General features: G+C 64.8%; 54 protein-coding genes (1 of these 54 cut by a window edge). 9 read left to right on the forward strand and 45 right to left on the reverse strand.

Features of this window, described 5'->3' with window-relative positions:
• From ACFTSA_RS16060 to ACFTSA_RS16080, 5 genes are all read right to left on the reverse strand, one after another.
• A partial coding sequence (locus tag ACFTSA_RS16060; protein ID WP_377952668.1) for a helix-turn-helix domain-containing protein occupies positions 1 to 101 on the reverse strand: 101 nt, incomplete at its 3' end.
• A 211-nt stretch (positions 102 to 312) separates the two neighbouring features.
• Positions 313 to 1,047 (reverse strand): hypothetical protein, encoded by a 735-nt coding sequence (locus ACFTSA_RS16065; RefSeq protein ID WP_377952532.1) that lies wholly within the window; start codon positions 1,045 to 1,047, stop codon positions 313 to 315.
• Between the two features lie 249 nt (positions 1,048 to 1,296).
• Positions 1,297 to 2,661: an MFS transporter gene (locus ACFTSA_RS16070; protein ID WP_377952534.1), complete on the reverse strand. Its 1,365-nt coding sequence runs from the start codon at positions 2,659 to 2,661 to the stop codon at positions 1,297 to 1,299.
• Between the two features lie 164 nt (positions 2,662 to 2,825).
• The gene (locus ACFTSA_RS16075) at positions 2,826 to 3,521 is read right to left on the reverse strand and encodes a FadR/GntR family transcriptional regulator (RefSeq protein WP_377952535.1); all 696 of its coding nucleotides are present in this window, start codon (positions 3,519 to 3,521) and stop codon (positions 2,826 to 2,828) included.
• A 10-nt stretch (positions 3,522 to 3,531) separates the two neighbouring features.
• A complete protein-coding gene (locus tag ACFTSA_RS16080; RefSeq protein WP_377952537.1) occupies positions 3,532 to 4,659 on the reverse strand; it encodes a mandelate racemase/muconate lactonizing enzyme family protein in 1,128 nt (375 codons plus the stop codon).
• A 143-nt stretch (positions 4,660 to 4,802) separates the two neighbouring features.
• On the opposite strand from ACFTSA_RS16080, the gene metH reads away from it, so the two are divergent.
• A complete protein-coding gene (gene metH, locus ACFTSA_RS16085; protein WP_377952538.1) occupies positions 4,803 to 8,453 on the forward strand; it encodes a methionine synthase in 3,651 nt (1,216 codons plus the stop codon).
• Here the strand turns inward: metH and ACFTSA_RS16090 are convergent.
• From ACFTSA_RS16090 to ACFTSA_RS16175, 18 genes are all read right to left on the reverse strand, one after another.
• A complete protein-coding gene (locus ACFTSA_RS16090; protein ID WP_377952539.1) occupies positions 8,443 to 11,352 on the reverse strand; it encodes an ATP-binding cassette domain-containing protein in 2,910 nt (969 codons plus the stop codon). The two genes, metH and ACFTSA_RS16090, sit on opposite strands and share 11 nt — an antisense overlap.
• Positions 11,349 to 11,918 carry a hypothetical protein gene (locus tag ACFTSA_RS16095; RefSeq protein ID WP_377952540.1) on the reverse strand — a complete coding sequence of 190 codons (570 nt, stop codon included), beginning with the start codon at positions 11,916 to 11,918 and terminating at the stop codon, positions 11,349 to 11,351. Before ACFTSA_RS16095 ends, ACFTSA_RS16090 begins: the two co-directional genes overlap by 4 nt.
• A 516-nt stretch (positions 11,919 to 12,434) precedes the next feature.
• Entirely contained in the window at positions 12,435 to 13,568 is a 1,134-nt protein-coding gene (locus tag ACFTSA_RS16100; protein WP_377952542.1) for an XdhC family protein, read from the reverse strand.
• A 54-nt stretch (positions 13,569 to 13,622) separates the two neighbouring features.
• Positions 13,623 to 15,095 (reverse strand): FAD-dependent tricarballylate dehydrogenase TcuA, encoded by a 1,473-nt coding sequence (gene tcuA, locus ACFTSA_RS16105; protein WP_377952543.1) that lies wholly within the window; start codon positions 15,093 to 15,095, stop codon positions 13,623 to 13,625.
• 131 nt (positions 15,096 to 15,226) lie between these two features.
• On the reverse strand, positions 15,227 to 16,228 hold the full coding sequence (locus ACFTSA_RS16110) for an NADPH:quinone oxidoreductase family protein (RefSeq protein ID WP_377952544.1): 1,002 nt from the start codon (positions 16,226 to 16,228) through the stop codon (positions 15,227 to 15,229).
• Entirely contained in the window at positions 16,225 to 17,880 is a 1,656-nt protein-coding gene (locus tag ACFTSA_RS16115) for a class I adenylate-forming enzyme family protein (RefSeq protein ID WP_377952546.1), read from the reverse strand. Before ACFTSA_RS16115 ends, ACFTSA_RS16110 begins: the two co-directional genes overlap by 4 nt.
• Before the next feature lie 37 nt (positions 17,881 to 17,917).
• Complete coding sequence (locus ACFTSA_RS16120) at positions 17,918 to 18,511, reverse strand: SRPBCC family protein (protein WP_377952548.1); 594 nt, start codon at positions 18,509 to 18,511, stop codon at positions 17,918 to 17,920.
• 51 nt (positions 18,512 to 18,562) lie between these two features.
• A complete protein-coding gene (locus ACFTSA_RS16125; protein ID WP_377952549.1) occupies positions 18,563 to 19,558 on the reverse strand; it encodes an asparaginase in 996 nt (331 codons plus the stop codon).
• Entirely contained in the window at positions 19,555 to 20,502 is a 948-nt protein-coding gene (locus ACFTSA_RS16130; protein ID WP_377952551.1) for a hypothetical protein, read from the reverse strand. The genes ACFTSA_RS16125 and ACFTSA_RS16130 overlap by 4 nt, the downstream gene beginning before the upstream one ends.
• Positions 20,499 to 21,437: a polysaccharide deacetylase family protein gene (locus tag ACFTSA_RS16135; RefSeq protein ID WP_377952552.1), complete on the reverse strand. Its 939-nt coding sequence runs from the start codon at positions 21,435 to 21,437 to the stop codon at positions 20,499 to 20,501. The genes ACFTSA_RS16130 and ACFTSA_RS16135 overlap by 4 nt, the downstream gene beginning before the upstream one ends.
• 18 nt (positions 21,438 to 21,455) lie before the next feature.
• A complete protein-coding gene (locus ACFTSA_RS16140) occupies positions 21,456 to 21,965 on the reverse strand; it encodes a (2Fe-2S)-binding protein (RefSeq protein ID WP_377952554.1) in 510 nt (169 codons plus the stop codon).
• Positions 21,962 to 24,295, reverse strand: a complete 2,334-nt coding sequence (locus tag ACFTSA_RS16145) for a xanthine dehydrogenase family protein molybdopterin-binding subunit (protein ID WP_377952556.1) — start codon at positions 24,293 to 24,295, stop codon at positions 21,962 to 21,964. Before ACFTSA_RS16145 ends, ACFTSA_RS16140 begins: the two co-directional genes overlap by 4 nt.
• A complete protein-coding gene (locus ACFTSA_RS16150; protein WP_377952558.1) occupies positions 24,292 to 25,164 on the reverse strand; it encodes an FAD binding domain-containing protein in 873 nt (290 codons plus the stop codon). Before ACFTSA_RS16150 ends, ACFTSA_RS16145 begins: the two co-directional genes overlap by 4 nt.
• Before the next feature lie 42 nt (positions 25,165 to 25,206).
• A complete protein-coding gene (locus ACFTSA_RS16155; protein WP_377952559.1) occupies positions 25,207 to 26,187 on the reverse strand; it encodes an ABC transporter substrate-binding protein in 981 nt (326 codons plus the stop codon).
• Between the two features lie 47 nt (positions 26,188 to 26,234).
• Positions 26,235 to 27,041, reverse strand: a complete 807-nt coding sequence (locus ACFTSA_RS16160) for an ABC transporter ATP-binding protein (protein WP_377952560.1) — start codon at positions 27,039 to 27,041, stop codon at positions 26,235 to 26,237.
• Entirely contained in the window at positions 27,038 to 27,817 is a 780-nt protein-coding gene (locus tag ACFTSA_RS16165) for an ABC transporter permease (RefSeq protein WP_377952561.1), read from the reverse strand. The genes ACFTSA_RS16160 and ACFTSA_RS16165 overlap by 4 nt, the downstream gene beginning before the upstream one ends.
• Complete coding sequence (locus ACFTSA_RS16170) at positions 27,814 to 28,542, reverse strand: ABC transporter permease (RefSeq protein WP_377952562.1); 729 nt, start codon at positions 28,540 to 28,542, stop codon at positions 27,814 to 27,816. Before ACFTSA_RS16170 ends, ACFTSA_RS16165 begins: the two co-directional genes overlap by 4 nt.
• A 161-nt stretch (positions 28,543 to 28,703) precedes the next feature.
• Complete coding sequence (locus ACFTSA_RS16175) at positions 28,704 to 29,114, reverse strand: PaaI family thioesterase (RefSeq protein ID WP_377952564.1); 411 nt, start codon at positions 29,112 to 29,114, stop codon at positions 28,704 to 28,706.
• 126 nt (positions 29,115 to 29,240) lie between these two features.
• On the opposite strand from ACFTSA_RS16175, the gene ACFTSA_RS16180 reads away from it, so the two are divergent.
• The 5 genes from ACFTSA_RS16180 (at position 29,241) to ACFTSA_RS16200 (ending at position 34,372) form a co-directional block, all read left to right on the forward strand.
• Positions 29,241 to 29,930, forward strand: a complete 690-nt coding sequence (locus ACFTSA_RS16180) for a GntR family transcriptional regulator (protein WP_377952565.1) — start codon at positions 29,241 to 29,243, stop codon at positions 29,928 to 29,930.
• Between the two features lie 597 nt (positions 29,931 to 30,527).
• Entirely contained in the window at positions 30,528 to 31,457 is a 930-nt protein-coding gene (locus ACFTSA_RS16185; RefSeq protein ID WP_377952567.1) for a polysaccharide deacetylase family protein, read from the forward strand.
• 37 nt (positions 31,458 to 31,494) lie between these two features.
• Positions 31,495 to 32,019, forward strand: coding sequence for an isochorismatase family protein (locus ACFTSA_RS16190; protein ID WP_377952569.1), 525 nt, complete (start codon positions 31,495 to 31,497; stop codon positions 32,017 to 32,019).
• Positions 32,020 to 32,141: 122 nt separating this feature from the next.
• A complete protein-coding gene (locus ACFTSA_RS16195; RefSeq protein WP_377952570.1) occupies positions 32,142 to 32,858 on the forward strand; it encodes a FadR/GntR family transcriptional regulator in 717 nt (238 codons plus the stop codon).
• 263 nt (positions 32,859 to 33,121) lie between these two features.
• Positions 33,122 to 34,372: an NAD(P)/FAD-dependent oxidoreductase gene (locus ACFTSA_RS16200; RefSeq protein ID WP_377952571.1), complete on the forward strand. Its 1,251-nt coding sequence runs from the start codon at positions 33,122 to 33,124 to the stop codon at positions 34,370 to 34,372.
• A gap of 79 nt (positions 34,373 to 34,451) precedes the next feature.
• Here ACFTSA_RS16200 and ACFTSA_RS16205 read toward each other — a convergent pair whose 3' ends face one another.
• The 5 genes from ACFTSA_RS16205 to ACFTSA_RS16225 all read right to left on the reverse strand — a co-directional run bounded on the left by ACFTSA_RS16205 (position 34,452) and on the right by ACFTSA_RS16225 (position 38,734).
• Positions 34,452 to 35,306 (reverse strand): IS3 family transposase, encoded by an 855-nt coding sequence (locus tag ACFTSA_RS16205; protein ID WP_377952572.1) that lies wholly within the window; start codon positions 35,304 to 35,306, stop codon positions 34,452 to 34,454.
• Positions 35,303 to 35,578, reverse strand: a complete 276-nt coding sequence (locus tag ACFTSA_RS16210) for a helix-turn-helix domain-containing protein (RefSeq protein ID WP_377952573.1) — start codon at positions 35,576 to 35,578, stop codon at positions 35,303 to 35,305. The genes ACFTSA_RS16205 and ACFTSA_RS16210 overlap by 4 nt, the downstream gene beginning before the upstream one ends.
• A 308-nt stretch (positions 35,579 to 35,886) precedes the next feature.
• Positions 35,887 to 36,882, reverse strand: coding sequence for an amidohydrolase family protein (locus tag ACFTSA_RS16215; protein ID WP_377952574.1), 996 nt, complete (start codon positions 36,880 to 36,882; stop codon positions 35,887 to 35,889).
• Positions 36,879 to 37,586 (reverse strand): 4-carboxy-4-hydroxy-2-oxoadipate aldolase/oxaloacetate decarboxylase, encoded by a 708-nt coding sequence (locus ACFTSA_RS16220; RefSeq protein WP_377952575.1) that lies wholly within the window; start codon positions 37,584 to 37,586, stop codon positions 36,879 to 36,881. The genes ACFTSA_RS16215 and ACFTSA_RS16220 overlap by 4 nt, the downstream gene beginning before the upstream one ends.
• The gene (locus tag ACFTSA_RS16225) at positions 37,586 to 38,734 is read right to left on the reverse strand and encodes a zinc-binding dehydrogenase (protein WP_377952576.1); all 1,149 of its coding nucleotides are present in this window, start codon (positions 38,732 to 38,734) and stop codon (positions 37,586 to 37,588) included. The genes ACFTSA_RS16220 and ACFTSA_RS16225 overlap by 1 nt, the downstream gene beginning before the upstream one ends.
• 98 nt (positions 38,735 to 38,832) lie before the next feature.
• On the opposite strand from ACFTSA_RS16225, the gene ACFTSA_RS16230 reads away from it, so the two are divergent.
• Positions 38,833 to 39,780: a hypothetical protein gene (locus ACFTSA_RS16230; protein ID WP_377952577.1), complete on the forward strand. Its 948-nt coding sequence runs from the start codon at positions 38,833 to 38,835 to the stop codon at positions 39,778 to 39,780.
• Here the strand turns inward: ACFTSA_RS16230 and ACFTSA_RS16235 are convergent.
• The 9 genes from ACFTSA_RS16235 to ACFTSA_RS16275 all read right to left on the reverse strand — a co-directional run bounded on the left by ACFTSA_RS16235 (position 39,777) and on the right by ACFTSA_RS16275 (position 48,048).
• Positions 39,777 to 40,445, reverse strand: coding sequence for a 2,3-bisphosphoglycerate-dependent phosphoglycerate mutase (locus ACFTSA_RS16235; protein ID WP_377952578.1), 669 nt, complete (start codon positions 40,443 to 40,445; stop codon positions 39,777 to 39,779). The genes ACFTSA_RS16230 and ACFTSA_RS16235 overlap by 4 nt on opposite strands.
• Entirely contained in the window at positions 40,445 to 41,293 is an 849-nt protein-coding gene (locus ACFTSA_RS16240; RefSeq protein WP_377952579.1) for an alpha/beta fold hydrolase, read from the reverse strand. Before ACFTSA_RS16240 ends, ACFTSA_RS16235 begins: the two co-directional genes overlap by 1 nt.
• 12 nt (positions 41,294 to 41,305) lie before the next feature.
• The gene (locus ACFTSA_RS16245) at positions 41,306 to 42,112 is read right to left on the reverse strand and encodes a 3-methyl-2-oxobutanoate hydroxymethyltransferase (protein WP_377952580.1); all 807 of its coding nucleotides are present in this window, start codon (positions 42,110 to 42,112) and stop codon (positions 41,306 to 41,308) included.
• A complete protein-coding gene (locus ACFTSA_RS16250; protein ID WP_377952581.1) occupies positions 42,109 to 42,630 on the reverse strand; it encodes a hypothetical protein in 522 nt (173 codons plus the stop codon). Before ACFTSA_RS16250 ends, ACFTSA_RS16245 begins: the two co-directional genes overlap by 4 nt.
• 3 nt (positions 42,631 to 42,633) lie before the next feature.
• Positions 42,634 to 43,914, reverse strand: coding sequence for a Rieske 2Fe-2S domain-containing protein (locus tag ACFTSA_RS16255; RefSeq protein ID WP_377952582.1), 1,281 nt, complete (start codon positions 43,912 to 43,914; stop codon positions 42,634 to 42,636).
• 95 nt (positions 43,915 to 44,009) lie between these two features.
• Positions 44,010 to 44,333, reverse strand: coding sequence for a 2Fe-2S iron-sulfur cluster-binding protein (locus ACFTSA_RS16260; RefSeq protein ID WP_377952583.1), 324 nt, complete (start codon positions 44,331 to 44,333; stop codon positions 44,010 to 44,012).
• Positions 44,334 to 44,489: 156 nt separating this feature from the next.
• The gene (locus ACFTSA_RS16265; RefSeq protein WP_377952584.1) at positions 44,490 to 45,566 is read right to left on the reverse strand and encodes a carbon-nitrogen hydrolase family protein; all 1,077 of its coding nucleotides are present in this window, start codon (positions 45,564 to 45,566) and stop codon (positions 44,490 to 44,492) included.
• A 51-nt stretch (positions 45,567 to 45,617) separates the two neighbouring features.
• Complete coding sequence (locus ACFTSA_RS16270; RefSeq protein ID WP_377952585.1) at positions 45,618 to 46,628, reverse strand: ABC transporter substrate-binding protein; 1,011 nt, start codon at positions 46,626 to 46,628, stop codon at positions 45,618 to 45,620.
• A 160-nt stretch (positions 46,629 to 46,788) separates the two neighbouring features.
• Positions 46,789 to 48,048 (reverse strand): MFS transporter, encoded by a 1,260-nt coding sequence (locus ACFTSA_RS16275; protein ID WP_377952587.1) that lies wholly within the window; start codon positions 48,046 to 48,048, stop codon positions 46,789 to 46,791.
• A gap of 6 nt (positions 48,049 to 48,054) precedes the next feature.
• Between ACFTSA_RS16275 and ACFTSA_RS16280 the strand changes: the two genes are divergently transcribed.
• Positions 48,055 to 48,246 (forward strand): hypothetical protein, encoded by a 192-nt coding sequence (locus tag ACFTSA_RS16280; protein WP_377952588.1) that lies wholly within the window; start codon positions 48,055 to 48,057, stop codon positions 48,244 to 48,246.
• Here ACFTSA_RS16280 and ACFTSA_RS16285 read toward each other — a convergent pair.
• From ACFTSA_RS16285 to ACFTSA_RS16300, 4 genes are all read right to left on the reverse strand, one after another.
• Positions 48,243 to 49,025: an ABC transporter permease gene (locus tag ACFTSA_RS16285; protein ID WP_377952590.1), complete on the reverse strand. Its 783-nt coding sequence runs from the start codon at positions 49,023 to 49,025 to the stop codon at positions 48,243 to 48,245. The genes ACFTSA_RS16280 and ACFTSA_RS16285 overlap by 4 nt on opposite strands.
• Positions 49,026 to 49,033: 8 nt before the next feature.
• On the reverse strand, positions 49,034 to 49,828 hold the full coding sequence (locus tag ACFTSA_RS16290; RefSeq protein ID WP_377952591.1) for an ABC transporter ATP-binding protein: 795 nt from the start codon (positions 49,826 to 49,828) through the stop codon (positions 49,034 to 49,036).
• Between the two features lie 16 nt (positions 49,829 to 49,844).
• A complete protein-coding gene (locus ACFTSA_RS16295) occupies positions 49,845 to 50,633 on the reverse strand; it encodes an ABC transporter permease (protein WP_377952592.1) in 789 nt (262 codons plus the stop codon).
• Between the two features lie 108 nt (positions 50,634 to 50,741).
• Positions 50,742 to 51,767 (reverse strand): ABC transporter substrate-binding protein, encoded by a 1,026-nt coding sequence (locus ACFTSA_RS16300; protein ID WP_377952593.1) that lies wholly within the window; start codon positions 51,765 to 51,767, stop codon positions 50,742 to 50,744.
• 188 nt (positions 51,768 to 51,955) lie between these two features.
• Here ACFTSA_RS16300 and ACFTSA_RS16305 point away from each other — a divergent pair, with 188 nt between their 5' ends.
• On the forward strand, positions 51,956 to 52,570 hold the full coding sequence (locus tag ACFTSA_RS16305; RefSeq protein WP_377952594.1) for a cysteine hydrolase family protein: 615 nt from the start codon (positions 51,956 to 51,958) through the stop codon (positions 52,568 to 52,570).
• 306 nt (positions 52,571 to 52,876) lie between these two features.
• Here the strand turns inward: ACFTSA_RS16305 and ACFTSA_RS16310 are convergent, their stop codons facing one another.
• The 4 genes from ACFTSA_RS16310 to ACFTSA_RS16325 all read right to left on the reverse strand — a co-directional run.
• Positions 52,877 to 53,014 carry a hypothetical protein gene (locus ACFTSA_RS16310; protein WP_377952595.1) on the reverse strand — a complete coding sequence of 46 codons (138 nt, stop codon included), beginning with the start codon at positions 53,012 to 53,014 and terminating at the stop codon, positions 52,877 to 52,879.
• Positions 53,015 to 53,487: 473 nt separating this feature from the next.
• On the reverse strand, positions 53,488 to 54,465 hold the full coding sequence (locus tag ACFTSA_RS16315) for a PDR/VanB family oxidoreductase (RefSeq protein WP_377952596.1): 978 nt from the start codon (positions 54,463 to 54,465) through the stop codon (positions 53,488 to 53,490).
• Positions 54,455 to 54,982: a hypothetical protein gene (locus ACFTSA_RS16320; protein WP_377952597.1), complete on the reverse strand. Its 528-nt coding sequence runs from the start codon at positions 54,980 to 54,982 to the stop codon at positions 54,455 to 54,457. The genes ACFTSA_RS16315 and ACFTSA_RS16320 overlap by 11 nt, the downstream gene beginning before the upstream one ends.
• 29 nt (positions 54,983 to 55,011) lie before the next feature.
• Positions 55,012 to 56,080: the 3' portion of a zinc-binding dehydrogenase gene (locus tag ACFTSA_RS16325; protein WP_377952599.1), read on the reverse strand. It continues 101 nt past the right edge of the window; only the last 1,069 of its 1,170 coding nucleotides appear in the window; its start codon lies beyond the right edge, outside the window; its stop codon occupies positions 55,012 to 55,014.

The raw sequence follows: 56,080 nt of genomic DNA on the forward strand, positions 1-56,080 counted from the left end.
TCGTGCACCCAGCGGCGGCTGACTCCGTACCGGCGTGCAGCGTCAGCAACGCTCAGGCCTTGGTCACGGACGGCGAGGACGATGACTTTCTGCTTCGACATGCATCATGCTCAGCCGTTCCGGGTGTGAACCATGACCCGACTCACCGGTGAAGCATCAGGTGGGAACGATGTCCCGACTCACGTGTGAACTATGTCGTGAAACTAGACACCCCCTCGCGCACGCATCAGAACCCCGGGAAATCAATGATTTCCCGGGGTTCTTTTTTGTTTCAGCTGGCTACCTCTAAACCCGGCCGGCCGCCATGCCCTGTCATCCGGCAGCCAGGGCGGCATTGACGAGCTTGACGAGCTCCGGGGCCGCACTTGCTGTCACGGTTCCCGCGGCCCCGGTTTTCACGGCTGTGGCCGCCAGCGTGCCTTTAACACCTGTGACGGTGAGGACGGCCTGTTTCTGGCCATTGGGCAGAGTCTGGGTCTGCAGCGCGCTTACCGACTTGTCCGCCGCCACCGCTACCTCGACCGGCTTCATGGTGCTCGTGATCTTCTGCCCCTTCAATTCGAACCTATAGGTTGAGCAGTCGCGAACCGCTGCATGGCTTTTGTCGAACTGGGTTGCCATGACGGCGGGATCCTTCACCGCGAATACCGTCACGACCGTGGCAGTCTTGGCCTCCGCCGCGAGGCTTGCGCCCGCGGCGTAACTGCTGCCCTCGGGCACCTGGGTGTTGTTGTCTGCCAGCACCCCGCAGGCTTTAGGTGTAATGACGGCGTTCTTGAGCAGTTCCTGGGCGACTATGAGGCCCTGGTCCACCTGGGCGGCGGGAACCACGGTGAGGGCCCGGCCCTGGGCGTCCTTGAGTCCCGTGACGATCGCCGTGAGGTCCTCGTTGGTGTAGGCCTTCGCCGACGACGTCGGTGCGGGGGACGGTGGTGCGGCGGGCGCGGACGACGGCTCTGCCGTGCTTGAGGGCGCCGGTCCGCCGCAGCCCGCGAGGAAAATGGCCGCTGCCGCGGCAAGGGAGATTGGCGTGATGCTTCGTTGCATGAGTGGATCCCCGTTCCCTGTGCCGGCTGGCCCGCGGGTTTTCGCGGGCCATCCCGGAAATCGCCCAGCCGGGGCCGGAGCGCAGGGAGCAGCGTTCGGCTTTCGCCCGGCCGCGTGCGATTGCTCCGAGCGTACGACGCCTGTCCTTTCAATGCCAGAGCGCCGGCGGCACAATCAGAGCGCACGCAGGAAACATGCCCCAGGGCGGGTGCCGGAATACCGACACCCGCCCCAAACGCTGTGGATGGCCTACTTGGCCGTTGACGGCTCCATCCGGGTTGTGCCGGCCGCGGATGCCTTCTCCGTAGCCTCCGCGGCTGGCTTCCGCTCCTTGAGGAAGTACACCAGGATCGCCGCCACCGTTGATGCCGCGGCGAGGGCGAACAGGCCAGGCACCACGCTTCCGGTCTGCTCCTTGATGATGCCGAATCCGAACGGTGCCACGAAGCCGCCGAGGTTGCCCAGGGAGTTAATGATGGCGATGGCAGGGGCGAGGACCAGCGGGTGCAGGGCCGACTGCGGGATGGTCCAGAACAGCGGCGAGGCGCTCTTGAAGCCCATGGCTGCGATGGCGAGGAACACCAGGGCAAGGACGGGGGTAGCGACGGCTGCCGCGAGGGTACCGACGGCGGCCACGAGGAGTGCGGCAACCAGCAGCGGCCGCTTGGACTTTGCCTTGTCCTGCCACTTGGCGGCGAAGTACATGGCAAAGACGGCGCACACCCAGGGGATGGAGGAGAGGAAGCCGACGCTCAGGTCCGTGGTGCCCGGGATCTGCTTGACGATGGTCGGCAGCCAGAACGTGTTGGCGTAGATGGAGAGCTGCACCGAGAAGTAGATGCCGCACAGCAGGAGGATCTGCGGGTTCAGGAGCATCTTCCAGCGGTTGACCTTACCGCCCTGCGTGCCGTTGGCCGTCGTGTGCTGGGCGTCCTCCTGGTCGATCGTTGCGTTGAGGGCCGACTTCTCGGCGGCCGTGAGCCACTTGGCATCCTGGATCTTGGCGTCAAGGAAGAAGAACACGATGATGCCGACGACGACGGACAGCACGCCTTCGAAGCCGAACAGCCACTGCCAGCCGCGGAGGCCAAAGACGTCGTGCAGGCTCAGGAGCATGCCGGCGATGGGACCGGACAGGGCAGCGGCCACCGAGGACCCGGCGATGAAGACGGCGGTTGCCTTGCCGCGCTGGCCGGCGGGCACCCAGCGGGCGAAGTAGAAGATGACGGCAGGGAAGAAGCCGGCTTCCGCGGCACCCAGCAGGAACCGCAGAACGTAGAACATCATCTCGTTCTGGACGAAGGCCATGAGGAAGGACACGATGCCCCAGCTGACCATGATCCGCGTCAGCCAGATCTTGGCGCCGTACTTTTCCATCATCACGTTGCTCGGAAGCTCGAAAATGGCGTAGGCGATGAAGAACAGCCCGGCGCCGAAGCCGTAGGCCGCGGCACCGATGCCGACGTCCGCCTGAAGATGGTCCTGGGCGTAGCCAATGTTGGACCGGTTCAGCTGGTTGCACACCAGCATGACCAGCATGACGGGCAGCACACGCCGGAAAAACTTCTTCATGGCCGAAGCCAGATCCGCGACAGCGATGTCTACAGACTGCATGGGGGAATCCTCTTTGATAGAGCAGCAAAAGCACGCTGTGGGGACTACGGGGCAGGCCGTTGTGGTCCTCGCCACAGCACTTATTAACTGTAAGCAGTAGCTTTCATGCCCGTCCAACACACATATTGCATGGCGTGATACCCGCAGGGAACTACTGACGGCGCCTATTCCCGCCCGGCCCTGAGCCTGCGCCGCGAGTTGGCCAGGTGGTTGCGCATCGCCGCGGACGCCGCGGCGCCGTCGCTGTCCGCGATGGCGGCAAAGATGGAGCCGTGTTCATGCACCACCTGTTCGAAGTGGTCCCGGGCGTAATGCTCGACGCCGGTCATCAGCCGGGTGCGCGGCATGGCGATCATCGTCTGGCCCAGGGAGGCAAGGCAGTCTGTATAGAAGGGGTTGCCCGAGGCTGCGGCGACGGCTTTGTGGAATTCAAAGTCCGCCTTCATCGCGTGTGCAGGGTGTTCGACGCTGTCCGTGAAGTCCGCCAGCGCCTGCCGCAGGGTGTTCAGCTGCCGCTCGGTCCGGTTTCCGGCGGCCAGCGCTGCCGCTTCGGTCTCGACGCCGATCCGGAATTCCAGCAGGTGCAGCCGATCCTCGGCGGTGACCACAGCCCTGGTGGGCTGGCCCGACGTCGGACCCCCCGTGGGCGGGGTCAGCGCAAAGCTGCCCCGCCCACGTTCGGTTTCCACGAGGCCCTCCGCCTGTAGCCGCGTGAGCGCGGACCGGACGACCGTCCGGCTGACGCCGAACTCGCCGATGAGGGTATTCTCGCTCGGAAGCTTCTGACCGGGCTGGATGACGCCGTCGACAATGCGGGTGCGAAGGTCGGCGGCGAGGTCCGCGGTCAGGTTCCGGCTCATGGATTCAAGGTTACGCGCCGAATTCCGCGGTCTCGGTGGTCCAGGCGCGGGCCTGGTCGCTGAGGCTGACGCCGAGGCCCGGGCGGTCCGGAACGATCATGCGGCCGTCCTTGGTTTCGAGGCGCTCGTTGAACAGCGGGTCCAGCCAGTCGAAGTGCTCCACCCACGGTTCGCGCGGGTAGGCGGCGGCCAGGTGCAGGTGGATTTCCATCGCGAAGTGCGGCGCCAGGCCCAGGCCGCGCTCGTCCGCGAGGGCCGCCAGGCGGAGGAACTGGGTGATGCCGCCGACGCGCGGGGCGTCGGGCTGGATGATGTCGCAGCCGCTGGCGGCGATGAGGCCCTTGTGCTCGCCCACGGAGGCGAGCATTTCGCCGGTGGCGATGGGGGTGTCCAGGACCTGGGCGAGGTGGGCGTGGCCTTCGAAGTCGTAGGCATCCAGGGGCTCTTCGATCCAGATGAGGCTGAACTCTTCGAGCTGGCGGCCGATGCGCAGGGCCGTGGCGCGATCCCACTGCTGGTTGGCGTCCACCATGAGGGGAACGTCCCAGCCGATGTGTTCCCGGATGCCGGCCACGCGGCGCAGGTCTTCCTTGGTGTCCGGGAGGCCCACCTTGATCTTGATGCCGCCGATGCCCTCTTCGACGGACTGCGTGGCGCGGGCCTTCACCTCATCCAGGGTGGCGTTCAGGAAGCCGCCAGAGGTGTTGTAGGTCTGGACGGAGTCGCGGTAGGAGCCCAGGAGCTTGGCCAAGGGCAGCCCGGCGCGCTTGGCCTTGAGGTCGTACAGGGCGATGTCGATGGCCGCAAGGGCCTGGGTAGCGACGCCGGAGCGGCCCACGGAGGCGCCGGCCCAGAGCAGCTTGGTGTAGAGCTTGCCGATGTCGTTGGGGTCCTCGCCGATGATGCCTTCGGCGACTTCCTTGGCGTGGGCGTACTGGGCAGGGCCGCCGGCGCGTTTGGAGTAGCTGAAGCCGAGGCCGGTGTGGCCCTGTTCCGTGGTGATCTCGGCGAAGAGGAAAACGACCTCGGTCATGGGCTTCTGGCGGCCCGTGAACACTTTGGCGTCGCTGATCGGGACGGCCAGTGGCAGGCGGGCGGTGGAAAGTTTGACGTGCCGGATGAGGTCGACGGTGCTCATTGGTTCTCCTTGGGAAGTAGGGGCAACATCGCCCCGCCTGCTTAGGATACAAGTCTGATTCTTGTACTACAAGTGGTTATCCCGTCGTCGTAGCACAGGGGAAATACGGCGCGGAGATCTGCCCCCGCCCGTAGGCTGTTTACATGCCTCGTTTTCCGCTTGACATCGACTCCGTCCCCCGCCCCGTCCGCGCCCAAGCGCTCCTGGATGCGGTGAACCACCGGCTGGTCATCGCCGACGGTGCAATGGGCACCATGCTGCAGGGCAGGGACCTGTCGCTCGAGACTGACTTCCAGGGACTGGAAGGCTGCAACGAGATCCTCAATGACACGCGTCCGGATGTCCTCGCGGACATTCACGACGCGTACTTCGCCACGGGAATCGATGCCGTCGAAACCAACACCTTCGGCGCGAACTGGTCCAACCTCTCCGACTACGGCATCGACGACCGGATTGAAGAGCTCGCCCGCAAAGGCGCCGAAATCGCCCGGGACCGCGCCGAAGCGGCAGAAAAAACAGACGGACGGATGCGGTGGGTCCTGGGCTCAATGGGTCCGGGCACCAAGCTCCCCAGCCTGGGGCACACCAGCTATGACTACCTGAAGCAGACGTTCGCGTTGCAGGCCGAAGGACTCATCGACGGCGGAGCGGATGCATTCCTGATCGAAACGAGCCAGGACCTCCTGCAGACCAAAGCCGCGGTCAACGGTTGCAAGCAGGCGATCGTGGCCCGCGGCGTCCGCCTCCCGATCTTCGTCGAGGTGACCGTCGAGACCACCGGAACAATGCTGATGGGCTCCGAAATCGGTGCGGCGCTCACCGCGCTCGAACCGCTCGGCGTCGACGCCATCGGCCTGAACTGCGCCACCGGGCCCGACGAGATGAGCGAGCACCTGCGCCACCTGGCCAAGCAGTCCTCCGTGGCGATCGCCTGCATGCCCAACGCAGGCCTGCCGGTCCTTGGTGCCAACGGCGCGCACTATCCGCTCTCGCCCACCGAACTCGCCACGGCGCACGAGCAGTTCGTGCGGGAATTCGGCCTTGGCCTCGTGGGCGGATGTTGCGGTACGACGCCGGAGCACATGGCCGCCGTCGTCGAGCGTCTTGCCCCCTTCCGCACCTCGGCCGCTGTCACCAGCGGCGGGAGGGGAGCCGACGGCGGCCGCGTTCCCACCGAGCGTGAAGCAGGCATCGCCTCCCTCTACCATCACGTGAACTTCGACCAGGAGTCTGCGTACCTCGCGATTGGTGAGCGCACCAATGCGAACGGTTCGAAGGCGTTCCGCCAGGCGATGCTTGACGAGCGCTGGGACGACTGCGTCGACATCGCCCGGGAGCAGGTCCGCGTCGGCGCGCACCTGCTCGACGTCTGCATCGACTACGTGGGGCGAGACGGCGTGGCCGACATTAAGGAGGTCGTCTCACGTTTCGCGTCAGCCTCCACGCTCCCGCTCGTCATCGACTCCACCGAACCGCCCGTCCTGCAGGCCGGGCTCGAACTCATCGGCGGACGCCCGGTGGTCAACTCCGTCAACTACGAGGACGGCGAGGGCCCGGACAGCCGCTTCGCGCGCATCATGCCGCTCGTGAAGGAACACGGCACCGCCGTGATCGCCCTGACCATCGACGAACACGGCCAGGCGCGCACCACTGACGGCAAGGTGGCCATCGCTTCCCGCCTGGTCGATTCCCTGGTGGGCGAATGGGGGATGCGCGTCGAGGACATCATCGTCGACTGCCTGACCTTCCCCATCGCCACCGGACAGGAAGAAACCCGCCGGGATGCCATCGAAACGATCGAAGCCATCCGCCAGATCACCACGAAGTATCCAGGCATCCAAACCACCCTCGGCGTCTCGAACGTGTCCTTTGGCCTGAACCCGGCGGCGCGCATCGTCCTGAACTCGGTGTTCCTGCACGAGGCCGTACAGGCGGGCTTGACCAGCGGCATCATCGATGCGGCCAAGATCGTGCCGCTCGCTTCACTGCCGGAGGACCAGCGCAAGGTGGCGTTGGACCTCGTCTGGGACCGCCGCGAATACGACGCCGACGGCAACCTGACGTACGACCCGCTGGCCAGCATGCTGGACCTGTTCGCCGGCGTCGACACCGCGGCGCTGAAGGACCAGCGCGCGGCGGAACTTGCGGCGCTGCCCACCGGCGAACGCCTGGAGCGGCGCATCATAGACGGCGAAGGAAAGGGCCTTGAAGAGGACCTGGACCTGGCCCGCGCCGAGGGGCTGACCCCGCTCGGCATCATCAACGACTACCTGCTCGAGGGCATGAAGGTGGTGGGCGAACGCTTCGGCGCCGGCGAGATGCAGCTGCCGTTCGTGCTGCAGTCCGCCGAGGTGATGAAGACCGCGGTGGCCCTGCTTGAGCCGCACATGGAGAAGTCGGATGCTTCCGGCAAGGGCACCATGGTGATCGCCACCGTGCGCGGCGATGTGCACGACATCGGCAAGAACCTGGTGGACATCATCCTCACCAACAACGGCTACAAGGTGATCAACCTCGGCATCAAACAGCCGATCGCCGACATCATCGCCGCGGCCGAGGAACACGACGCGGACGTGATCGGCATGTCCGGCCTGCTCGTTAAATCCACGGTGGTGATGAAGGAGAACCTCGAGGAACTGCAGTCCCGCGGGCTGGCGAACAAGTGGCCGATCATCCTCGGCGGCGCGGCGCTGACCCGCGCCTACGTCGAGCAGGACCTGGCAGGACAGTTTGAGGGCGAGGTCCGCTACGCGAAAGACGCCTTCGAGGGCCTGTCCCTCATGGAGCCGCTGGTGCAGGTTGCCCGCGGCGCTGACCCTGCGGAGGTCGGCCTGCCCGCCCTGAAGAAGCGGATCCATAAAGGAGGCCCGAAGTTCAAGGTGACCGAGCCCGAGGCAATGCCCGGCCGGTCCGACGTCGCCGCCGATAACCACGTGCCTTCGCCGCCGTTCTGGGGCACGCGCATCGTGCGCGGCGTCGCACTCCACGACTTCGCGGCTTTCCTCGATGAGCGGGCCACTTTCATGGGGCAGTGGGGGCTCAAGCCCGGCCGCGGCGAGGACGGCGCCTCCTATGAGGAACTGGTGGAACGCGAGGGCCGGCCGCGGCTGCGGTACTGGATGGACCGCATCCTTGCCGAGGGAATGCTCGACGCGTCCGTAGCGTACGGCTACTTCCCGGTGGTCTCCGAGGGGGAACAGGTGGTGGTGCTGCACCACGGGGAGGATCGCGACGGCGTCCTTGGTACCGCGGGCCTGCTCGCCCCCGATGGCGGATCAGGCGGTCCGCTCGGCACCGAACGGCTGCGTTTCGACTTCCCGCGCCAGCGCCGCGACCGGCACCTGTGCCTCGCCGATTTCGTGCGTTCGCGCGAATCGGGCCAGGTGGACGTTCTGCCCGTGCAGCTGGTGACCGCCGGCGGCAATGTCGATCAGGTGACTGCCAAGCTCTTCGCCGGCGACCACTACCGCGACTATTACGAGCTCAATGGCCTGGTCATGCAGCTCACCGAGGCACTCGCTGAGTTCTGGCACGCACGCATCCGCTCGGAGCTGGGCTTCGCGGCCGAGGACCCCAAGGACAAGGCCGGCCTGTTCAAGCTCGATTACCGCGGGGCGCGGTTCTCTCTCGGCTACCCCGCGTGCCCGGACATGGAGGACCGCCGCAAGGTGGTGGAACTGCTGCATCCCGAGCGGATGGGCGTGGTCCTGAGCGACGAGCTGATGCTGCACCCCGAACAGTCCACCGATGCGTTCGTGTTCCACCACCCGGAGGCGAAGTACTTCAAGGTGTGATGCGGTCCCTGGCCTGAGTGGATTGGGCCCCAGCGGTTTGGGCCCGGGCGGTTTGCCCGCCCGGGCTTCGGCCCAGCCCCGGGCTGGAGACCGGCTTGACCCGCCGCAGCGCGGCGAGAATGGCCCGCCCAACCACGGCGATTCCGATGATTGTGGTGATGGCACGCAGGGTGTCCCAGCCCGCCGTCGAAGTTAACAGCGAGTAGAGCAGGAAGCTGCTGAGATTGCTGGCCAGTGGAGCGCCGGGCACGTAGGAGATGCCGGTGCCCGCGCCGACAGCGAAGGGCCAGAACCACAGATTGGTCAGCAGGCCGAACACGTAGGACGCAACGACGCCGTAGCCGCACAGCATCCACAGTTCGGCCCGCCCCCGCACCCGGCGGGGGAGCAGGCCTGCTCCGGCACCCACCCACGCGCAGGCGAAGATCTGGAACGGTGACCAGGGGCCGATGCCGCTCCACAAGGCGCTGGAGACGGCGATGGTGGCGGCGCCGAGGAGCATGCCGAAGCGGGCACCGAAGGCCCGGCCGGCCAGGATCAGCAGGATAAACACCGCCTCCACACCCCCGACGCCGGTGCTGGCCACCCGCACCGCCGAGCCGACAGCGGCCAGGACGCCGAGCAGCGCCACCGTGTGTGCGGAGCGGACCGAGCCGTCCAGGGACACCACGATGGCAACGACGGCAAGGGGGGCCATAGCCAGCGCCGCATAGGGGATGGCCGCGGCGGCATCCTCCGGGAGGGCCGCAGCGAGCAAGGGCCAGCAGAATGCGCCGAGAGCAAGAACGTTTGCAGCCGCGAGAACGGTCAGCTCGGCGGCCCGTGGCATCCGGATATGGCGGGCTTTCCCGGCCGCTGGAAGGTCCGTTGGCCGGTCGGCGAACGGTGGTGCTGCTTGGGGACGGTGCGCGATTTCGCTGCGTTGTTCTGTGAAGCCCTGCGCTGTGGCGGCGCCGGCCGGCACGGCTTCTGTCGCGGACGCGGGGGCGACGCCGTCACGCATCGGGAGGATCCGGGCGCCGAGGCCGTAGGCGAAATCGAGGTCGTGCGTGGCGATCAGGACCGCCGCGCCGGAGTCAGCTGCGGCCCGCAGCGCCGCCGACACTGCTCTGCGCGCCGCCGGATCGAGCCCCCGCGTCGGCTCATCGACCAGGAGCACCTGCGGGTCGTCCATGGTCTGCAGTGCGATGGCCAGGATCCTGCGCTCACCCGCGGAGAGGTCCCGGGGATGCTCGTGTCCAATGGGAATCCGGACGTCTCCCCGCAAACGGGCAAGGCGTGAAGCGGCGCCGCCGGGCGCAGGTTGTGCGCCGCTTTTTCGGCGTGACCGACGTCGATCTGCCGCGCGGAGCTCGGCAGCGACGGTATCCCTGGTGAAGAGGTCGTCGGAGGCGTCCGGGACGAGGGCTATGCGGCCGCCGTCGGCTGTGTTGTTCCCGGGTGCGCGTTCATGGAGAGTGCCTTCACCGAGGGCGAGTGCCACAAGGAGGGACGACTTTCCGGCACCGTTAGGCCCCACCAGGGCGACCACTTCGCCGCGGTGCAGGCGAAGGGAGGCGTCGCGCACGAGCGGTTTGCCGTCGCGGTGCACCGCGAGGTTTGTCGCCGTCAGCACCGGAGCGTGCTGTACCGCCGGCACGGCCGGCTGTGCCGGCGTCGGACGGTCGGCGTCCGGATGCGAAGGTGCGGGAGCAGCACCAGGTACCAGGGCGCCGCCGTCGATTTTCCACCACGCGTCTGTAACGGGTACCAGCGGCTCCGCCCGGTGCTCCGCCACGATGACGCAGACGCGCGCGTCGCGGGCGAGGGCGTTGAGCACGGCGATGACGTGCCTGCGTGTTGCCGTGTCGAGGTCGGCGAGGGGCTCGTCAACGAGGAGGAGGGGCGGATGCTCCACTATGGCGGCGGCGATGGCTACGAGGGTTGCCTCACCCGCGGAGAGGGTGCTGAGATTGCGGTCCAGCAGTGCCGACACCCCGACACGCTCCGCGACCTCCAGCACCCAGGCTTTGGCAGTTGCGGATGCCACGCCGCGCAGCTCAAGTGCGAGGGAGATTTCGTCCCGGACCCGGGTGGTGGCGAAGGCAGCGCGGGGGTTCTGCAATACGACGCCGACGAGGCGGGCAGTGTCGCGCGGCGGTGCGGCGGCACGGTCCGTTCCGGCGACCAGCAGCGTGCCGGAAATTTCGCCGCCGTCGACGTGCGACAGGAGCCCCGCGATGCCCCGCAGGATGGTGGATTTGCCGGAGCCCGTCGGCCCGGTGATGACCGTGATTGACCCGCTGGACGGCGCGAAATCCGCGACGCGCACCCGCGTGGTGCCGATGCGGAATTGTGCGTCCCGGATCAGAATCGGTGCTTGGCTACCGCGGGCGGGCTGGTGTGCCGCCCGGCTGCCAAAGCCGCGCAGCTCCAGCGCCGCGGCAACACGGCTGGCGTGCTCGAGTGTGCGTTCGAGCACGGGAACAAGGGCGCGGGGTCCGAATCGTTCGCCGCGCAGTCGGGAGGCCAGGCGCACGGAGTTCACGGCGTCGGAGAGCGCCGGCAGCGCCGCCCAAGCCACCACAAGCATCCGTGCAATGCCCTGCATGGGGCCGCCGCGGGCCAGGTGCACGAAGCCGCGGGCCACATCCACCCAGGCGTTGAGGATGCCGAAAGCGAGGATCATGCCCGCAATCGGCAGGGCGGACAGGACCGCCTCCCACAGGCCAGGCACCGTCACCGGACCGAGGAGGACAACATGGGCGTACGGGGCAGGCAGCGGCACCGGCGGTGTGTCGAGCAGAACCGGGCTGCCGGTGCCCGCCCCGTTGAAGAGGAGGCGGTAGATGACCCGCGCCGCGATGAAGACGGCGGCGAGAGCCGCCGCTGCGCGTAACGGCGCGGGTCGGAAGGTCACGCCGCGGGTGCGGCCGGTGCGCCGTCGACCGTGAAGAGCAGTTCCAGGCTCTGTCCCGGGCTGACCTTCAGGGTGGCGAGGCCTTCCTGCGCGTATCCCCAGGCACCCGAGGCCGGCTTGACCCACAGTGCCCAGTAGGCGAAGGAAGCGGGCGTCTTCTTGCATTCTTCCTTGTACGTGCCGCCCTTGTGGGCGATGTCAAAGTCTGCGGCGGGCACACCGTTCACACGGCACACCAGTTCCTTGGGGTATTGGTCAGTGCCCTCGGTCTTCACCTTGGCCTCGTCGAGGACCTTGGACGCGAGAGTCGGCCCGTCCGCAGGCACGCAAACGGACGTGTCAGCGGCGGCCTGCTTCAGGGCGCCCGAATCGACGATGACCTTGACTCCGTTGCAGGGTCCGGCGGCGGCGCTGGATGAAGCCGCTGCGGTTGCCGTTGAAGTGGAAGCAGGGGCAGAGGTGGCGGGCTGTGTGGTGGCCGGCGCGGAACACGCGGCCAGAGTAAACAGGAGACCGGCGGCGGCGAGCGAGGTCGCGGCGGCGGTGCGGATCTTAGTCAAAGTCACCAGTCAAGGGTAGGACGTTGCCGGTCCGGAACCGGTTGCTGGGGCGTTGTGTGACGTTGGGTATCCGTTGACCAACCCGACGCCGGCGTGGCCAACACATGTGCGGCGCTACGTGTAGCGCTGTGAGGCACCCCCGGCGGGCACTTTCGCGGGCAGTGCATACGGGACTTATCCATGCGGAAACCTGCCAGTTGGGAACGACTCGAGAGTGTCGCGCTGGAGGGACCGTCATGCGCGGGATTTGTCAGGTTGACATCTGAGACCTTCGAGAGGGGGCCGTCAACAAAAGGGAAACGGACTCCATTCTGACGTTCCTTGACCGGCTACTTGACGTCAGGTTGGGGGGTGTATCCCACCCTGACGTCAGGCGTGAAGCTTGACGGCCGACTTCCGGCGGCGCATGCACTGGGGGTTCGAACCAGCCACTGAGTCCGGTTCAGGTGAGACCTTATCCACACTCAGAATGGGGACTTGGACAGACACAAAGGTTACCGAGTTTTCCCTTATTTGAAGAGTCTAATGGTCTGTCGCGATGAGCGTGTGTGAGGCCAGTGGCAGTCGGTGAATGGGTTTGGTCGTGTTAGTCAATGGATGACCAGTGCCGCCGCAAAACGTCGAGATGATTTCCGCGGCAATCGACACGGCGGTCTCCTCCGGCGTCCTGGCGCCCAGGTCTAGGCCGATCGGGGATCGAAGTTTGGCCAGTTCTTCCTCCGAAAAGCCGGTTTCGCGCAGTTGGGCTATTCGCATGTCGTGAGTCCGGCGACTGCCCATGGCGCCGATGTAGCCCGCTTGGGTGCGCAGCGCCCGTTCCAGGAGCGGGCCATCGAATTTGGGGTCATGGGTCAGGACGCAGAGGACCGTGCGCTCGTCGACGTCGGTCTTCGACAAGTATTGGTGCGGCCAGGCGACAACGATCTCGTCGGCCTCCGGGAACCGGGCCTTGGTGGCGAAGAGGGGCCGGGCGTCGCAGACCGTCACGTGGTAGCCGAGGAACTTTCCGATGCGGGCGACGGCGGCGGCAAAGTCGATGGCCCCGAACACGATCATGCGCGGCGGCGGTGCCATCGACTCGACGAAGACCGACACTTCATCGGACCGGCGTTCTCCTTCGCTTCCCACGTGCAGGACGCCGCTGGTTCCGTGCTCCAGCATTCCGAGGGCTCCGCTGGCCACCGCTTCTGTCAAGCCCTCGGGGCCGAGCGAGCCGCGCGTCCCGGACGGCTCGACCACAAGGCGGTGTCCAAGCGAATCCGAACCGACGATGATGGTGGCAATCGCCACTGGGCGCCTGGCGGCAACGGCTTCCATGACCTTGCCCAAGTCGGGGAAGGCCGTCGAATCCGCCACCTGGACCAGGAGCTCGAGGATTCCGCCGCACGTCAGGCCGGCAGCAAAGGCGTTGTCATCCGAAACGCCGTACCGGACGAGCTGCGGAACCCCCGTCTCCAGGACCTCCCGGGCCACTTCATACACTGCGCCTTCGACGCACCCGCCGGAGACACTGCCGATCACCTCTCCGATTTCGGCCACCGCCATGGATGCCCCCGCAGGGCGCGGTGACGAGTTCCAGGTGCGTACCACCGTGGCTACCGCGAAGCGCCTGCCGTCGCGGTGCCATGATGCGATGTCCTCAAGGATGTCGCGCATGAATCAGTTCCTCCCGTGTGGTCCGGTGTGTCTTCCAGGCGCCGTCGCCGCTTCTTAGGCGAGCGACCCGGCGCGGCGGCCGAAGACGGCGCCGGAGGTCAGTCCGGAACCGCCCGGGTAGTTGCCGCTGAACAGCCCTCCGAGCATTTCGCCGCAAACGTAGAGGCCGGGGATGCCGGACCCGTCGTCCTTGAGCACCCGGCCGTGATCGTCGGCGCGGAGGCCGCCGAACGTGAAGGTGATACCGCACGTTACCGGGAATGCGTAGAAGGGTGCTTCCTTGATTTCCACGGCCCAGTTGCTCTTGGGCGGTTCCACGGCGGAGGAGCGCCCGTCCTTGGTGCTGGCGTCGAACGGCCGTGCGGCGTCGATGTTGGCGTTGAAGGTCTGCACCGTCTTGAGGAAGGCATCGGCGTTGACGCCAATGGAGGCTGCGAGTTCCTCGAGCGAATCGGCCACGTGCACGCTGGCGCCGTCGGAGTCGTATTCTTCGCTGCGCAGCATGGGCCTGGTGGTTGCGTCGTAGATCTGGAAGGCCCGTCCTTCCGGCTGCTTCAGGATCTCGGCACCGTACTTGGCGTAGGTGTAATTGCGGTAGTCGCTGCCTTCGTCAATGAACCGCTCGCCGTTGATGTTGACCACGATGCCCAGGAAGTAGCCTCCGCGGGTCAGCTGGTTCGTGAGGACGCGGCTGCCGTTCTCCGGTGCGTTCGCATCCCAAGCCACGCTGTGGCAGGTGGTCCAGTCACCGTAAGGTGCGGCACCGGCGTCGAGCGCTGCCCGAAGCATGTCACCGGTGTTGAGCGGGTTGCCGCGGACCTTGGCGCGTTCCCAACCCTCGCCCAGGTACTTCCGCCGCATGGTAGCGTCAGCTTCGAAGCCGCCGGCGGAGAGGATGACCGAATCAGCCCGGAGTTCGGCCTGCTTTCCGGCAGCGTCCCGGTAAACGACGCCGACGATGGCACCGTCCTCAACGAGGAGCGACTCGCCCGCCGCCTCGTAACGGACCTCGACGCCGAGGCGCGCGGCTGCGTCTGCGTGCTGTTCGATCAGTCCGACACCGCCGCCGACGGATCCCACCGCAAGGCCACCCCAGAACCGGTGCCTGCCCGCTGCGTCCGGGTAGGCCTGGCGTTCGTACATCAAGCGGAAGCGCAAGCCGTGGCCGTGGAGCCAGCGTAGGGTGTCGGCGCTGTTGTCCACCAGGACGTCGGTCAGGGTCTGGTCGTTGCTGCCGTTGGTCACCCGCTTCATGTCGAGTTGGAAGTCCGACGCCGTGTAGCTGGGAAGGTCGGTGGCGGCGTGCCGGGGGTCCGGCTCGATCAGGTCGCCCAGGCTGCCCAGTCCGTCGTGCGTGATCCGGAAGGCACCGGCCGTGTAGTAGCTGTTGCCGCCGCGGGCGGAATGGGGCGACTTCTCCAGCAGGACGACACGGCGGCCGCGCTCGGCGGCAGCGATGGCCGCGCTGAAACCAGCGTTGCCTCCACCCACAACTACGACGTCTGTTCGATCTTCTTGACGGGACATGTGGATCTCCTTTTCGACCCTCGTGGATTCACTTGAATATTTCTGTATACATTCGGGGGCAGTCGTCGGCCATTGGCCTGGGACGCTGGTGGGCTGCCGGGTGGCCGGCTGCTGCTTAGGTGGCCTGTGGCTCAGGGAGTCAGGACCAGCCGCGCCCTCGTGGATTTGGACGCGAGTGCCTCCACGGCCCTCCGCCAGTCATCCAGCCCGAATGTTTCGCTTCGCGGCGGGGTCAGGAGCCCCTTGGAATAGAGTCCGAAAATGCTGTCGAAGCACTCCCGCATGAGTTCCGGCGCGCGTTTCCGGTAGTCGCTGATCTGGAGGCCGGATACCTCGATGTTCTTCAGCATCGGGTAGTTCATCTTGAGCGTGGGGATCCGTCCGGCGGCGAACCCCACAATAACCAGGCGGCCCCTCCAGGCCACGGCCCGGACGGCGCCGTCGAACGCATCACCGCCGATTGCGTCGATCACCACGTCGACGCCGCGCCCGTCGGTCAACTCCATGACGCGGTCCCGCAGCGTGTCGCGCAGGTTGGGTCCGGACTGCAGGACGTAGTCGTCCGCCCCGAAGTTTGCCACTTGCTGGAACCGGGAGGGGTCGGAGATTCCGGCCAGGACCGTGCCCGCGCCGAGCGCCTTGGCAAGCTGCACCGCCGCTCCGCCTACGGCCCCGCTGGCCCCGAGCACCAGGACGGATTCGCCGGGTGCGAGCCGGCCCCTTTCCACCAGGCCCATCCAAGCGGTATCAAACGACAGGGACATCGCGGCGGCGTCCACGAAGCCGAGATCCTCTGGAAGCAGATAGGCCTGGTCCCCGCGAACGACGCACTTCTCCGCGTAGCCGCCGTACTCCGCCATGCCGAGGACCCGGTCGCCGACCTTGAGGTGTTCGATCCCCGGTCCCACGGCGCTGACATAGCCTGCAGGGCCCTTGCCGGGCGTGTAGGGCAGGGCCGGGCGGAACTGGTAGGCGCCCCGCATGGTCACGAGGTCCACGAAGTTGACCGGCACCGCCTCAACGTCGATCACGACCTCACCGGCGCCGGGAACCGGCGCATCGCCATCGACGACGCCGGCAGTGGCCAGGTTGCCGAACTCGCGGATGCGGACCGCCCGCATGCCCGCGCTCATCGGACGGCCGCCGTGAAGCGGATGGGCGTCGGGGTGATTTCGCCGGAATCCACCTGCGCCACCAGGCTCCGCTTATCCAGCTTTCCGGAGGGCAGGAGGGGGATGGAATCCACAACCTGCAGGAATTCGGGCATGTCGTACTTGGACAACCCTTCCTTGTCCAGGAACGCCAGCAGGTCCTCGGGATCGGGATCGGACAGCCCGGCACGCGTCACCACCAGGCAGACCCGTTCGCCGAGCCGGCTGTCCCGGACGGGGATGGCGGCGGCTTTGCCCACGGCCTCGAACCGCGAGGCGAGATTCTCGATTTTCGCGGGGAAGATGTTGTGGCCGCCGCGGATGATGACGTCCTTCTTGCGCCCGGTGATCCGGATGTACCCGGCATCGTCCACCCAGCCAAGATCGCCGGTCAGGAACCAGCTGTCATGGGTAAAGGACGTCTCCGTTGCGGTTTGGTCATCGAAGTAGCCGAGCATGACGCTGGGTCCGCGCCCGACGATCTGCCCTACGGTGCCCGCCGGGACTTCAACGGACGGATTCTCCCGGTCCACGATCCTGGCCTCGTGGCCTCCGAACGGCCGCCCCGACGTGCCGACTATCAGCTCGGCACCGTCGTCGGGAAGCGTGTAGTGGTGGGAGCCTGCTTCAGTCATGCCGTAGCCGCTCTGGGGTACCACGCCCGCGGCGATCAAGCGCTCCGCTACATCGGTGGGAATCGCGGCGCCGGAAATCCGGAAGCCCTTCAGCTCGGGCAACGATTCGATGTCGCCGCGCTCGAGTTCGGCCAGCAGGTCGATCGCATGGGTGGGTACGCCGAAGACGAACGTGGCACCCGTTGATGCGATGCGGTGGGCCACGCTTTCCCCCCGGCGGAGGTCGTGGGCCACCAGCGTTCCTCCACCGGTCAGGGCCAGGAGCATCGCGCCGAATCCGAGGTTGTGGCTGAGCGGCGAGAGGGAGTAGATGACCATGTCCGCAGCGAGGTCCCAGTCCTTCGCCAGTGCCCGGACCGGTGCCAGGAGCGTATTGCTCGAGTGCATCACTCCCTTGGGCAGGCCGGTGGTTCCTGAAGTGAACGCCAGGTACACGATCGAATCGGGGTCTGGATGGGGGGCAGTGCGTGCCGGCCTGGGCGGGCACGTGGGGAACAAATCCGTGTCCGGCCCGGCGGTCCCCAGCCGGATGTGGGTCCGGACCGACTCCACCTCGTCCAGCCGGGTGAAGATGTCCGCGCGGTCGCTGTCCGCCCCGTAGCCGTGCTGCCCGATGAAGGCCTTCGCCCGGATCCGTTCCGTGAGGGCAAGGACGTCTCCTACGGTGTGGTCGCGGTGGAGCGCCGGGCAGGCGATGTAGCCGTTGCGGGAGCAGGCGAGCAGGGCGACAGCGACCTCGGCCCTGCTCGGCAACCAGATGGCTACCCGGTCCCCGCTTGTTAGCCCGGCGTCGGCGAGGTGGCCGGCGAGGCGATCCACGGCGTCGAGCATTGAGCGGTAGGTGATGTTCCGGGACCGTTCCATGACGGCGGTCTCGTCCGGGTAGAGGGTGGCCGCTTTCCGGGCGAGTCCGTAAATCGTCTCGTCCTGCCAGTGGCCTTCTGCGTAGTACCTGTGCGCTTGTGGCAGGTCCAGGCGGGTCAGCATTCGATTTGTCATAGTGGTAGTCGTCTCCTCCGAGGGCGCTGTGGCGGCGTCAGCTCTTGTCGCGGCCGAACAGGCCCGGGACGCCGCGTCCCACCGAGCGCGTCAGCGCACCGACCACGAGCCCGATGCCGCCGATCGCCTCGGCGGGCTTCGCGCCGGACCCGGCTGCCGCCGTCGCAAGTGACGGATCCGAGTCCGCGGCGATGCGGGCCTCGAGGTTGCGGGCGAATTCCTCCGCGATGCGCTGGGCCACGTCCTTCATGACGCCGCGGCCGAACTGTGCGATCTTGCCGCTCACCCGCAGGTCCGAAACGATCGCCACGCGGGTGGAGTTGTCCGGCGCCGGGTGCACCTGGGCTGTCACGGTGGCGTCAGTGGCCCCGCGTCCCCGCTTGTCCTTGGCCTTCCCGGTGATGGCCAGGATCATCTGGTCATGGTTGCGTTCCGTGATCTCGGCCAGGCCCTCGAGGGTCAGGGAGAGGGGGCCTACCTTGACGGTGACGTGGCCCTTGTACTCGTCGTCTGAGATCTTTTCGTCGATCTCGGCACCCGGAATGCATTCCACGACTTCCTCGGTGCGCTGTAGGTAGTTCCACACCTTCCCCTGAGGGGCGGCCACGGTGAACTCTGTGTCGATTTGCATAACGCTCCTAGATGGTCGTATACAGCTGCATACATGAGCATACTTTTGGTATTACAGGCTGTCCAGAGTGATCTGGATCTCATCAGCGTCGCGTGAGCGCTGCAGTGCCAAAGCCAGCGCAATCCGCGCTTGCCAAGGGGGCATTCCGGGAGTGGTCACCCGGCGCGCTGCCTTCATGGCAGGGGACAAGGACACCCGCCCGGACGGGACGCGCGTGCTTTGGCACACCACCACGCCCTCGGCCGCCGCCGCATCCAAGGCGTCGCTCTCCGCCGGAGTCGGGCGGCCGGCGCCAGTGCCGGCACTGACGATGCCCTGGGCTCCCGCGGCCACCGCGGCCTTGATCAAGGCACCGTCGGCGCCAACATACGAGAGCACAACGTCAACCCGCGGCATGCCGGCTATGTCCCCCACATCGAAGGCCGGGACGCCGTTGGTGCTGTGGATGTGGCTAAGCCGGACCTCCCCGTCGGCGTCGACGTGGCCAAGCGGCCCAAGGCCCGGGGCCGCGAACGCGTTAACCCGGAAGGTGGCCGTCTTGGTCGCATCGCGTGCCGCGAAGACGGTGTCGTTGAGCATCACCAGGACTCCGTGGCCGCGGGCGTTCGGCGAGGCGGCAAGGCGCACCGCTTGGAAAAGGTTGATGGCACCGTCGCTGCCCAGCCCGTTGGCCGGCCGCATCGCCCCCACGAACACCACCGGGATCGGCGTGCTGACGGTCAGGCTCAAGAGGAAGGCCGTCTCCTCGAGGGTGTTCGTCCCGTGCGTGATGACGATCCCGTCATAGCTGCCGCCCGTGGCAAGCTCCTGGACGGTGCTCGCGAGCAGCGACCAGTCATCAAGGGACAGCGCGTAGCTGGGATAGCGTGCAAAAGGCACCTGCACGACGTCGGCGACGGTACCGAGCTCGGGCAGGGCCGCAAGCAGTTCGCCGTCGGGAAGCCGGTTTTTCGTTTCGGTGTACCACGCCAGATCCAGCCGGGAAGCGCCGACGGCGTCGATCGTGCCGCCCGTGGAAATAAGGGCGACGCGCGGAAGGCCGCTCATCGCTGTGCGCTCCGGCCGCGCTCCACAATCACCCCGGGCGGGGCCCACCACACCCCCGGGTGCGAGGCCAACTGCGCCACGAGTTCCCGGATGGCACGCGCCCTGAAGGGCTCCCCGCTGATCCAAGGGTGCAAGTGCAGGCACAGCGTGCGGGGGGAGCGGTTACTGTCCTCGGCCAGGACATCGACGGCGTCGAGCACCGCGCGCACGTAGGCGGCAGGGCCGACGCCCCGCACGAACATCGACGCCGCGTCGCTGAGCTCCCAGGACACCGGAAGGCTCCACAGTCCGCCCGCGCCCGTCGCCTGTCCGTCCGCGCCCGTCACCGCATAGGGCTGTTCGTCGTTGGCCCAATCGGCCATGTAACCGACGCCGTGCCTGGCCAGGATGGCGGGAGTCCGGAAGGACTGGGACCCTTGTGGGCTCATCCACCCCTGGGGGCGGGTGCCCAAGGCGCATTCCAACCGCTCCAAGGTCTGTGCGATGTAGTGCTCCTCCTCCGGTTCGGACATCCGGCTGGTGATGGCACGGCTGCCACTCAGGCCACCGGCAAGGATTTCGGAAGCCTCCTCCTGCAGCAGGGACAAGACCCGGGGGTAGTGCTCCGCAGTGAGGACATCCACCGCCGCGGCCCACGGTACGCCGGCTTTCCGCAGGATCCCCGCGAGGCGGAACAGTCCGGCCCTGTGTCCGAATTCGCGGTGGGACATGCGCGGGTAGTCGGGGTAGGGTGCTTGGCCCCGGCCCCCGGGTACCTCGACGGCGGGCAGCGCGTCTTCCCATTCGGCCGCCCGGACGTCAATGATGACGGAGAGGGCGAGGCCGGCCTGGCCGAAGGGCTTCACGGGCCGCTGGGGGAGCGGTGTGTAGGGGAACCAATGATGGTCGTATCCCGCTGCAGCAGGCGAGGACCGGCGCACGACGTTCATTTCGGAGCCGCTCATGCGCACACCGCCTGCGTCGCCCGCTTCAGGTCCTGCTGGTAGGCCGTCCGGTAGTAATGCTCGGCGATCTCCGAGCCGGTGGCGAACCAGACGTCGTCGCGGGCGCGCATGTGGGCAAAGACCCGGTCCAGGTGGCGGGCCCGGTGCGGCTGCCCGATGGTAAAGGGGTGGAGCGAGAGGCACATCATGCGTCCGGTGTTTTCCTGGTGGTCGTAGAGCTCGTCGAATTGGGCAATGAGGTACTCCGCGTACCCAGGACCTTCCACGCACGAGCGCATGAGCAGGGGTGCGTCGTTCAAGGCATACGTGTACGGCAGGGCCACCAGCGGCTGGCCGGAACGCGTGATGAGCGGGGCGGGGCGTTCGTCGTGCACCCAGTCCGCGTGGAACGTCATGCCAAGTTCGGCCATCAGGTCCGGCGTCCACGCATTGCCGGTGATGTTCGGCCCGAGCATCCCGGAGAAATTGCGGCTCGTGTGCCTTCGCAGCACCGAGTTGCACTCCTCCAGGAAGGCCCTTTCTGCAGGTTCGTCCAGGCCGGTCAGGTACCGGGTGTTGTAGAGCCCGTGGCTCATGTGGTCCCAACCGCGTTCGGCCATGGCTTGGCCGATCTCCGGATAGTGGTCAAGCACTGCCACGTTGAGGGACGTGGTGCACGGGATCCCGTGGTGGTCCAGGACTTCCAGCATCCGCCAAAAGCCCACCCGGTTGCCGTAATCGTGGTAGCTGTACTTCCGCACGTCCGGGTGGGGCGTGCGCGGATAGGGGTCCACGGCCTGGTCCGGCGGAAGGTACTCGTAATGCTCGATGTTGGGCACAACCCATACAGCGAGCCGAGCACCGCCCGGCCACAGTGGAGCCGGGCGGTCGACTATCGCGTCGTAAGGCAAGCGGTCGTGGATCGGAGCGAACGGCCGCTCATGGTCCCAGGTCAAGGCTGATCCTCCTTCTGTTCAGGACGCGGCACAGCCGGCGGTGCAGTTTCGGTTGCGGCTGCACGTGCGGACGGCCTCATTGATCGCCTCGTAGGAACCGCAGCGGCACAGGTGTCCCTGCAGCCCCTCCTCGACTTCCTGCCAGCTGAGCTCGCCCTCCGTCTGGTCAAGCAGTGCTTGGGCGCTGGCGAGGAATCCCGGTGTGCAGAAGGAACACTGGAAGGCCTGGGACTCGATGAACTGCTTTTGCAGGTCACTGAGTTCTTCCCCGTTGGCCGCGCCTTCCACTGTCTGGACGTTTCGTCCGTCCAAGGCATAGAGCGGCAGGATGCAGCTGCTCACAGGCTCGCCGTCAAGCAGTACCGTGCAGGTGCCGCAGACCCCGAGGCCGCAGGTTTCCCGCACTCCGTATAGGCCGCGGGCGCGCAGGGCCGAGACGGTAGACCCGGCTGGGTCGCCTTGCAGCGTGGCCTCTCCGCCATTGATCCGGCACGTGACCGTGATTTCGTCGTTCATTTCATTCATCATGCCTCCATGGCGTCGATCACTCGTTCCGGTGTGATGGGGAGCCGGCGCACGCGGTGACCGGTTGCGTTCGCGACGGCGTTGCCGATTGCCGCGATGACCGGCGGAAGCACGGTCTCGCCGAGACCATGCACGGTGGCCTCGCCGTCGTCCTCCAACAGTGCGATCTCCAGCTTGCGCGGCATGTCGCCCATGGTCGTAATCGCGTAATCGGAGAGGTTCGGGTTGGTCACGAAGCCGTCCTCGAAAATCAGCTCCTCGTACAGGGCGTGGCCGATGCCGAAGACGATGCTGCCGTGCATCTGCAGCCTCGCGAGCTTCGGGTTGATCACCCTGCCGGCATGCGCGGCGGCGTAGATGTGCTCAAGGTAGATCTTTCCGGTGCCAAGATCCACCTCCAGCTCGACGGCGGCGCTTCCCTGGTGCCAGTGGTCGCTGGCCAGGCCCTGACCCGTCTCGGGGTCAAGACCGCCGGAGGTGAGCACCTCACCCTCGCCCTGGATGCTGCCGGTCCGGGTCTCGTGGAAGACCTCTTGGATGCTCAGGCTGGTTTCCGGCACGTCGATCACTTCGACGCGTCCATTGCGAAGCCGCAGCTTGTCCCCGGTGAAGCCAAGAATCGGGGCGGCGCGTGCAATGAGCTTGTCGCGGACCTCGTGGGCGGCCTTCGTCACGGCCCCGCCCATCGCCCGGGTAGTGCGGCTGGAACTGGTGGTCTGGTCGTACGGGGTGTATGCGGTGTCCGGGGTGGCCACGTTGACGCGGTTGACGTCCACTTCCAGCGCCTGGGCGGCGAACTGGGCCAGCACCGTGTGGGCTCCTTGGCCCATTTCGATGGCGGAGGTGAGCACCTGGACGGATCCATCGGCGTCGAGCCGAACCGAGGCATGGGTTGTGGAAGGCGTGATGGTCGACTTCAGGATGACCGCGATGCCCTTGGCACGGACCCGGTCGGGAGAAACGACCTCGCGAACGCCCTCTTTCCAGGAAATGGCTTCCGCCGCCATGTCGAGGAGTTCAGCGTAGCTTGCCTCGGTCATGACCTCACCCGTGGCGAATTCGTCGCCGGGACGGAGCAGGTTCCTGTGCCGCAACTCAACCGGATCCATGCCCAGGGCCGCGGCGATCTGGTCCATCTGGCTTTCGTATCCCCACGCGGCCTGGGAGACGCCGTAGCCGCGGTAGGCACCTGCCGGCACCTGGTTCGTGTACAGCGCGTATGAGTCGATACGCACGTTGGGGATGCGGTAGGGGCCCACGGTGCTGTAGCCGCCGTTCTTGATGAGCCGGGGGCTGATGTCGGCATAGGCTCCGCCGTTGAAGTAGACAACGACGTCGCGGCCGATGATGCTTCCGTCGTTCATCACGGCCGAGCGCATGTGGATCTGTGCTGCGTGCTTGGTGGTGGTGGCGGAGAACTCCTCCTCCCGGGAGAGGACGAGCTTCACCGGCCGGCGGCATTTCCAGGCCAGGGCGGCGGTGATCGGCTCCACCTTCGCGTAGGTCTTGCCTCCGTACCCGCCTCCGATGGGCGGTACGGTCACCCGGACCTTGGAGCTCGGAAGCCGGAACATCTCGCAGAGCGTGTCGCGGACGGCGAAGGGCGCCTGGCTGCTGGTGAGGACGTCCAGCTTCCCGTGGGCGAACGTCGCCAACACCACGTGCGGCTCCATCGTGACGTGGTCGACGGCGGGGCTGTAGTAGACGTCCTCGACGATCACGTCCGCTTCGGCGAAGGCCTTGCCCACATCTCCGCGACGCACTTGGAACTTCGTGCAGACGTTTCCACCGCGCCCCAGGAGTTTGATGTCCGAATAGCTGCGTTCATTCGGACGCGGGGGAGTGTCGTGCACGAGCACTGCGTCGGCGGCGAGTGCGTCGTCTATTGAGGCCACGACGGGGAGCTCGTCGTATTCCACATCAATGAGTGCAATGGCTGCCTGTGCGAGCTCCGCGGTCTCGGCGACGACGGCGGCAACCGGGTCCCCGACAAAGCGGACTTTGCGGCCGCAGACAACGGGTTGATCGTTGATGACCGGCCCGAAATGGCGGAGGGGGGCTCCGGGTGCGTCGAAGTCTGCCGCCGTGAGCACGGCAACGACCCCGTCCAGTGCCTCCGCGGCCGAAACGTCGATGGAGAGGATTTCGGCGTGCGGCACCGTGCTCCGCAGGATGGCCGCGTGGACCATTCCGGGTACTTCGGCGTTGAGGGCGAAGTTGATGCTTCCGTCCACGCGGTCACGGGCTTCATACATGTTGATCGGGGTACCGATACTGGAACCAGGCGCAACCCGGACAGCCCCCGCTTCATTGATCGCAGCGTGATTGGTCACAGCTTCGTCGCTCCGTTCACATAGTTGTCGTTCATCTCGCGCAGCGCCCGCTCGACCAGGACTCGGGTGACGCGCCTGCGGTAGGCCGCCGAGCCCCGCACGTCGTCGATCGGATCGATGCCTTCCGCATAGGAGCGCGCAATGAACTCCCACAGCTCCTTGCCGGGTTCAGCTCCTTCGCACTCCTTGAGGACGGCCTGGATGCTGAAGGGCGTTGCCGTGGCACCGGCGATCTGGACGTTGACGCGGCGGCACCGGCCTGCATCGTCGGTCGACAGCGAGGCGGCGACGCCGACGCACGGCCGGTCCTCGGAGGAACGGCTGACGTACTTGAGGTAGTTGGTCCGGGTGCCGGCCACCGGCGTGGGGATGATGACCTCCACTGCAAGTTCGTTGTGCTCGAGGCTTGTCTCGTAGTAGTCCACCAGCAGCTCGGGCAAGGCGATCAGCCGTTCACCCTCCGGGCCCTCGACGCGCACCTGGCAGCCGAGGGTTGTCAGGATGGAGGGTGGGTCGGATGCGTAGTCCGCCTCGCAAACATTGCCGGCGATCGTCGCCCGGTTGCGTACACGATGGTTGGCCACCATGCCCAGCGCCTGGGTGAGGGTCGGCAGCAGCGCCTGCAACTCGGCCGAGCGCTCCATCGTCCTGAGGGTCGTGAGCGCGCCGATGCGGATCTCGGCTTCGTCGGCCTTGATGTAGTCCAGGCCCTCGATGCGATCGAGTGCGATGAGCCCGCTGGGGAACACCAAGCCGTTGCGGAGCATGAGCATGAGGGCCGTGCCGCCGGAGATGATTTTCGCGTCTTCGTCCGAGGCGTCAAGCAGTGCCAACGCCTCGGTGACGCTCGTCGGTCTCAGGACCTGCATGCCGGTTCCCTTTCGTCTGAGTTTGGGTGTTTCGCCATTTGGTCAGCGCGCCAGGATGTCGGTGGGGTTCTTGAGGGCGTCCTTGGCGAAGATGCCGTACTTGACGCAGGCGTCGTACCAGGCCTGCAGCGAAGCGTTGCTCGGCATCCCTGCGGGCCAGTTGCCCATGGCGATTTCCTTGGCCACCGTGGCGTCCATCTTGAGGAACGTGGGCATATAGGCACGGACCTCGTCAGTGTGCTGGACGGCGTAGGCCCGGGACTTTTCCAGCGCGCGCTGGAATGCGGCCACCCTGTCGGGCTTCTCGGCGATCACCTTCTCGCTCGTGAACCATGAAGACATGAAGACGTCGGGCAGGACCTCGCGGTAGGGCGCCGAGAGGATGCGCGCCCCGCCTTTGACGGCCTGGCTCAGGAAGGGCTCGGCGACATGGGCGAAGTCGATTCGTCCGCTGGCGAGCGCCGCAGGCATGTCCGGGAAGCCGACTTCGACGAATTTGACGCTTCCGACGTCGACGCCCGCTTTCTCGAGTGCGACCCGGTCGGCGACTTCCACCATGTTCTTCAGGCCGTTGACGGCGACTGTGCTGCCGTTCAGCTCGGCGAGGGATTTGGCGGTGCTTTTCGGTCCGGCAACGATGGCTTCATCCGGCGGCGTGGGGTTGGTCCCGGCACTGCTGGCCGCGGCCACGATCTTGATGGGCAAGCCACGGGCGCGCGCCGTCAGCAGGGACACGTTGTTCGAAAAGGCGAAGTCGTACTGGCCGCTGACTACTGCAGGCACGAGTGCGGCGCCGCCTTGGGCGCTGGCGAGCTTGACGTTGAGCCCTTCTTCCTTGAAGAAGCCCTTTTCGACGCCCAAGGCGAGGACCGTGTTCGTAACGATCGGCAGCGTTCCCACAGTAATGTCGGCGAGGGCACCGCTCCCTTTGCTTCCGCCGTCGGAGGCAGCCGGGCCGCCGCAACCGGCGAGGAACAGGGAGGCCGCCCCCAGCGCGGCCGTGAGCGCAAGTCGTTTTTTCATCTGTGTAGCCTCTCTAACGGTGTTGGGTGGATGCCGGGACGCCGGCGCTAGTGTTCCGCGACGATTTGGTTGTAGACGTGGTTGCGCAGCCGGCTGTATTCGGGCAACGCTTTGGTTTCGGTCTGGCTGCGGGGCCGGGGCAAGGGGACATTCAGGTATTCCCGGACTACGCACGGCGGTTCGCTCAGGACCACGATGCGGTCCGCGAGGTAAACCGCTTCGTCGATGTCATGCGTGACGAAGACGATGGTGATCCCGTACTTGGCCTTCAGGTCGAGCAGCAGGTCCTCAAGTTCGATGCGGGTCTGCGCATCGACGGAGGCGAACGGCTCGTCCATGAGGAGGATCTCGGGCCGGTAAGCGATCGCGCGTGCGATCGCCACACGCTGCTGCATGCCACCGGAAAGCTGCCAGGGGTACTTGTCCTCGTGGCCTTGCAAGCCGACGGCGGTCAGGGCTTCCTGAACGGCCGCGGCACGCTCGGCTCCGCGGAAGAGCTTGCGCAGCGGCAGTTCGACGTTGCGGCGTACGGACATCCACGGGAACAGCGAACGGTTGTATTCCTGGAACACCAGGCCCATCTCCCGAGGCGGTCCGCTGATGGGCTTGCCGTGCAGGTTTACCGCTCCGCCCGTGGGCGGCATGAGTCCCGACAGGCACCGCAGCAAGGTGGTCTTGCCGCAGCCCGAGGGGCCGACGATGCAAACGAATTCGCCGACGGCGGCCTCGAAGCTTACGTCCCGCACCGCCACATGCGCGGTACTTCCGGAGCCGTAGGTCTTTTGCAGGTTCTTGACGTTGATGAGCATGGTGGTTTGTTCCTGCCCGGTGGTGGTTTCGTGAATAGCTGTCATGCGTCTCGTGTGCTCGCTTTCAGGCCGTGGTGCCATTGCAGGGCGAAGTGCTCGACACCGAGGAAAATTAGGTTGACGACGTAGCCGACGATGCCCAGCATGAGCAGTCCGGCCCACATGTCGGTGATGACGAACATCCGCTGCGACTGCAGGATCGAGTAGCCGATCCCGTTGGTGCTGCCCACCATCTCCGCGACCACCATGAGGATGAGCGCAAGGGCGAGGCTGGCCCGGAGTCCGGCGAAGATGCTCGGCGCAGCAGCGGGCAGGACTACCCGGAAGAGCCGTTCTGCCCGGGAGAACTGGAAGCTGCGGGAAACGTCGTGCAGGATCGGTTCCACGGAGGCTGCGCCCGCTGCGGTGTTGAGGATGATGGGGAAGGAGCATCCGAGCGCAATGACGAAGATCTGCATCGGAGCGCCTACGCCGAAGGCAATGAGTCCGAACGGCACCAGCACGACGGCGGGCAGGGCGCGCAGGAAATCAATACCGGGAGCCAGCAACCGGCGGGCCCAGGAGGACATGCCGATTGCGAGGCCGACGGCGATGCCGGCCACGGCTGCCAGGAGGTAGCCCGCCAACATCCGGCTCAGGCTGGGAACCACGTGTTCAAAGAAGCCCTGGCCCACCCACACCGCACGGAAGCTGTCCAAAATGGCGGACAGGGGCGGGAAGTACAGGGACTTGGACCCGGCGGACAGGACGTACCACGCTCCAAGCACCGCCACCGTGGTGAGTATTTCGAGGCCGAGCAGGCCCGGCTTGCGCGTTTTCATACAACTGCCTCCCGGTGGCTCGGGTGCCAGCGCAGTAGCCGGCGTTCAAGTGCGACGATCAGGAATCCCGTGATGTAGCTCAGTAGGCCGGCAGCGAAGATCAGCGCATACATGCGCACGTTCGATCCCGCACTCTGGGCTGACAGGATCGCCGTGCCCAGGCCGGGTCCGCCGGCGATGAGTTCGGCCGTCACGGCGATCACGATCGCCAGGGCCGAAGCGAGCCGGATGCCCGTCGCTATGGACGGTGCGGCGCTGGGCAGGGTGACATGCCAGAAGACCTCGGCGCGGGTGAAACCAAAGGAGCGGGCGGTGTCACGGGCCACCGAATCCGTTTCCCTCACGCCGTAGACGGCTTGGAACAGGATGGGCCAGAACGTCGCAAAGACCACAAGGAAGACCTTCATATCGGTGGTGATGCCGAAGATCAGAACGGCCAGGGGGATCAATGCGACGGCGGGTATGGGGCGCAGGAACTCGATCAGGAATCGGGTGGCGCGGTAGGCGTAGACGTTACTGCCGATCAGGATGCCTGCGGCGACGGCGGCAACCATGGCGATTGCCAGGCCGACGCCCCAGGCGAGCATTGTTGATTGGACGTCTGCCCAGAACGGTGCCGTAACGAGCATCGCGACGAACTCTGCCAGGACGTGGGACGCCGGCGGCACGAAGTTGGAGGGCACCAGCTCAAGGCGGGGGGCTATTTCCCAGATTGCCAACGCCATGACGATACCCGGCCAACTGGCTGTACGGGCGGCTGTTTTTAACCGGCCCAACATGCTTTCCGAAGTTCTCATGCGGAAACTGTATACACATGGATTCCGAAAAATGCAGGGGATTCTCGAAAAATTTTCTATGTGAATGCAGGCCCCCTTGCGGGGCGGGCCTACTGCGTCGGGGGACCTTCCAGCACCAGTTGCGTGCAGGTAAACCACGCCACCCGGCGCGGTTCGGCGGAGTCCCGGAGCCTGTCCACTTCGACGTTCACGACCACCGTGCGCCGGCCATGGTGCACCAGCGAGGCGCGTGCGCGGAGCAGGTCACCTTCGCCCGCGGCGCCCAGGAGATTGCACGAATAGTCCATGGTCACGTAGCGGGGCGAACCGAGTGCCGCTTCCGTCGCCCAGCCGGCGGCCGCGTCGGCGAACACGGCGTAAACCCCGCCCTGGACGCTTCCTTGCTGGTTGAGGTTCTCGGCGCCGACCAGCATCTCCGCGTCCGCGAAGGCCGGGCCCCAGTCGGTGAGCTTGATGCCGAGGACGGCGAGGGCGCCGCTGTCCGGGGTGACACGTTCCATGAACACACTCCTCCTTGTGTTGGGTGAAAATGGATACTACTGTACACAGGAGGCACAGGCGTGTGTCTGGTCATGCCTTGGGCATGGCTTTCCATCGTTAATAGACAACCCAACGGGGAGATCCTAATGGCAGCCAGACCACGGGCAGCCGCTTCAGGCCAGGGCCAAAAGCCCATCTTGGACCGTCGCCGCAGTGCCTACGAGCGAATCAAGCAGGCAATCGTCTCCGGGGATTTCAAGCCCGGCGAACTGATGATCGAGACGGCGCTTGCCGAATGGTGTGAGGTTAGCCGCACCCCAATCCGGGAGGCCCTCACGCGCTTGGAACAAGATGGAATTGTGGTACGGACCGATCGGGGTCTTATGGTGCGGGACGACAGCCCCGAGGACGTGCTCGATCTGTACGAGACTCGCATTGCGCTGGAGGCGACGGTCGCGAGGGTGGCAGCCGAACGGCGCACCTTCCATGACCTGCTTCAGATGCGCGAGCTGGCGGAGCACATGAAGGCGATGGACAACAGCGATCCGCAGGCCATGGTAGAGGCGAACGACCGTTTCCACCGTTCCGTTTGGCGAGCAAGCCATAACCGCTCGCTCATGGATTTGCTGGACCGGTTGAGCCTTCATCTGGGCCGGTATCCAGCGACGACGCTGTCATATCCGGGTCGTTGGGAACGGGCGAACGATCAGCACAGTGCCCTTCTTGACGCCATCGAGGCACGCGAGGGCGATGTGGCCGCTGAGCGCGCTGCCGAGCACTTCACTGAGTCGCGCAACATTCGTCTCAAGCTCTGGACCAGTGGGGCGCCGGAATAGGGCCCGAGTGCTCCGGGAGGGAAGCTGAAGCAAGCTAAAACGAAGGTGCATGTTTGTGAGAGCGTACTCCCCGGCGACAGTGTGGCGCCCTGAATCCCGGGCAGGTATGAAGGGCTGGAGGCTTAGTGGGAGAAGCGGGTCCCTTGCCCGGGCTGATCCTCGCCGCCAACCAGGGCCGCCGTTTAGGGGTTGGACCTAGGCCCAGTACCTGCCTTCGGGCTTTCATGACAGACCATGCGGCTCATGTCCGCGGTCCGCCACAAGGGTGATGGACTTGGTTGTCGTTTTCATTGGGCTTCTTTCGCGGCGACCGACAGTGGCTTGACTGACCTCTTGAATCGCAAAGGTCTAACCAAAAGATGGTATGATTGATCTCATTGCAGTGCAATATGTGACATGCGTAAGCCGCACCGGCTATGTCCGAACCCCCTGTAAGAAGCTTTTTGACATCCTCGTCATGTCTGAAACCGCGCCGACGGCCCCTCCGGCCACGTCGGGGAATTCAAGGTGATAATCATCGAGATAGAACTCTTGACTACAGTCCCATCGTCGATCGGTTCCCCTTGAGTTGTCCAAAGGGAAAGCGCATGCTATTTCATGTACCTGCATTTCCAATTGGGAAAGTGCTCGGTATTAATTTCGTCCGGATCCGCTGATCTGCCGCTCGATCCGCTCAACCACGGGTGGCGTGACTACGGTTTGAGGGTTGGAATATGGCGAATTATAGAGTCGCTTGATTGCCACGGAATCCGTGCCAGCGTCCTGCTGAACTCGGACGTCTGCAGTCGCTATCCCCAGGTTATTAAGGCGGGCAAAGAACGTGGCTGGGCATGGCTCGCCCATGGCCGCAGCAATTCGATACTCCAGGTGGGGATGTCGCCCGACGAGGAACGGGAGTACCTCAAGGACGTCATCGACACAATCGCCCTGCATACAGGCTCGCGACCCAAGGGCTGGCTCGGACCCAACGGGAGTGAAACACCGGAAACTCCTCGGCTCCTGAGGGAACTCGGTGTGGACTACCTATTGGACTGGTCTGGCGATGATCAGCCCTTCCACCTCAATGTTCCGGGAATGATGAGTATTCCCTACTCTTTCGAGGTCAATGACATCAGGATGTTGGGCGGCGCGGTCAGTGCGGGCGAGTTTTCGCGAATGGCGATTGACCAGTATGAGCAACTGAGTAAGGACTCGGCTAATACCGGCCGGGTCATGGCGCTGCCCTTGCATGCGTTTATTAGCGGCCAGCCGCACAGGACAAAGTACCTGGATTTGATCCTGGGTTTCATTGCCAGCCAGCCGGATGTCTGGCTGACTACGAGTGACGAAATCGCACGCCACTACCAACTGAGCTACCCGGCCCCGTACCCGTGCTTGGCGACCGTGCGCACCAAATCGATTACAAGCGTTAGGAAAGAAAATGGAATCTTGGCGAAATGTTATGTCCGGCGAAGCCTACAAAGCATTCGGTGCCACGGCGGAACGCCCCGTTGTTCCGGGCCGGCGGCCTGCACTCCTGATCATTGACGCGGTTACTGCGTTCCTTGGGGAGCGTGGGCTGTCCTTGGAGGAGTCGATTGCAGACCGTCCGCTGAGCTGCGGGCCGGCAGGCTGGTCCGCCCTGGCGCACATCAAGGACCTGCTTGAGTGGGCCCGCGAGCGGGACTTTCCGGTTATCTACACGGTGGGGGACTCGGGGATCCTGGGCGGCGCGCTGACGCGCTCCGTTGACGAGCGGGAGGCCGGCCGGTCGGAAATTGCGGAGATCCCTGACGAGATTGCGCCCCTGGCCGGCGATGCGGTCATCGCCAAGTCGCGCGCCAGTGCCTTCTTTGGCACCCCGCTGGCCGCGCTGCTCGTGAAGGAAGGGGTGGACAGCCTGATCGTCACCGGCTGCACTACTTCCGGTTGTGTCCGTGCCTCCGTGGTGGACGGGCACTCGCACGGCTGGCCCGTCGTGGTCGCGGAAGAGGGGGTCTTTGACCGGGCGAAGCTGAGCCATGACGTCAGTCTCTTTGAGATGAATGCCAAGTATGGGCACGTCGCGACCGCCAAGGAGATCATGGATGCATACGCTGTCCCTGCATGAGTCCATCCATTAGGCCATTGCGGTATGATTTGTCTGCTGTCTTACCGCGCATGGACGGAAGGGCCGGCTTACTTTCTATCGCACTCGGCGAACCGTCTGACTGACGGTCGACAGGGGGACAAATGGCTACCAGTACCGAGGATTTGTTCGTCCCTGTCAATGTTGACCGGGCATCGCAGGTCATCGTGGACCAAGTCAAGATGCTCATCCGCGCGGGCAAGTTGCAGCCGGGCGATCGCCTGCCCAGCGAACGCGAACTCTGCCAGAGGTTCAACGTCAGCCGCGTGACAGTCCGTGAGGCCTTGCGGGTTCTTGAGACCACAGGGCTGCTGACCATCAGGGTCGGCTCCCATGGCGGCGCCTTCCTGACAAGTCCTTCGGCCGAGCGGCTCGGCGTGGGCCTGGCGGACCTCATCTCGCTCGCGCCGGTCACGGCGCACGACGTGACCGAAGCCCGGTTCATCGTCGAGCTCGGCACCCTTCCCTTGGCGGTCGAAAGGGCAACGGAGGAAGACATCGCTGCCCTCTTCGCCATGGTCGGGGAGTCTGAGGAAGCCGTGAAGGCCGGCCAGTACAACATTGAACTTTCTGCCGCCTTCCACACGCGCATTGCCCAATGCACGCACAACCCGGCCATTGAGATGATGATGCAAAGCTTCAACGGCCCCATGCGGATGTCCCTGGAAGAGTCGCACACTGCCGCACCCATGGGTGAACAAGGCGTGGCAGAGCACCGCAAGCTCGCCGAGGCCATTCAGGCCCGCGACGTCGACGCGGCAGTCAGGCTGATGACTGAGCACCTCAAGCGGACTGCCGCCCGCGTTCTTCCCAGCTCCTAAGCAGGCCCATAGGGCTCCGGGCCGGCCATAAAGCCGGCTCGTTGCCATGCCCGCATTGCGGGGCGCCACCCCACCGCTACCTGACAGCGCTTGAGCTGACAGCGCTTGAGTCGGACAGGGCTCTCCTTCGCGCCTCGATTCCGGCTGGGCTGCAGATCCGGCTGCGTTCCCCGCAGAAAATTTTCCGTTAAATCCCGCCTCCAGCCCTCGCCAATTCGCCGTGTCCGCGGTACGGTATAATGGTCTAACCAATGGAGGATCACATGACCGGAACCCTTATAGTCGGCGCCAGCCAAGCCGGCCTGCAGATTGCATCGTCGTTGCGCGAATTCGGCGATGCCGATCCCATCATCCTGGTCGGCAACGAGGACGTTGCCCCCTACCAGCGCCCGCCATTGTCCAAGGCCTACTTGGCCGGCAAGGCCACGGCCGAGTCCCTCAGCTTCCGATCCCCTGATTGGTATGCGGAGAAGGGCATTGAGCTCCGCCTGTCCACCCACATCCAGGCCATCGAACTTGACGGCCCCTCCTCGGGCAGCGGCGTAGCCGTGACCGGCACCGGCGAGAAGATCCCCTTCCGCCGGCTCGCCCTCGCCGTGGGCGGCTCGCCGCGCCGGCTCCACATCACGGGCGCAGAGCTCGACGGCGTGTGCGTACTTCGCGACATCGCCCACGCAGACGATCTGCGGCTGCGACTGGAGGCCGCGTCCGTCGTCGTCGTCATCGGCGGCGGATTCATCGGCTTGGAAGCGGCTGCGGCCGCGACGGCGGCAGGCAAGGACGTGACTGTCGTCGACGTCGCCGACCGGCTTTTGGGCCGTGCGGTAGCCCCGGAAGTCTCGGCCTTCTACCTGGCAGCGCACCGTCGGCGTGGCACCAAGGTGCTCCTGTCCACCGGGATCGAAGCCATCGAGGGGAACGAACAGAACAGCGTAACCGGAGTCCGCCTGGGCGACGGCACGGTGCTGCCCGCCGACGTCGTACTGGTGGGCGTTGGGCTCGTGGCAAATACCGACCTGGCCGCAAGTCTCGGCCTTGAAATCGATCGTGGAATCGTCGTGGACGCACTGGCCCGCACCAGCAACCCCAACATCGTGGCCGCCGGTGACTGCACCACGCTCCCGCATCCCCTCACCGGTGAGGGCCGCTACCGCATCGAGTCGGTCCAGAACGCCATAGCCCAGGCACAAATCGCCGCGGCGACGCTCATGGGGCGCCCGCAGGGACCTGCGGCTGTGCCGTGGTTCTGGTCGGACCAGGCGGACCTGAAGCTGCAGATTGCCGGCCTCTCCAACGGCTACGACGAAGTGGTGGTCCGTGGCGAACCGGATGAGGAACAGTTCTCCGTCCTCTACTACGCCGGCGGTCGGCTGATCGCGATCGATGCGATCAATGCGCCCCGTGACTACATGGCAGTTCGCAAGCTCCTGGGAACCGGCGGCAGCATCCCGGCTGAACTGGCCGGGGACACCAATGTGCCGCTCAAGGACCTCGCGGCCGCCGTCACGGTCTGAGCCAAGCCAACCAGCAGGGCAAGCAAAAGCGCCCCCCACCTGAAGTGGTCCCGGATAGTTGGACTGGCCAAATAAGATCCTAAGCCGCGAGGGCCTGGGCTCGGTATTGCACCGGGCTCAGGCCCTCGAGCTTTGTCGAGATCCGGTCGTTGTTGTACCAGCGGATGTACTCGTGCAGGTGCGTGGTGAGAGCGTCGGTGCTGATGAACCGAACGCGGTGGAACATCTCTTCCTTGAGGTGGCCGAAGAAGTTTTCCATGACGGCATTGTCGTAGCAGTTTGCCTTGCGGGACATCGATTGGACTGCGCCGGCTTCCTTGAGGAGCGCTCTCCATGAGGCGTGGCGATACTGGAAGCCCTGGTCTGAGTGCACGACCGGATGTTGACCAGGTTCCAGGCAGGCGAGGGCTTGCTTGAGTGAATCGTTGGTGAGCGCAAGGTTCGGGGACGGGCTGATCGAATGGGCGATGATCTGCCGGTCAAAAAGGTCCATGACCGGTGAGAAGTAGAGCTTCCGGTCGCCGACATTGAATTCGGTCACGTCCGTGACCCACTTCTGATTCGGAGCGGTGGCGTTGAACTCCCGCTTCAGCAGGTTCGGCGCGACGGTGCCGTGCTCGCCTTGATAGGAGTTGTAGCGCTTCCTCCGCCGGACCCTGCAGGCCAGCCCGAGTGTGCGCATAAGCTTCAGCACGGTCTTTTTCGCGAGCTTCCAGCCCTGCTTGAGCAGTTCCGTGTGGACGCGTCGGTGCCCGTACCGGCCGTGGTTCATCGTGAAGATCTCCCTGACTGCGGCCTTGAGAGCCTCCAGAGGGTCTGGAGCCTGGAGTCGTGACTGGTGATAGAAGAATGTCGATCGGGCAAGACCCGATACCTGCAGCAGAACAGGAAGCGGGAAGTCAGCCTTGAGGGCGGTGAGGGCCTGGACCTTCACCGTTGTTCTTGAGCCCTCAAGGCCCGCAATTTTCCCAAGTAGGCCACTTCTGCCCGCAGGCGCTCGTTCTCATGGCGTAGCCGCTCCAGTTCGGATGGTTCAACCGGCGGGGCGTCGGGCTTCCGAGGTCGGCCTCTAGGCTTCGGTCGTAACGAGTCCGGGCCCTCAAGACGATACGCGCGCACCCACGTTCTCAGTAGGACAGGAGAGGACAGACCAGCCTCTGCTGCCAGATCAGGGCCAGTTTCGCCAGCGAGGAACCGTTCGACCAAAGCGAGCTTGAAACTCGAAAGAATACGACTGTTTCTTCGGCTTGGTCACCAGCGCTCCTCGACCATGAATCCTCCACCGCCGATACAGCCTCTTGACCGGCCAAATAGACACGCCTAACAGATTAGCTGTCGCCTTATCTGCAAGACCTTTCTCAAACCACGCTACAGCCGCCTCACGCTGAGCCTCGGACAACGAACTATCTACACGCAAAAAACTACTCCCCGGAAGTCAGAACTGAATTTCTCAGTCCAACTTCCGGGGAGCAGTTCAACCTCGCCGGAGGTGGGGGGCGCTTTTGCTGACGGTCCTAGGAGGCCGCAGGAACGCGGGAGGCGAGCCCCGGGTAGACCCGGCGCGCGTTCTCCCGCAGGATCCGGCGTTCGTTCTCCTCGGACAAACCTGCGTTCTTCACGTAGACCAGGGTGTCATCCCACTCCACGCCGGTCTGCGGATCCGCACCGCGCACAGCGCCGAGCATCTCGGAAGCGAACAGGATGTTCCGAGCCGGAACCACGCGGGTCAGCAGGTCGATGCCGGGCTGGTGGTACACGGCAGTGTCGAAATAGACGTTGATCAGCAACTCGGACGGGTCCTGCCAGCCGTTGCGCATGGACAGGCCCCTGTACCGGCCCCAGTGATAGGGAATGGCGCCGCCGCCGTGGGGAATCACGAAGCGCAGCCCCGGAAAACGGTTGAAAAGGTCTGATTGCAGCAGCTGCATGAAGACGCTGGTATCCGCGTTCAGGTAATGGGCGCCCAAGGTGTGGAAGTTCGGGTTGCAGGCCGTAGACACGTGGATCATCACCGGGATGTCGAGTTCCTGGATCACCTCGTAGAGGTCGAACCAGGACTCGTCCGTCAGCGGCTTTCCAGCCCAGGTTCCCGAGGGGTCCGGGTTGAGGTTCGCTCCCACGAAACCAAGTTCGGTCACTGTGCGCCGCAGCTCGGCGATAACTCCGGCGAAGTTGCCGTCAGGGGTCTGGGGCAACTGAGCCACGGGGGCGAAGTGCTCCGGGTGCAACTCGCTGACGCGGTGCACGAGGTCGTTCGAGGCCCGCGCCCAGGCATTGGCCGTAGCTGCATGCGGAACGTGGTGCTCCATGCCCGACGCCCGCGGGGAGAGAACCATGAGGTCTCCGCCGCGCTCGCGCAGGACGCGCAACTGGTTCGGTTCCACGCTTTCGCGAAGCTCGTCGTTGCTAATGGCCGCAAGCGTGGCTTTCTCCCCGTTGAGCTGGGCTTTACGGAAAGCGAACAGCTGCGCAGGTTCAGTGGTGTAGTGGCCGTGGACGTCGATGATCATTTCTGGGCCTCCTGTGTCCAGTCTTCGTAGGAGATGTAGCGGATACCGGCTTTTTCAAGCAGCGGGCGCATGTTGTTGACGTCCAAGGCGATCTCCCCGGTTTGGTAGCGTGAACGTGCCCTCGCTTCCTTTTCCTCGCGGGCCTGGGAGGCTTCGAGAACCTGGGGAGCTTTCAGGCGCGGCACTACCACGACGCCGTCATCGTCCGCGACCACCACGTCACCGGGATGGACGATCCGGCCGGCAATAGAGATGGGGACGTTGACGTCACCCAGGCTTCCCTTGCCGGTGCCCTCCGCCGATACCGCTTTGGACCACACCGGGAAGCCGATCTGTTGAAGATCAGCCACATCCCGTACTCCTGCTTCGATAATCAGCCCGCGCACGCCGCGCGCCTTGAGCGAGGTGGCAAGGAGATCACCGAAGTAGCCCATATCGCACGGAGCGGTGGGCGCAACCACCAGCACATCGCCTTCGCCGCATTGCTCCACGGCGACGCCGATGGTTGTGTTGTCTCCCGGGGTCACCGTGACAGTGACGGCGTTGCCCGCGATCCGGGCTCCCGTCTGCACGGGGCTGATGTGCGAGCCCAGCAGGCCTTCGCGCCCCTGGGCCTCGTGGACGGTGGCCACACCGTAGTCGGAGAAAGCGTCCACGACGGTCCGTTCGGCGCGTGGCGGATTGGTGACAACAAGCCCGGCCATCAGCGCACCGCTCCACCGGGCTGGCCCACCAGTTCGGGCATCATCGACACATGGATGGCATCCTCATCGGTTTCGCCGGCGAGCACGCGGATGGCGTGGTCCACCTGGTCGATGCCATAGCGGTGCGTGGCCAGCTTCTCAAGGGGGTAGCGCCGTGAAGCGAGCTGGCTGACGGCGAGTTCGCAGGCATTGAAGGAGTGGCCCCGGGCGGACTTGATGGTGATCGCTTTCTCGGTAATTTTCTTCACCGGGAAGTCGGGGAAGGCGGCCAGTTCGCCTTGGATGAGGAGTGTGCCTTCCCGGCGCTTGAGGACGTCGACGCCGAGCAACACGGGGGCGGTGCCGGCGCGGGACGTGCAGTCCAGGACGTAGTCCAGGCCGCGTCCGTTGGTGAGGTCCATGATCTTCTCGCGGGGGTCCTCGGTGAGGACGTCGATGACGTCGTCGGCGCCGAGCTCCTTGGCAAGTTCAAAGCGCGCCTTGTCCCGCGTGGTCCCGGAAACGATCACCTGGGCAGCGCCGGCTGTTTTGGCGGCGACGAGCTGCGCCAGGCCCTGCTGGCCCGGGCCTTGGATCAGCACGGTGTCGTTGTAGCCGATTCCCGCAGTCAGCAGGGCCCACTCGATGCCGTTGGAGAGGGGCATGACCAAGCCGGCTTCCTCCGCTGTGATGGTGTCCGGGATCTTGTGGAGCACCGCATTCCACGGCAGGTACATGTACTGCGAAAAACCGCCCCACAGCGTGCCGGGGAAGTCGGCCGAGGTGTAACCGAAGCGGCGTGCATCCGGGTTGGTCCGCCAGTCGGTTGCCTCGCAGTGGCGGTACTCGCCGATGCGGCACCACTCGCAGCTGAAGCAGGCGACGTAGTGTTCCACGAACACCCGGTCCCCTTCTTCGAGTCCCTGGCGCTTCTTGAATTTTTCGCCGGCCTCCACAATGACGCCGACGTTTTCATGGCCCATGATCACAGGACCCTGGGTGGCCGCGGTGGTTGGCGGCTTGGAATACAGCTTCACATCCGTGCCGCAGATACCTGCGACCTCAATTTTCAACAGGGCCGACTCATCGTCGATCTTCGGCCGGTCAAACTCGCGCATTTCGGTGGTTCCCGGAGCAACCCGGACCGCCGCCAGCACCTTTTCAGACATCATTGGCTCCCTTGAGCACGGCCTATGGGCCTTGGCAAAATGGTTAGTCCAATCTACCATGCATGTATTCATCGTCGCCAGAGAAAATTGGAGCCACCATGCCCGTGAAGCTTTCCGCCCTCAGCAGGACCCAAGGAAACAACCGCCGACTCAAGGATGGAACCATTGTCCCCGAAGGCTTCCCGCTGGAGTTCCAGGAAATCCCCGTCCTCGTCCAAGGATTCCGCCGGATGGTCCGCGAACTGGCCTACGACGTCAGCGAAATGGCGCTGACGACTTATCTGACGGCCAAGGAACACGGCGTGAAGTTCACCGCGCTCCCGATCTTCCTGGTGCGGGGATTCCACCACAACGCGATTGTGGTCCGCCGCGACTCGGGCCTCACCCACCCCGGACAGCTTGCCGGCAAGCGTGTCGGCGTGAACCGCGGGTACACGGTGACCACCGGCGTCTGGGCCCGCGCCATCATGGCCAACCAGTACGGCCTTGACCTGGACTCGGTGACGTGGGTCCTCTCAGGTGACGAACACGTCCAAAGCTACGTGCCGCCGTCGAAGGTTATTTCCGCGCCGTCCGGCAGGACGCTGGAACAGATGGTGCTCGACGGCGAACTTGACGCCGCGATCGGCGTCAAGGCCGACTCCCCGGACCTGGTCCCGCTCATCCCCGACGCAGACCAGGCCGCCCTCGCAGCCCTGCAAACAACGGGCCTCTATCCGATCAACCACCTGGTGGTCATCCGCGACGACGTCCTGGAAGCGCACCCGGATGCCGCCGTCGCCGTGTTCGAAGCCTTCGCGGAATCCAAGCGGCAGTACCTTGGGGACCTGAAGGCCGGGGCGCTGGCCGAGCCCGACTCCGCCGACCGGCTCCACCTCCAGGTACTGGAAGCGACAGGCTGGGAGGACCCCCTCCCTTACGGCGTGGAACCCAACCGTGAAGTTCTTGAGGACCTCGTTGAACAGGCAAGTCGGCAGCACATCCTGACCAAGGGCGTGAAACTGGACCAACTGTTTGCCGAGCCGGTCCGCGGGCTCACCGGCTAAACGTTCTCCATCCGCGGGTCCAACTGCGCACGGACAGCCACAGGAGCTGCCGTGCGCAGTTCGCGTTTGGTGGCTTGTTCGAGGGACATCCCGGTGGACAGATGCATCAGCACGCGCAAGGCATTTCCGTGGCCCGCCACCACCACGGTCCGGCCCTTGCGCAGTTCCGGAGCGAGGATGTGCCGCCAGTACGGCGCCATGCGTACTGCCACATCCGCCAGGCTTTCGGCGGAGATTGCCGCCGCTTCGGCGTGCGCAGCATACCGGGGATCGGCGCTCTGGGCGGACAGGGCGGCGTCGTCCGCCTTCGGAGGACAGCCGTCGACGCCGCGGCGCCAGGATTGCACTTCAGCGTCGCCAAAGCGCGCCCTCGCGTCAGCTTTGGCCAGCCCCTGCAGGACGCCGTAATGACGTTCATTCAGCCGCCAGTACGCGCTCGGTGAGAGCGGCCAGCGGGCTTCTTCGACCAACAGCCGGGCCGTTTCCACGGCCCGGCTGAGGACGGAGGTGTGTATTGCGTCGGGTTTGAGCCCGGCGAGCTGCGCCGCAGCCCGCCGGGCCTCCGCGCGTCCGTGCGCGGTGAGGGGAACGTCGAGCCACCCGGCGAATACGTCGTCGGCATTCGCGGTGCTCTCACCATGGCGCAGCAGCACCAAGCCGGACATCAGTGTTGCTCGAGGAACGCCAGGATCCGGGCGGGAGCGGTTTCCCGGGTTTGTTCGGCCACCGGAACATCCCAGTATTCGTGGACCGGCAGGCATTCCTCGAGGTAGCGCGCCGCCGACGGTGCATGCGAGCTGTCCTGGCCGGGCACAACCAGCCCCGGCACCTGGAGGGTCATCAGGTCCTCGGCCTCGACGCCAGGCACCGTGTCCCGGTCGAACAGGCCCCGCGCGGAACCAGTGACCATCAGTTCGTACTGCTTCACGTCCATGGCCGCGTAGGCCGCCGCGAACCCGTCGTTGCCGCGCAGTGGCGCCGCCCAAGGACCCACGCGCGGGTCCTTGCTGAAGCCCAGGGTGCTGGATCGGGCGAGTTCGACGACGGCACCCATGCCGTGTTCGAGGGCGAAGGCGAGGTGTTGGCCGAAGCGGCGGTGCTGGGCCATCCGGTATTGCGGCCCGCCGGCGGGGGAGAACAACACCATGCTGCGCACACGGTCCGGGTGCCGGATGGCCAACGCCGCCGCAGTGGAGCACCCCACGCAACCACCCATGGTGTGCACGGCGTCGTAGCCGAGGTGGTCGATCAGTCCCAGCGCCTGGGTCACGTAGCGGTCCCACGCGAGGCGCTCCAGGCGACCGCCGGACTGCCCTGATTCACGGCGGTCGAAGACGATGCACGTGTAGCTTCTCTTGAAGGCATCAACGAAACCGAGCTCCCGGTACCGGCCGAAAGTGATCCAGTTTTCCAGGGTGGAGTCGAATCCACCCGGGCTGAACATGAGCAGCGGAGGGCCTTCGCCCACGGTCTCGTAATGGGTGGGGATTCCGTCAATATCGACGACGGGCATATTGTGCTCCTCTTAACCTTGGCCGCGGAGATGCTTCTCCCCGCGAACATCTGCGATGCACTCGGTCAGGGCGTCATAGGCGATGCGCCCGACATTGGCGTAGGTAGTGGGTTCGGCATCGATCCACTTGGCGCTGTAGCCGATTGCCGCCGTCGACATCCTGATCCGGCCGTCCAGCCACGGACCGCCGCCGAAACCGCCCAACACGGGGATGGAAACCGCCTCCACCACCGCCGGGCCCACCACCGGGCCGGAATTGGTGAAGTTGAGCGCGACGGCGCCGGCGGACTCGAGCCGTTTGGCTTCGGCGACGAACTGTTCCACCATTTCGTCCGGAACAACCGCCCCTTCGGCCTGCGAATACGCGACACCGTACTTAAGGGCTGTTTGCGGCGTGATGCCGAACTGCGCGAAGACGGGAACGCCGGCACGGGTGACGGCCTCCACCGCCTCGGGGAAGTCCGCGGCGGCGTCGAGCTTTACCATGTCGACGCCGGCCTCCTTCGCCAGGCGGATAGCCGCACCGACTGCTTCCTTGGCCCCCTCCTGGAGGGGGCCGAACGGGAAGTCGCAGCTGAGGAGTGCGGACTCGACGCCGCGGCGCACCGCCTTCGCCGCCACCAGGATTTCCTCCATGGTGATCTCCAGCGGGTGGGAGTGCCCCCACAGGTTGACGCCAACGGAATCACCCACAGAGACAATGTCCGCACCCGCACGGTCCGCGATCCGCGCCATCTGGTAGTCCCAGGCGACAATGCAGGCGCTCTTCTTGCCGTCCTTTTTCATCTCCTGGAGCTTGGGAATGGTCATGGTGCTCATGCGCGCGTTGCCCTCAGCAGCTCCACCAGGTCGTCTTCCTCCGCCGGGACCAGCAAGATCCTGGCATGGGGCCGGAGGTGGAAGAGCGCGTCGCTGGTGAGCGCGCCGGGGGTGACAACCAGGCCCGCCGTCATGATGCCGCGCTCACGCGCGAGGTTTCCGACGGCGGCAACTGCCGCCCCGTTCTCGCCGGACGTGGAGACCATGATCACCGTGTTGGTGTCGGTCATGACCTCTTCCAAGGACACGTCCGAGGCGCCGATTTCGGACAGCACCCCGCCGGGGTCGGCAACGGAGAAGAAGCGGGCCTGGCCCCAGTCAAGCAAGGCAGCGGAACGGATGATGCGCTCGGCTTCGTGGTCGAAGGCGACAACACGGGTGTTCCGTGCGGCCGACAACGGGTAGTCGATCCGGAATGCCGCTTCCTTGGTGGTTGCCGCCCTGGCGCAGGAGCTGGGGCCGGCAGGCACCGAACGCGGAGCGCTTGAGTGTTCGTGATCGTGATCGTGATCGGACATGGCTCAGACCGAGGTGTGCGGCTTGGCGGGTTCGGCAATCATGGCTTCGCCGATGCCCTCGACGAAGGCCTGGTCGGCGGGGAGCACGATCGCTACCGAACGGACCTTCTGGTCACTGGGTCTGTTGCCGGTGGGTTCCACGCCGTCCTGCAGCGCCTTGACGGCCTTGTAGAGCTTTTGCCGGGCCTTGATGATGCCGGCGTCGGTGGCCACCAGGCGTTCCTTCGTCCTGTCGACGAGCGGGCCCATGGACTCCTGGAGCGAGGAGTCCTGGAGGGCGATTCCCTCGATGCCGGAGTAGTTCTCGCCGCGCTTCTGGGACTCGCGGTCCATCAGGTAGTCGTTGTCCTTGTTCGCCAGGGGACGGTAGGAGGCGTCGTTGGCGCTATGGACGCCCTTGCCGGCGCGCATGGCAGCGACTTCGGCTTCCGTGAGCTTGCGGGTGGGGTGGTAGTCGAAGCTGTACGCCCAGCAGTTCTCGTCGTCGATGGGGACCCAGAAGTGGCCGTGGACGGGGTGGTCTCCACGCGGCGGGACCATGGTGAAGTTCGGCAGTACCCACGGCGTCACGCGCCAGTAGTACTTGCCTTCCTCGGCGTTGCGGCGGGCGCCGATCAGCAGGCCGCCTTCGTAGTCCACCACTTCGAAGAATGGCTTCAAATCGCCCTTGTTGTACTCGTTGCCCTTGGATCCCTTGAACAGCGGGTCGCTTTCGAGGTTGCCGCCATGCAGGAAGGTGACGTGGCTTGAGTCGATGCCGCCCTCAAGGGCCTGCAGCCAGTTGCACTCCTGGAGCCGCTTGGAGGTGAAGACCTGGCCCTCCGGAACGGTGTACGCTTCCCACTCAGGCAGCGGCGGCTGGGCGGCGGGGTCGCCGAGGTAGGCGAACAGCACGTCCCCGCGCTTGACCATCGGGTAGGACTTGAGCTTTACGTTGGCGCAGAAGTTGCTCGTGGCCGGCTCGCTGGGGACTTCCACGGCCTGGCCGGTGACGTCATACTTCCAGCCGTGGTAGGGGCAGCGGAGGCCGTTTTCTTCATTGCGGCCGAACCACAGCGAGACGCCGCGGTGTGCGCAGAATTCGTCCATCAGGCCGTAGCGGCCTTCGGAGTCGCGGAAGGCGATGAGGCGCTCAGACAGCACCTTGACGCGAACCGGGGGGCAGTCGTTTTCGGGGAGTTCCTCGGCCAGCAGCACCGGCTGCCAGTAACGGCGGAAGAGGTCACCCATGGGAGTACCCGGACCTGTCTGAGCCAACAATTCGTTGATGTCCGTACGCAACATGCGAAGGATCCTTTCGTCCTGAGCTCGTCCTGAGCGGAGTTGAGAACTTGCTTACTGGTGTCCGGGTCCTGGCTGCGCCATCGCCGGACGGGAAATTAGGGCTGGGTGGGGGGAAGGTCGACGACCAGGCCGTCGAGCTTCTCTTCAAGCACGATCTGGCATCCGAGGCGGCTGCAGTCCCGCGGCTCAGAGACGCCCATGTCTATGAGATCCGCTTCTATATCCCCCGGAGCGCCGACGGCGTCCCGGAACTCCTCGCGGACCCACACATGGCAGGTGGCGCAGGAGTTGTTCCCGCCACACTCGCCGATGATGCCCGGAACCCCGTTGCGGAGCGCCGCTGACATCACCGAGTCGCCGGTTCCGGCGTCCACAACATCGATTGCGCCCTCGGCGCTGACATAAGAAATCTTGACCATTGGATCCTCCTACTAATGGTCTAACCATAATGCCGTTGGCAGGTTCGCGGTGTCAATGATGTGGCGCAGGTAATTTCCGGGGTTCTGAAACACGCCGCTCACAACACAGCCAGGGCCCGACGCGGAGTCGGGCCCTGGCGGTTCTTTTCGGCTTGGCTAGGGATTGATGAGCTCGGCTACGAGGGCATCGCTGCTTGGGTAGTCGTCCGACGGCGGCGCCCACCGTTCCGTCGAAAGCCCGGCTGCCGCCGGGTCGTCTGCGCTGATGTAATCCGTTGGAGGTTTGCGGTTGATCCTCAGCTGGAAGATGTCGTTGCGGTTGTAATGCCCTGCGAAGTCCTGCGCGATCTTCTGCCGGGCCCACTGGTTGAAGTCCAGCTCGGCATAGAGGATGCCCTCGGTCTTGCCGTCGAGGGGCCCGGCAAGCACCCGCGTGTCCGGGCCGACGATCACCGATCCTCCCTGCCCGGCACCTGACGCGATCCTTTCCGCCGCTTCTTCCGTCAGCCCCAGGTCTTCGGCGTAGCCGGGGTGGGCAACTCCGCAAGCGCTGATGACGAAGGCCTTGGACATCAACGCGAAGTTCTGCGCCGCCAACAGGGAAGTCTGCGGCATGAGGGACGTGCCGTCCGGAGCGGAACGGAAATGCGGGGGCCAACTCATTCCGTGCAGCCGCGTCCCGGCCGCGGTCAGGGCAAAGATTTCCAGGGGGTTGGAGTTCTCGCCGCAAACCAGCGCGCTGGCCGGTCCGTACTCGGTATCGAACGTCCCCAGAGTGTCTCCCCAGCCTCCCCAGTGCACAATGCGCTCGCCGGCCGTGGGCTGGAGCTTTTGGTGCTTGCCCAACAACTGCCCGTCGGGGCCGAAGAAGAGCTGGGAGTTGAAGAGGGAGCCGGGCGCATTCGCGGCGCGCTCGCACACTCCCATCACCACGTATGCTCCAGCGTCCCTGGCCGCCTCGGCAATTGTGTCAACCTCCGGACCCGGGACCCTGATGGCGTTCTTGAACAGCCTCAGGTTCAATTCGTTGGAGATGGGACTGCTGACCGGTTGGAAGTGGAACCACGTAGGGTGGCCGGGCAGGAACCCTTCGGGAAAGACGATGAATTTCGCCCCGTTCGAACCGGTCTCCCGGATGAGGTCGCAGGCCTTCGCGGTGCTCCTTTCCAGGTCGAGGAATACGGGGGCGGCCTGGACTGCCGCTACGCTTATGGAGCCGAAGAATTCAGCCAATGCTTGTCCTTTCGCGCGTTTGAACAGGGGTTCGTTTAAACCGGGCGTCCGTCACAACTCCTGCCAGGGCTTGTAGATCTTCTTGACGTCATCCAGGGTCAGGGAAGCGGCCGACTTGATGGTGAAGTGGGTGGCTTCGAGGATCCCTTTCAGCTGGTCCTCGGTGAGCTTCCCGTCCCGGGAGCTCATGGGGATCTCCTCTTTGATGATCCGCGCGGCCAGCTTGGGGTCCATGCCCCACTCGTCCACCATCATCTTCGTGGCCAGGCTTTCGTCATCCATGATCCGGCCGGAAGCTTTGTAGTAGCACTCGGCAAAGGCCTTGACGTCTTCGGGACGCTCTTTGATGATCTTGTTGCTCGCGAACACCACCGTCATGGCGTTTGGCCCGATGAGTTCGCGCACGTTTTCCAAGACTTTGGCGCTGCCGGCCTGCTCGAGCCCGAAGGCGGCATGTCCGCCCCAGAGGAAGGCGTCCACGGTTCCGCTTTTCAGCCCGGCCTGGATGCCGTCCAGGCTGCCCATGGTCACTTTCTTGAAGTCGGTGTCACTCCACCCGGCTTGCTGGGCGAGCTTTTGGGTGGCGTAGTCACCAGCCGAGCCGAAGCTGCTGATCGCGAAGGTCTTGCCCTTCAGATCGGCAAAGGATTTGGCGGTGCTGTCCGGCCTGACGACGAGGTATTCATCGAACACCGACATTGAAGCGCCGATGATGGACGCGTCCAGCCCTTGGGAAATGGCGCCGATGACGCGGTTGGGGGACGTGATTCCGATGTCCGCGCTGCCCGCCGCTACAGCCTCGGCCGTCTTTTCACCCGAGGTGACGCTGACTTTCATCTGTGGATCGCAGCTAGGCCAGATATCGAGGAAGTCGCCGGCTTCCGCGCCGAGTTCCGTGGGATCGTGCTTGTTCGACTGGATGACGCGGATCTCGTTGGTGCCGGCGTCGTCGGCACCCGCGGAACCACCGCAGCCGCTAAGAAGCAGCATGAATGCTGCACCCGCGGCGACTGTCCGGAGGCTCCTCGTGATGGCGGGGCGCGCGAAATTTCCCATAAGCATGTAACTCCTCTGCGTCGTTGTTTGGAGCGAGTCCTATCCGCGTTTCGGCAAGCGGCACCTGCTTGGGGGACAGGTGCCGGCAGTGATGCATCCCACAGCGGTTGTCGCAGCTTATGGTTTGGTTTTATGGGCTGTCAATACTAATGGTCTAACTAATGGCTTATGTGTCTTTGCGCATGCGCCCGTGCCTGCCGTACATCAGCACCACTGCAAGGAAGGCGACAGCGGCAAGTTCGGCGCCGACCAGCAGCACGCCTTGGAAACCGGCCAGGAAGTGGTCGGCCGAAATCCCGGTGGTTGCGGGCGAGCCGGCGAACAACTGGTAGAGCAACACGGTGAGCGTCACGCCGATGGCCCTCCCCAGGTTCCGAAGGGTCGCAATGGTGCCGTTGGCTACTCCGGCCTGGTCCTGCCCCAGGTCACCCATCACGGCCGAGCTGTTCGGCGAGCTGAAGAGTCCGACGCTCGCGCCGATGAGTGCCAGCAAGGCGGCAACCAACCAGGGCGGCGAAGACTCTGTCAGGAACGAGGCGCCAACAAACGTGGCAATCATGACGGACAAAGCCACCAGGGCAGGACGCCGGGAACCCACGCGGTCGCTCCACCAGCCGGAAAGGGGTGAGACCAAAAGCATGGCAAGGGCCTGGCATGTCATCATCAAGCCGGTCAGGCCGATGGACCACCCCAAGACCTCGTGCATGTACAGGGGAAACAGGAAAGCGGGAAACAGCAGGAGTACGTAGGAAAGGAACGCGGCCAGTGTTCCCCAGCCATAGACGCGCCTGCGGAAGTGGCGGAGGTTGATGAGGGGAACGGCGGTCTTGAGCTCGCGCAGGACAAAAAGCGCGAAAGCCGCAACCGCCGTTCCCAACAGTCCAATGACCACCTCATGCGACCACCCGAGGCGGGGTGCGAAGCCCAGGCCGAGCAGCAGGCTTGACGTGAACATGATGAACAACGTGAAGCCGGGGACGTCCAGCCGGGGTGCCTTGGTCCCCTTCTTCGAGTCCTTGGGGACCAAGGCCATGACGCCGATTGCACCGATCAGGCCCACCGGGACATTGATCAGGAAGATCGAGCGCCACCCGAACGCTCCCGTCAGGACGCCGCCCAAGGCCGGCCCCAGCAACGTCCCTGCGGCCACCATGCTGCCGATGATCCCCAGGATCCGGCCCCTTTGGCCCACCGGAAAGGTCGCCAGGGCCAAAGGCGTGATGGTGGCCATGAACATGCCCGCTCCAATCCCTTGGAGCGGGCGGAACGCAATCATGACCGGAAGGGCCGGTGCCAGGGCCACCGCGAGCGACGCAACGACGAAGGTCAGCAGGCCGATGCTGAGGATCCTCTTTCCGCCAATGGCGTCCGACAACTTGCCAAGGAACGGAACCACCGCCGTGATGGTCAGCAAGTAGGCGGACAACACCCATTGGAGGGAGTCGATATCGACCCCGAATTCCTTGCCATCATCGGCAATGCCACCACTACGGCTGTGGCATCCACATTGGCCATGAAGGTGCCTGTGGTGACGGAGAAGAGGATGATCCATCTGGCTGCTGCCCCCGCCGTCGTGCGTTGGGTGGGCTGGACTTGGGTTTCGGTCATGGTGCGCTTTGCTTAGTGGGCGGCGTTGAGGGACGTGCCCCGTTCGGACTTGGGCGTCAGCAAGAGGTTAACCAGTCCCTGCAGTATGCCCACCAGGGCCATGAGCAGGATGATCATGGTGAACGCCTGGGGTGCGGCGAAGGTCTGGCTGTTCAAGGCCAGCTGATAGCCAAGCCCCGCGGTGGAGGCGAGCATCTCGGCGAAAATGACGGTAATCATTGACGCGCCGGCACCAATGCGGACGCCGGAACTGATCAGCGGCAACGCACTCGGCAGCTTAATAAGGAAGTCGGTCTGGAACGAGCTGGCCCCGAACGCCCTGGCCACCGTCAGCATGGTGGGCTTCACCGTGGCGAAGGCCCGCAGCGAGTTGTAGGCGATCGGGAAGAACGCACTGACCGCCCCGTAGCCGATCTTGGACCCGACTCCCGTGCCGAAGGACAGGATGAAGAGGGGGTAGAAGAGGATCAGCGGAGCGAGGTAGCCCCAGACGAAAATCGACTGGAAGACCTGCGTCCGGACCGGTGTCCTCGCTGCCCAGAAACCTGCTGCGAGGCCGAACACCGACGCGATGACGAAGGCGGCCAGGATCTCACCGAACGTGATGAACGCGGCCTCGTAGGTCGCCGGCTGCGCAAGCGCTTCTCCGAGTGCTTCCATGACCCTGGGGATGGTGGGCAGAACCAGGGGGGAGATCCCGCCGGGACCGTTTCCGTACGCCCAAATGCCAAACAGAGCACCAAGCCCCAGAATCCGCAGGGGCCATACCAGCGGGGAATTTTTGTGCTGCTTCATTGATTTCCCTATGCTCTCTGCTTTTCCAAGGGGTTGGCGTGGGGGCTGTTGCCCATGGCTTCGTTCAGCATCAGGAAGAGCTGCGAACGCAGCTGCGCGAACTCCTCCGTGGCAATGAAGTCGAGCGGGCGCGGGCGCATCTGCTCGATCTTGACTTCGGCCATGACCTTGCCGGGACGTGCGGACATGACGATCACGCGGTCGGCCCAGTAGATGGCCTCGTCGAGGCTGTGGGTCACAAGGACCACGGTCTGCTTGTTCTCCGTCAGGACCGTGGAGATGCTTTCGCCAAGCGAACGGCGGGTCTGCTCGTCCAAGGCACCGAAGGGCTCATCCATGAGCAGGATCGACGGGTTCATCGCCAGGGCCCTGGCCACCGCCACGCGCTGCTGCATGCCACCGGACAACTGGCCCGGGTGGGATTCGCCCCACTGGGACAGGCCCATCATGTCCAGCAGTTCCTGGCTGCGCTCGCGGCGTTCCTGCTTGCCGACTCCCGCGAACCGCAGTCCGACGCCGACGTTGTCCAGGATGTTCTTCCACGGCAGCAGGGAGTAGTCCTGGAAGACGAACGCGGCCCTGCGGGGATCCGGTTCCTTCACTACGAAGTCGCCCACCAGGATCTGGCCCTTGGTGGGAGTCATGAGCCCTCCCATGCAGGTCAGCAGCGTGGACTTGCCGCAGCCGCTCGGACCAAGAAGGGCAACGAATTCTCCCTCGTGCAGCGACAAGTTAATATCTTCGAGTGCTTTGACCGTCGTTCCGGCACGCGTGAACGTGACTGAAACATCATTGATGGACATTCGCATTGCTGTTTACCTAACTTGTCGCGGTGGTTGTAGCGGCCCCGGCGGCGGAAGTCTGCCGCCACTTGGTCAGCCGTGTTTCTAAGTGATTCCAGATGGTCCCCGCAACGACTGCGAGGATGGTGACTGCCAGCATCAAGGCAAGGGTCTTGTCCGTGTGGAGCTGTTCGGCGTAGACCCGGATCAATCCACCCACTCCGTCCGAGGAAGCCCACAGTTCTGCGATCAGGACCCCGATGAAAGCGTGGCGGATGCCGAACCACAGCGCCGTGAAGATACCCGGCAGGGCAGAGGGGAGCACGACGTTGAGGAGGGTCTGGCCCCAGGACGCCTTGAAGGCGCGCGCCACTTTCATGTGGCGCTCTTCGACGAGCGCCATGCCGGCGGCCACATTGATGGTGACGAATACTGCCGCTTCGAACGCTCCAAAAACGACGGCGGACGTGGAGCCGATGCCACACAGGAGAATGAAGATCGGCAGGAAGATGGACTTCGGCGTCGACATTAGGAACAGCAGCGGGGCCGAGTAGGCCTGCCAGAGGGTCTTGGACAGACCTATGACGGTTCCGACGACGATGCCCACGGCGGTGCCGATGACGAAGGCCATGAGGATGTTTCCACCCGTTCTGCCCAACGCCGTCATGACTTCGCGGGTGCCCAGCATCTCTACGAAGGCACCGGCGACGGCCAGCGGAGTGGATACGAAGTCAATGTCGATCAGGCCGAACCGGGTCAGGAGTTCCCAGGCGACGATCACGGCGGCAATGACGGCCACCCTGCCGAAGCGTGCTTGGACCTTCACGTTGGAGTTCCGCAACAGCTTCGGGGCGGACAGTCGTGGTTGTGTGCGAGGTGGTGCTGACAGATTAGTTTGCATCGGTTCAGCTCCCGGTGCCCTGGCGAGCCGTCATCACAGGCTCTTCCAATGCTTGTACATGCCCTTGACGTCGTCCATGGTGAGCGACTTGGCGGATTTGATCGTAAACTGCGTGGCTTCGAGGAGTCCTTCCAACTGGTCGGGGCTCAACTCGCCATCCCGCGAGCTCAGGGGAATCTCTTTTTCGATGATCTTCGACGCAAGTGCCGGCTTCATTCCCCAGCTTTCGACCAGCATCTTCGTGGCCAGGCCAGAGTCGTCCATGATTGCCTCGGTGGCCTTGTAGTAGCACTCCGCGAAGGCCTTAACGGCCGCTGGGTTCTTCTGGATGATCTCGTCGCTGGCGAAAACCACTGTCATGGCGTTGGGTCCCACAAGATCCTTCACACTGCCGAGAACCCTCGCCGATCCTTCAAGTTCCAGACCAAAAGCCGCCTGGGCGCTCCACAGGAAGGCGTCCGCTGTGCCGCTCTTGAGCCCAGCCATGATCCCATCAAGGCTGCCCATTGTGACGGTCTTGAAGTCGTCGGGGCCCCAGCCCTCCTCACGAGCGATCTTCTGAGTGGCGTAATCCCCCGCAGACCCGAAGCTGCTAATGGCAAAGGTGGAGCCTTTCAGATCGCTAAACGACTTGGCTCCACTGTCCTTCCTAACAACCACGTACTGATCCCAAACCGGCATCGATGATCCTATGATCTTTCCCTTAAGTCCCTGGGACACGGCACCGATGACGCGGTTGGGGGATGTAATTCCGATGTCAGCGCTCTTGGCTGCCAACGCCTCAGCCACCTTCTCGCCGGCAGTTAGGTTGACCTTCACCTCTGGGGAGCATTTCGACCAAATATTGGTGTAGTTGCCGGCTTCCGCGCCGAGCTCGGTCGGATCCTGCTTGTTCGACTCAATGACCCGAAGCTGAACAGGCCCGCCGTCGGAGTTCGGTGCGCTGCTGGCGCCGCCGCCGCAGGCGGTCAGCGCCAAGGCCGTCACTGCCGCCATTGAGGCCAATGCGGGGAGACGCGCGGGGCGGTACTTTTTCCTGGCCGGTATCCAAGCAAACATCAAAGCTCCTCTTAGTTCAGACAGCTGCGAAATGGGTTCGACGCATTGCAACCGAGGGTTGGAGCAGGCGAACCACGCTGTTCAGGCAGCGGCGAAGTTTCGCCGCCCGTTGAAAGGGACAGTAATTTACATCACGAAGGCATGTCAATAGTATGGTCAAACCATTCTTCCAATTTGAAGGACATTACGTGAAACGGCTTGATCCCATGAAGGCGGCAATCGTCGTCATCGACATTCAGAACGACTTTTGCCACAGCCGCGGCTACCAAGGGCTACGTGGACGGGACGTCGGGCGAGTGCAATCCATCGTTGGTCGTATTGAAGAATTCACACGGGACGCCAGGGAGCTCGGAGTGCCTGTCGTCTTCATGCAAAACCTGCATGATCCCGAAACTGATACGGATGAGTGGCGTGCCCGTCACTTAAAGTCCCGCGATTCACAGTCCTGTTTGCCCGGAACGTGGGGGGCAGAGTTCTTCACACTAGTCCCGCAGCCACGGGACCACGTGCTTTCCAAAGCACGCTACAGCGCCTTCACGAACACGGGGCTGGAAGAGCTCTTACGATCTCTTAACCGCACATCCTTGTTCTTCTGCGGGACAGCAACGAGCATTTGCGTAGAAACGTCGCTGCGGGATGCAACTTGTCTCGACTTCCTGGTCACTCTCGTCGACGACTGCTGTGCAGACTACTCGGAAATAGCCCACAACAACGCTGTCAGAGCGGTCGCGAGCGGCTTCGGTGCGGTTACGCAGAGCAAACACGTTATCGAGGGCCTCCGGGTCTCCGCCGAATGCGATTGACCATATCAATGCGCGACCGGCGCGAACTTTCCCCCAGAAGTGAGTGAGTTCGAGCGGGCCGGCCTGACGCGGGAGGCGGGTCGCGTCGCACGGTGCGCCCAGGGTTGCTGCGACCACTGGCCTGGCGGCTTCCGCCGGCAGGACCGCTCGGAGGACAGAACCGTTGCGGGGTGCCTGTATGGTCCCGGGCGCCCCGCAACGGGGCTTGCTGGGTTGGCCGAGGCCGAGCTGGACGAAGACGAGCAACACGAGGAGCGGCACGATACTGGCTTCAGAATAGGCACCTGACGGTGAAGTGTCCGTCCGTCAGACGGGTTTACCAAGATGCCGTGAGCGCGGCAGGGTGACATCCATCATGTAATCGATGGCGGCGTCCAGGCAGTGATCCATGCTTGCCCCGTCATGGACCGTCACTTCGATGACTGTGTCAGCCCTGGCATTCATGGTCTGCCCCCTCGTGTTCTAAGACCGGCAGGAAGGTGTGGCCCTGAGCCTTTTCGTACAGGGGCCCGAAGTTCGGCTCCGTGGGCTGCGATCCAGACCGCGTCGGCGGCCGGCGTCATGGCCTCGACCCGACCGGTCCGGATGGTCCGCCCGTCTCGCTGGATTTGCACTTGGCGGCCGACCAAATCATTCCACTCTCCATAGTGGGCCATGGCGATGCCTTTCCTGTTGCGATTTTGTTAATGTGGCAGCGGCGTACCGCCGTAGGCTGCGTTGCGTTCTGCTCCGCGGCCGTCCCGCTTGTGAGTGCAGTGCGTCAATGGCCTGTGCGGGGACTACTTGTCGCGTGAAGGGACAGGACGCGGCGGTAGTCTTGCGGCCGTTTCCCGTGATGGGGCGGTATCGGCAACCTATGGCGCGGCCCGCTGCGGCCTGCCCGTGCTCGTCCTGCAGTGCCGATGACGAGACGCGCTCTAGGCGTCAAGGACCAGTTTGGGGCACTTGGAGCGGCTGACGCAGATGAACATGGTGTCGTTCTTCGCGCGTTCCTTTTCGGAGAGGATGGTGTCGCGGTGTTCGACTTCACCCTCCAGGACCTTGGTTTCGCAGGTACCGCAGAATCCTTCCTCGCAGGAGGACATGAAGGAGGGGTTTACCTCGAGCACGACGTCCAGGATGGACTTTTCCGGTGGAACGGTCAGCGTACAGCCGGATTGGCGCAGCTCAATTTCAAATGGTGCGTCCGCCTCCGTTTCCGCTGCGGCCTCCGTGCGGGCGGATGGTGTGGCGGCAGCAAACAGTTCCGCGTGGAAGGCGTCTGCACCGAGTGTGGCTGCGGTGATGTCCTGAAGGTCCGCAAGGAGCCGTTCCGGTCCGCACGCGTACACGGCTGTTCCGGCGGGAGCGTTCTTGATTTCGGTGAGCAGGTCGGCACGGCCGCGCTCGTCCCGAGGGTAGAGCGCGAGGGAATCGCCCATGATGTCTTGGAGCTCGTCGATGAACGCCATTGATTGGCGGCTGGATCCGCAGTAGACGAGGCGCGTGCTCTTGCCTGCAGCCATGAGTTCCCGTGCCATGGCCAGGATGGGCGTGATGCCGATCCCCCCTGCGACCAGGAGGTAGTGGGCCGCACCCTCCTCGATTTTGAAATGATTTCGTGGTCCGCGGGCTGTCAGTATAGTGCCGAGCCGGGCCCCGGAGTGGAGTTCCTCGGACCCTCCGCGCCCATCGGTCTCGCGAAGGACTGCGAGGCGGTACTTCCGGAGGTTCCGGGGGTCCGAGCACAGGCTGTACTGCCGCACCAAGCCCGAGGGGAGGACGACGTCCACGTGGGCGCCGGGCTGCCATTCGGGCAGTGTGCTGCCGTCGGGAGGGGCCAGTTCGAGGGACATGACACCTGTGGATTCCTGGCGCATGCCCATCACAACGAGGTCAAAGGTGTCAGTGGACATGGCTAGCTCCGGTGGTGGGGTGTTGGAAGAGTTTGCCGGGGATGGCTTCCCTGGTTCCGCCTTTGAGGACCTCGATGAAATCGCGCGCGAGGTCTGTTTTTCGCACGGTCACGAGCATGTCGAGTTCGCGGCGGAGTACCCGCATGGAGGTCGAGCCGGGTTCGGAATTCCAGCCGCCGAGGCCGACCAGGACGCCGGCGAGGAGCGTCCCTTGGTTCCGTCCTGCAGTGGCCATGGCCTCAACGAAACCGTCGGGAATCTCTTCGAGCCGGGATCCGAGGAACACCATCATGTCCGTGCTGGCCGCGAGGTCGCTGACGGTTTCGGTGGTGGGTTGGGCCTCGGGTTCGTCGATCCCGCGCAGGAGTACGCCGTCCGGGTGGCTTGCGGGGGCGGCGACCAGGACTTCCCGCAGGCCGGCGTCGGACATTGACGAGACGAGTGCAGCGCCGGACAGCCCGAGGGGGACGAGCAGGATGCGGGCCTTATAGTAGGCGCGCGACGTTAGATGTGTCATGGGTTTTCCTTAGCTTGGGTTGTCGCTGTTCAGGGACAAGGTCGAACGACGACGTGCGGACTGCTGGGCCCTGACCGGTCCAGAAGGGTGCGGAAGAGTTCGTCGACGCCGTCGAGCCCGACCTGAATGCTGGGCACGTGTTCCAAGCCGATGTCTCCGGCGGCAAGGAGTTCGATGCTCCTGGTGAGGGCCTGCGGCGAACGGCCGCGTACGCCGACCACACCGGACGCCCCCCGTACCAGGGTCTTCAGGTTTACTTCTGCGACGGGGGTGTCCCCGAGTCCGGCCAGGACCAGACGTCCCAGTTTCCGGAGGTGTTCTGTGGTTTGGAGGGCTGGTCCACCTAGGCCGACGGTATCGACGATGACGTCGAATCCGGTGGCCTTGCCGTGCCGGCCCAAGGCTGCGGAAGTTGATGAGGCGTCATCGTTGACGACGATGGAGGCGCCCATGGCCTCTGCGATCTCCAGGCGGTCGCGGCTGGTGCGCGAGTTGCGTCCGAGCACGACGATCTCGTGTGCGCCGGTTGCCTTGGCGGCCGCTACGGCGGCGATGCCGTGGTAGCCCGGTCCGATGATGGCCACCCGCGAGCCACTCGTGGCGCCACCGATGTTAATAACCCAATCAACCGCGTTAGCGAAGGGTTGGGTCCATGCGGCGAGGTTCGAGTCCAGGTCCCGGGGCAGCTTGTGCAGGACGGTCCGGGTTGATAGCTCCATGTATTCCGCGTTGCCGCCATGGAGACCGGAGCCCTCGTGAAGTCCCAGCATTCCTACCCGGCGCTGTCCGCCCCACAGATCCGCGTCCGGGCAGAAACGGTAGATGTCGGGCTTTGAGCAGGCCTCACAGGTGGCCCGCCCGCAGGGGAGGTATTCCTCCAGTGCCACCCTGTCGCCGACCTCGACGTCCCACGACCACTGCATGACAGGCGTGAGGGAGACGATTTCACCAACCACGTGGTGGCCCATCACTGTGGGATGGCGAAGGCCCTGCTGGTACAGGTCCAGATCGGTCCCGCACAGAGCGGAGGACTCCACCTTCAGCCAACCCGCGGCGCCTGTCGCCAGTCTCGGGTCAATCGCTTGGACCGTGGTGGTC

The sequence above is a fragment of the Arthrobacter sp. NPDC057013 genome, assembly GCF_042674585.1.
GTDB lineage: Bacteria > Actinomycetota > Actinomycetes > Actinomycetales > Micrococcaceae > Arthrobacter.

What these genes read in the sequence shown, in the direction of transcription:
- ACFTSA_RS16065 (WP_377952532.1), bottom strand. Translation starts at nt 1,047, where the DNA reads ATGCAACGAAGCATCACGCCAATCTCCCTTGCCGCGGCAGCGGCCATT.
- ACFTSA_RS16070 (WP_377952534.1), bottom strand. Translation starts at nt 2,661, where the DNA reads ATGCAGTCTGTAGACATCGCTGTCGCGGATCTGGCTTCGGCCATGAAG.
- ACFTSA_RS16075 (WP_377952535.1), bottom strand. Translation starts at nt 3,521, where the DNA reads ATGAGCCGGAACCTGACCGCGGACCTCGCCGCCGACCTTCGCACCCGC.
- ACFTSA_RS16080 (WP_377952537.1), bottom strand. Translation starts at nt 4,659, where the DNA reads ATGAGCACCGTCGACCTCATCCGGCACGTCAAACTTTCCACCGCCCGC.
- metH (WP_377952538.1), top strand. Translation starts at nt 4,803, where the DNA reads ATGCCTCGTTTTCCGCTTGACATCGACTCCGTCCCCCGCCCCGTCCGC.
- ACFTSA_RS16100 (WP_377952542.1), bottom strand. Translation starts at nt 13,568, where the DNA reads ATGCGCGACATCCTTGAGGACATCGCATCATGGCACCGCGACGGCAGG.
- tcuA (WP_377952543.1), bottom strand. Translation starts at nt 15,095, where the DNA reads ATGTCCCGTCAAGAAGATCGAACAGACGTCGTAGTTGTGGGTGGAGGC.
- ACFTSA_RS16110 (WP_377952544.1), bottom strand. Translation starts at nt 16,228, where the DNA reads ATGAGCGCGGGCATGCGGGCGGTCCGCATCCGCGAGTTCGGCAACCTG.
- ACFTSA_RS16115 (WP_377952546.1), bottom strand. Translation starts at nt 17,880, where the DNA reads ATGACAAATCGAATGCTGACCCGCCTGGACCTGCCACAAGCGCACAGG.
- ACFTSA_RS16120 (WP_377952548.1), bottom strand. Translation starts at nt 18,511, where the DNA reads ATGCAAATCGACACAGAGTTCACCGTGGCCGCCCCTCAGGGGAAGGTG.
- ACFTSA_RS16125 (WP_377952549.1), bottom strand. Translation starts at nt 19,558, where the DNA reads ATGAGCGGCCTTCCGCGCGTCGCCCTTATTTCCACGGGCGGCACGATC.
- ACFTSA_RS16130 (WP_377952551.1), bottom strand. Translation starts at nt 20,502, where the DNA reads ATGAGCGGCTCCGAAATGAACGTCGTGCGCCGGTCCTCGCCTGCTGCA.
- ACFTSA_RS16140 (WP_377952554.1), bottom strand. Translation starts at nt 21,965, where the DNA reads ATGATGAATGAAATGAACGACGAAATCACGGTCACGTGCCGGATCAAT.
- ACFTSA_RS16150 (WP_377952558.1), bottom strand. Translation starts at nt 25,164, where the DNA reads ATGCAGGTCCTGAGACCGACGAGCGTCACCGAGGCGTTGGCACTGCTT.
- ACFTSA_RS16155 (WP_377952559.1), bottom strand. Translation starts at nt 26,187, where the DNA reads ATGAAAAAACGACTTGCGCTCACGGCCGCGCTGGGGGCGGCCTCCCTG.
- ACFTSA_RS16160 (WP_377952560.1), bottom strand. Translation starts at nt 27,041, where the DNA reads ATGACAGCTATTCACGAAACCACCACCGGGCAGGAACAAACCACCATG.
- ACFTSA_RS16165 (WP_377952561.1), bottom strand. Translation starts at nt 27,817, where the DNA reads ATGAAAACGCGCAAGCCGGGCCTGCTCGGCCTCGAAATACTCACCACG.
- ACFTSA_RS16170 (WP_377952562.1), bottom strand. Translation starts at nt 28,542, where the DNA reads ATGGCGTTGGCAATCTGGGAAATAGCCCCCCGCCTTGAGCTGGTGCCC.
- ACFTSA_RS16175 (WP_377952564.1), bottom strand. Translation starts at nt 29,114, where the DNA reads ATGGAACGTGTCACCCCGGACAGCGGCGCCCTCGCCGTCCTCGGCATC.
- ACFTSA_RS16180 (WP_377952565.1), top strand. Translation starts at nt 29,241, where the DNA reads ATGGCAGCCAGACCACGGGCAGCCGCTTCAGGCCAGGGCCAAAAGCCC.
- ACFTSA_RS16185 (WP_377952567.1), top strand. Translation starts at nt 30,528, where the DNA reads ATGTACCTGCATTTCCAATTGGGAAAGTGCTCGGTATTAATTTCGTCC.
- ACFTSA_RS16195 (WP_377952570.1), top strand. Translation starts at nt 32,142, where the DNA reads ATGGCTACCAGTACCGAGGATTTGTTCGTCCCTGTCAATGTTGACCGG.
- ACFTSA_RS16200 (WP_377952571.1), top strand. Translation starts at nt 33,122, where the DNA reads ATGACCGGAACCCTTATAGTCGGCGCCAGCCAAGCCGGCCTGCAGATT.
- ACFTSA_RS16215 (WP_377952574.1), bottom strand. Translation starts at nt 36,882, where the DNA reads ATGATCATCGACGTCCACGGCCACTACACCACTGAACCTGCGCAGCTG.
- ACFTSA_RS16220 (WP_377952575.1), bottom strand. Translation starts at nt 37,586, where the DNA reads ATGGCCGGGCTTGTTGTCACCAATCCGCCACGCGCCGAACGGACCGTC.
- ACFTSA_RS16225 (WP_377952576.1), bottom strand. Translation starts at nt 38,734, where the DNA reads ATGTCTGAAAAGGTGCTGGCGGCGGTCCGGGTTGCTCCGGGAACCACC.
- ACFTSA_RS16230 (WP_377952577.1), top strand. Translation starts at nt 38,833, where the DNA reads ATGCCCGTGAAGCTTTCCGCCCTCAGCAGGACCCAAGGAAACAACCGC.
- ACFTSA_RS16235 (WP_377952578.1), bottom strand. Translation starts at nt 40,445, where the DNA reads ATGTCCGGCTTGGTGCTGCTGCGCCATGGTGAGAGCACCGCGAATGCC.
- ACFTSA_RS16240 (WP_377952579.1), bottom strand. Translation starts at nt 41,293, where the DNA reads ATGCCCGTCGTCGATATTGACGGAATCCCCACCCATTACGAGACCGTG.
- ACFTSA_RS16245 (WP_377952580.1), bottom strand. Translation starts at nt 42,112, where the DNA reads ATGAGCACCATGACCATTCCCAAGCTCCAGGAGATGAAAAAGGACGGC.
- ACFTSA_RS16250 (WP_377952581.1), bottom strand. Translation starts at nt 42,630, where the DNA reads ATGTCCGATCACGATCACGATCACGAACACTCAAGCGCTCCGCGTTCG.
- ACFTSA_RS16255 (WP_377952582.1), bottom strand. Translation starts at nt 43,914, where the DNA reads ATGTTGCGTACGGACATCAACGAATTGTTGGCTCAGACAGGTCCGGGT.
- ACFTSA_RS16260 (WP_377952583.1), bottom strand. Translation starts at nt 44,333, where the DNA reads ATGGTCAAGATTTCTTATGTCAGCGCCGAGGGCGCAATCGATGTTGTG.
- ACFTSA_RS16270 (WP_377952585.1), bottom strand. Translation starts at nt 46,628, where the DNA reads ATGCTTATGGGAAATTTCGCGCGCCCCGCCATCACGAGGAGCCTCCGG.
- ACFTSA_RS16285 (WP_377952590.1), bottom strand. Translation starts at nt 49,025, where the DNA reads ATGAAGCAGCACAAAAATTCCCCGCTGGTATGGCCCCTGCGGATTCTG.
- ACFTSA_RS16290 (WP_377952591.1), bottom strand. Translation starts at nt 49,828, where the DNA reads ATGTCCATCAATGATGTTTCAGTCACGTTCACGCGTGCCGGAACGACG.
- ACFTSA_RS16300 (WP_377952593.1), bottom strand. Translation starts at nt 51,767, where the DNA reads ATGTTTGCTTGGATACCGGCCAGGAAAAAGTACCGCCCCGCGCGTCTC.
- ACFTSA_RS16310 (WP_377952595.1), bottom strand. Translation starts at nt 53,014, where the DNA reads ATGAATGCCAGGGCTGACACAGTCATCGAAGTGACGGTCCATGACGGG.
- ACFTSA_RS16315 (WP_377952596.1), bottom strand. Translation starts at nt 54,465, where the DNA reads ATGTCCACTGACACCTTTGACCTCGTTGTGATGGGCATGCGCCAGGAA.
- ACFTSA_RS16320 (WP_377952597.1), bottom strand. Translation starts at nt 54,982, where the DNA reads ATGACACATCTAACGTCGCGCGCCTACTATAAGGCCCGCATCCTGCTC.